This window comes from Arthrobacter sp. LT660 (assembly GCF_056172845.1).
The window spans coordinates 1,543,571-1,598,295 of record NZ_CM149651.1 but is presented as its reverse complement, the minus strand read 5'-3'; the positions used below and the strand labels follow the sequence as shown (position 1 = coordinate 1,598,295).

Below are 54,725 nucleotides of genomic sequence, written 5' to 3'. Positions count from 1 at the left end.
CGTGAAGAACTCGGCCTGGCTCAGGCGCAGGCCGGCGTTCTCGAGGGTCTCCCGGTTGAACCAGCGGATATTGCGCGTGGACAGGAGCTTCTCCAGCGAGGCGACGGCGGAACTCGCGAATTTCGTCACCACGGATTCGGGTTCGGTGCGGAAGGGCTGGCGGCGGTCCAGCGGCAGCGACGGCGTCCCGGGAACCAGGACCAGGGCCAGGGCCACGGCCATGCCCAAACCCAGAAAGGCCAGCGCGGCGGCAAGCGTGGGGTGCACTAGGACGCACCCGTTCGCGCGAGCGGCGCCGCGAAGACGGCGGGGGAGACGTGGATGCCCATGTCCTCGAACCGGTCGATGAAGCGCGGGCGGATGCCGGTGGGGACCGGCCGGCCCAGGAAACGGCCGTGGTCGTCCACGCCGGCGGAGTAGTCGAAGACGAACGCGTCCTGGAGTGTGACGATGTCGCCCTCCATGCCCTGCACCTCGGTGACGTGGGTGATCCGCCGGGTGCCGTCGCGAAGCCGCGAGATCTGGATGATGAGGTCCACGGCGGAGGCGATCTGCTCGCGGATGGCGCGCAGGGGCAGTTCCATCCCGGCCATCAGGACCAGCGTCTCGAGACGTGCGACGGCGTCGCGCGGCGAGTTGGAGTGCACGGTGGACAGTGAGCCGTCGTGGCCGGTGTTCATGGCCTGCAGCATGTCCAGCGATTCGCCGCCACGGACCTCGCCCACTACGATGCGGTCGGGGCGCATACGCAGCGAGTTGCGCAGCAGTTCGCGGATGGTCACCTCGCCCTTGCCCTCGGTGTTCGAAGGGCGACTTTCCAACCGGACCACGTGTTCCTGCTGGATCTGCAGTTCGACGGCGTCCTCGATCGTGACGATGCGCTCGGTCTCCCCGATATAGGAGGAGAGGACGTTGAGCAGGGTGGTCTTGCCCGTGCCCGTGCCGCCGGACACGATGATGTTCAGTTTGGCCTTCACGCAGGCGTGCAGCAATTCGGCCATTTCGGGCGTGAGCGTGCCGAAGTCGATCAAATTCCGCACGGTCAACGGCACCTTGCTGAACTTACGGATGGTGAGTGAGGACCCACCGACGGCGAGCGGCGGGATGACGGCGTTGACGCGGGACCCGTCTTCCAGCCGCGCGTCAACCAGCGGCGACGATTCGTCGATGCGACGCCCGATGCGGGAAACGATGCGTTCGATGACCTTGCGCAGGTGTTCCTCGGAGCTGAAACGTGAATCCGTCAGGGTCAGCCGGCCCTTTCTCTCCACGTAGATCCGGTCCATGCGGTTGACCATGATCTCCGTGACGGCCTCGTCGTCGAGCAGGCGCTGCAGGGGGCCGTATCCCAGGACGTCGTCCGCCACGTCCCGGACCAGCCGCAGGCGCTCGTCGGGCGAGAGCGGGACCTGCTCGTCGTCGATGATGCGCGTGAGCTCCTCGCGCGCCGTCGTGCGCAGTTCCGCCTCGGTGAGGCTCGTGTCGTTGAAACGGGCACCCAGGCGCTCGAACAGTGCGGTGGCGGCCCGCTGCTTCAGCGAGGCCAGCGCGTCGACCGGCCGCGCCACCGGCTTGGCCGGCGCCGCGGGCGTGTGCCCGATGGACGGCTTCGATTCGGCGGGTGCGGCCGGAGCGAACGACGCCGGGGCGGCTGCCGGAGCGGGGTGGGGCGGCTGGGCCGCCGGGGCTGCGGCGGGGACGGCTTTCGCCTGCGCCGCGTTCAGGCGTTCGGACAGTTTCATCAGACCACGACCCTCCGGTGGACCTTTTTCTGCACTTTCGCGCGCCACGCGGGATTGAACCGCTCGACCAGTTGCTGGAGCCCCTTGAGGGAGGCGTCGCGCTTGCCGTCCTGCAACACCGGAACTCCGCGGTTGGTGGAGAAGGCCACGCCGCGGGACCGCGGAATGCTCACGTCCACCGGTGCCCCAAGCGTAGACTCGACGTCCTGGACGGATAGTCCGGACTTGCTGTCGGCCATGTTGAGGACCACGTGGCGGGTTTCGGGGAGGATATCGAGCTGCCGCAGCACGTCGAGGCCGGAACGCAGGCCGCGGACGCTCGGGATGTCCATGCCGCTGACCCACACCACATCGGTGCACTTCTCCATGGCGGCCAGGCCGAGCTCGGGCAGGCCGGGGGCGGTGTCCACCACGACGTACTGGAACTGCTGTGCCAGTTGGTCGAGCAGCCTCGAGACCTGCTCGGGGGTGACCTCGTCGGCCTGTTCCGGGCGCTTCGGCGCGCACAGCGCGTAGATGCCCGCGGGGTGGACGGTCAGGAAGGCCTTGAGCACCAGGGAGTCCTGCGCCGCCGAGGGCGCGACCGCGTCCATGACCGTGTGCTCGGGGTCGAGATACAGACCGGACGCCACGTCGCCGAACTGGAGGTCAAGGTCCACGATGACCACGCTCATCGGTGCGATCTTTCCGAGTCCGACCGCGATGTTCGTTGCCATGGTGGTCTTGCCGACGCCGCCCTTGGGCGAGAAGACGCCGATGACCAGGCCGCGGTTCTTTTGGGGTTCGATGAAGGCGGAACCGTGGGTCCGCTGGCGGGTCTCGGACGCCTGACAGGCCCGCTCTAGGATGATGCGGATCTGCCCCGCGTCCGAGGAGGGCGCCAGCACGTCCCTGATGCCGGCGCGCATGGCCAGCAGCACCAGCTCCGGATCGGGTTCGGCGACGAGAAGGACACTGATCTCGGGGTGCCGGATGTCGAAGATCGTGGCGAGGCGGAGGGCGTCGTCGGCAGGGATCTCCGGTCCCAGCAGCAAGACCTGGGGCTGCTCCTGGTTGAGTTGCGCGAAGAGGTCGGCGGGGTCGTTCGGCAACTCGGAGGTGGCGAAGGTCTGCATGCCGCCCGGCAGCCCTCCGACGGCCTCGCGGACGCGGTGGTCGAAGTCGGTGCTGGGCGTGATCAGGACGAAGCGGCTCACTTGTACACCTCCGTCTTGGTGATGGTGCGGGGATCGCTGTCCTCAGTGTTGTCCGTCTGCTTCGTCAGCCACATGCTGGCGTTTTCGGAGGCGAACGCGATCTTCACGGCGTCTTCGTCGCTGACAGCGACGGTCAGCATCAGGGACCCGGTCGGCAGGGCGGTGTCCTCCGCCGGGGCGGCGGATGGGTCCGCGGCGGGATCGACGGGAGCGGTGCCTTCGGCCGGTTGCGGCGCCCCCTGGACGTGTGTTACGAGCGTCTTCGGCAGCACCAGATCGGCGCTTGGTTCTTCGGGCTTGTCCTCGAGACCGCCGTCGGCCATGAGGATGATGATGCCTACGTGGTCGCCGGGGACGATCCGGCCGCCGACGACGCGCTGGGGCTCGAGTTGGAAGGAGATCTCCTGCAGTCCTTTGGGCACGTCGACGCTGCCCGTGGCCTCCACGTCCTCTGGTAGAACGAGTCGTTCCTCTACCAGCTGTTCCCCCACCACGAGGTTGGTCGAGGTGACCTTGCCGGTTACGTCGTCCAAGGTCGTCAATGTCGAGTCCGAGACGGCTGTGGACGGCAACTGTTGCGTCTTCACGGAAGCGGCCAGCGCCTCGACTGTGGTTCCCGCGGGCACGTCGGCGGTGACCACCAGAACTCCCACGGGCTCAAGGTCCCGCACGGCGCGCTGGTCGGCGCTGTTGGCGTAGGAGACCACCAGCACCACGCCGATGACGGCCAGGACGACCGCGGCGATGCCGGCCAACAATCGAGACTTCACGTGGTGCTCCTGATAACGCGGGGACTTAGGGTACGTATTGGACGATCGTGGCGCCGTGATCACTCACATCATCACTCACATCGCCCAGTTCGAATCCGTCGGCGAGCGACGTGTAGGTGATGAATTTGCCGATAATGCCGCGGCAGTCACCCCGACACTCGTTCGCTGTCGTCTGCGGCGGATTCCTGTTCTGGAAAGTATCGGGCAGCGTGCTGTTGCCACTGAACTTCCATCCGTGGACTTCCAGAGCGGCGAAGGAATTGACGTTATAGGTCGCTCCCGATCCTGTTCCGGTCACTGATGTGTAGACCGGAAGAAACACGACCACCTGCTTGCCGGCGTTCATGTCAGTTGCCCACCCATTGAGTCGGTCTGCGCAACCGGGTGGGGCGTTGTTGCCGGGGTCGCTGGCGCCTTCGTCGACCTCAAGGTCGACCAGCGCGCCGCAGATGCCGGGATCAGATGTGAGCCATGCGAACCCGCCCGGAACGGTTGATCCGGACTGTGTGTCGATGCAGTCCGGGTTCTTGTTCGCGCCGTGGCTTTGAAGCAACTGAACGCTGCCGTCGACCATGGTCTCAACCTGGCAGACCGAAATGGCCATAGGGAAGGGGGCGGTTCCCTTGATGGGGCTACCCCATTGGACGGTTGCCTTAGCCTGCACCTGCATTGACGGGATGCCAAGGGCGCCAGCGAAAAACGTCGTGACCTTATTAGCTTCCTTGCCGACCTCTTGGGCACCGGGAGTTACAGTGACGGTTCGGTTCGCAGTGTCGAGCGCTATCGGGCTGGGGATAGCCGGTGTGGGTTCCAAATTGACGAGGTTATCCAGCGCATTCGGATTGGCTAAAGACATAGCGAGCGGCTCTATCTCGGATTCGCTGCACTGAGCCGCGCGACCTCTCTTCGCACACGTCTGCGCCACGCCCATGGCGGCGGAGTCTGCGCCGTTTTGCAATTGGGCGCGCTCTGAGTAGACCATCCCCACGTCGACGGCGAATGCCGTAAATCCCAATAGCGCCACCATTGCAATAGCGAGAAGAATTGCGATGCCGCCGCGCTCGCCGCGCCGAAAGTCAACCACTACCCTCCGCACAACATCACGGCCTTTCCGGTCATGTTGAAAGGTCCGGCAATCCCGGTGATGGTGCTCAGCGTGTAGCTGATGGTGACCGTTTTTTGGGTACCGGCTGCACAGCCCGCGTCTGTGGGCGAGAACGTGATGTTGCTGTCCTGCAACGCAGGATTAAGAGTTACGGCAGCATTCTTCGCTGCGGTGCGCGCCGATGATTGGCTCTGGGTAATGGCCACGACCCTGACACCTTCTCGCGCGGAGTTTGTCAGGGTCACCTGGGCGTTGTAGGCCCGGCCGAATTCGATGATGCCAAACAACATCAAGATGAGGAGGGGAGCGATCAGGGCGAACTCGACTGCGACGGCGCCGCGTTCGTTGCTGGCCCTCATGCTTGTCCTCCCCGCCCCAACGTGGTGAATGAATGCGTTTGGGCGGTGCTGGCTATCGACCGCACCGCCCAAACTTTTAGTGGGAGGCCCGAACTAAACGCAGACGGCGGTGGGGTCCAGCTGAGTAACAATGCCGCAGAACGCGGTGTTAATCTGCCCACCGAGCGTAGATACTGCAACGATGATCACCACGGCGATGAGGGAGACCATGATGCCGTACTCGACGGCGGTGGCGCCCTTCTCCTCGCGGCGCAGCTTGCCGGCGACGGTTTCCATGGCGATGAAGATGTTTGCGAACAGAGTGTTCATTTCTAGACCCAACCTTTTTCTCAAGAATGATGCGAACGGTGACCGCGAAATGCGGGGATTTGCTCGGAGAAGTTTGTGAGGGAATGGTCGGTTCCTGGCTGGATCCCTTTTAGTGCCATACCGTCGCCGGCATTGCCCCCAAATGGTTCTCCAACCACTGGCACCTGTGAAAAGAGTAGGTTCCCTTCCGGTACCTGTCTATCGGGTCGGGGCCGTGGATCCCTGTCATGGCGGGCTTCCCGGGGCGGCCGAAGCGTCAACGGCGACATTTCAATCGGTATTTACTTCACATTCTTATCGTGCAAACCGATTTGTGTAAATCGGTGAAAGAGAATGGTCATGCGCCAATGACTTACGCACAATCCCGCGCCGCATATACGGCGCAATCCATCCATCGGATCGCCAGCGTGGAAACGTTGAGCGCCGTGTTCACGCCAGCACCGCCAACTAACATCCGTCACACGGGACCCGGCGCGCTTCGCGTTTCACATATCCAGGCACGCCAGAAATAATTATAACAATGCGGTAACGGACGTAACTTGGTCCCCCGAAGAGGCGATAACGCGTGTGCCGCGCGCAGTTGGATTCGTAGGGGGCGTCGGTGGCCATCGATCGCAAGCCGCCACGGCGGCGCGTCGTCGGCGTAGCCGCGCCGCAACCCTCTTTTGGAACCGGCCCCGCGTTGCTGTATCGTTGCAAGCTGTTGTGCGTGTCCTATGCCTGACACACCTCCTCCGCGTGACGGCCCAGTTGCAGGGCCCTGGTCTGCGGAGGCAGCGGGCAAATACGGGATGGCCGGTTGGAGTCAGTCCTCACCTGATGAACTGGTACAGCGCAGATCGATAACACAGTGCAAGCCCGTCGGTGGATCTCAACGCCGCCAGCCGGGGGAGTGCTTGACCAGTATCCAAGGAAACGAAGGCAATTAACGTGCGTACGTACTCACCGAAGCCCGGCGACGCAGATCGCCAGTGGCACGTCATTGACGCCACTGACATCGTTCTGGGCCGCCTCGCCAGCCAGACCGCAACGCTGCTGCGCGGCAAGCACAAGGCGACTTTCGCCCCCCACATGGACATGGGCGATTTTGTCATCATCATCAACGCCGAGAAGGTTGCCCTGACCGGCGCCAAGCTCGAAAAGAAGCGCGCCTACCGGCACTCCGGCTTCCCGGGCGGCCTCAAGTCCGTCAGCTACGCGGAACTGCTTGAGAAGAACCCGGTCGAGGCCGTGGAGAAGGCCGTCCGCGGCATGCTCCCCAAGAACTCGATCGCGGCGCAGCAGCTGCACAAGCTCAAGGTCTACCGTGGCGCCGAGCACCCGCACGCCGCCCAGCAGCCCAAGACGTTCGAAATCACCCAGGTCGCGCAGTAGCGCTGGGCCCCGAAACAACAGATTAGTTTTCAAGGAGAATCGTGGCTCAGAACACTGAAGAGCAGAATGAATTTGAAGGTGCCGCACCCGCTGCGTACACCTCGGAGTCTTCCGCGGCGGCCGAAGAGGCCGTCGTCAAGGAGCGTCCGGCACTGACCGTGCCCGGCGCCGCAGTTGGCCGCCGCAAGGAGGCCGTGGCACGCGTTCGCGTCGTTCCCGGCACCGGCAACTGGATCATCAACGGCCGCACGTTGGAGAACTACTTCCCCAACAAGCTGCACCAGCAGGAAGTCAACGAGCCGTTCAAGATCCTGGATCTCGACGGCGCGTACGACGTCATCGCCCGCATCCACGGCGGCGGCGACTCGGGCCAGGCCGGCGCACTGCGCCTCGGCATCGCCCGCTCGCTGAACGAGATCGACCGCGAGAACAACCGCGCGATCCTCAAGAAGGCCGGCTTCCTGACCCGCGACCCGCGCGCCGTCGAGCGCAAGAAGGCCGGACTCAAGAAGGCACGCAAGGCCCCGCAGTACTCGAAGCGCTAAACCCGCTTTCCCCGAAGGCCCCGCAGCGTTTCCTGCGGGGCCTTCGGGCGTTTAAGGACAATGAACGACGCCGGTGCTCACCTAGGGTTCGACGGGGTCCGCCGGTGCCAGTGCGGGCGGCACCAAACCGGGGGATGCGTCGTCGGGGCAAGTCGCGCCCAGCCAGCCGCCGCCGGAGAACACGAAGCAGACGCCCGGAAGGTCCGGCGGCGGCTCGACGATGGACGAGGCGGACGCGGAGGCCGTCCCGAACAGGATCAGGGCGGAGGTGGCCAGCGACGCCAGCGCGGTCGACTTCTTCATGGGATGCCTCCTCGAAAGCGGGGGACCGGATGGGTCCGTGGTGCCCATGATCCGCCCCGCCTGCGCCGGATTCTAGATGACTGACCAGATCGTGACATCCGATGCGGAGAGTCGCGGTCCCTCAGTCGCGACGGCCGGCTTCAGCGGGGCGAACGTCCCAGCGAAGGTCGAGTGCGGTCCGGCTGTCGTCCAGGCGATGGTTCAGATGGGACCACACCTCGGTGACGCCAGGGACGACTGTGCGCGCGGGGCCCGCATCCTGGATGGAACCAACGGGACGGACGACGACGGCGCCCGCACCCGTGTTGGTCACCGCGGCGGAATACGCGATGACGTCGCCCGGACCGACGCCGGTCCGCGGGGGACCGTAGTTGGCCCGGAAATCCCGCCGGGAGCCCAGGACCTGCGCGCCGGCCTGCCCGACCTCCTTGCCCTCGGACCCGAAGCCCGCATCGGCGCTCCCCAGCACGACATGCGGATCCCGGAACGACCATCGGGACGGCGGCGCGGGGGTGATTGACCGAGCCGCCACCTCCACGAGCAGCCCCGGTTGACCGGGAAGTCCGCGTCCACGGGACACGGCAGTCGGGACCATTGGCGCACCCGCCCGGAGAGCATCCAGGGGCACGGCGGCGAACACGATCTCCTCGTACGCGCCGCGCTCGTACAGCACGCCAATCCGCCCGTCCGGCAGCTCCACGGCGGTCGAATACGCCGACGCGCCGGCCTCGAGCACCCACTCGCCCGTCCAGTGGGCACCGCCGTCGGGCGAGTACCGCAGCACCGTGTTCCGGCGCAGATGCGGGTGTGCGTTGTGGCTGGCGACCAACCGGTCCGCGGTCCCGACCGTGCCGCCCGCGCGGTCCACCCCGGCCCCGGCCAACCGCAACACGGAGCCGTTGTCGCTCGGATCGGGCAGTCCGGGGTGGGGCCGGGGCACCGCGAACGTCTGCCCGCCGTCGGTCGAACGCGCCACGAGCCGATGGGGCGTCGCCCGGGAATGCAACAGCACCGATCCGTCCGCGAGCGCGGCCACGGAGCTTTCGTTGGTGTGCACCCCGCCGGCGCTCGGCGCCAATGGCTCACCCAGGGTCCACGAGTCGCCGTGGTCGTCGCTGTACGCGACGGCGGCGGCGATGCGCACACCGGATCCCGGGAGACCCGAACCCGGCGGCGCGGCCGAATCACCCAGGAGCACCACGCACGGTTGCAGGAGACGGCCAGCGTAGTCGCCGTCGTCGACCTGCGTCCCCGTCCCGGACGCCGCGAAGATCCCGCGGATCCCCGGCCGCTTCAACATGCCGGTCAGGCGCCGGTGCCGCCAAGTGGCGCCGTCGTCGTCGGACACGGAGACGTCCACGTGCTGCGTCCGCTCCGAGCCCTCCCCGGACTCGAAGAAGCCCCAGCGGGTCGTCGCCGCGTGGAAGCAGAACACCCGGCCGGCGGTCCGGTCCACCAGCAGGGACGGGTCGCCGAAGCCCTGCAGCCCGGTCCCCGTCCGGAGGACGCGCTGCGCATCCCAGGTCCGGCCGGCGTCCGGGCTGCGCCGGAGCACCAGATCCACGGGTGAGGGAAGGTCGTCGAGTGTGGGGCGGGCATCGTACGCGGCCAGGAGCGTCCCGGCGGGGGTGACGGCCAGCGCGGGGATGCGGTACTGCTGGTAGCCGCCCTCGCCGCGGCGGGCCAGCACGGTGGACACGACGGCGGCACCGGCGGACGGCGCCCGCCCGGGACGCGAGGGACGTCCGGGACGCGAGGGACCGCCCACCGCTAACCCTCCAGGGCGTCCACGAACCACCCGGTCAGCGTCGCCGGATGCGTGATCGCCGTCCCCACCACCACCGCGAACGCGCCGGCGTCCAGAGCGGCCCGGGCCTGGGCGGGGGAGTGGATGCGCCCCTCGGCGATGATGGGGCGTCCGAGGTCCGCGGCGGCCAGCTCGGCGATCAGCTCCAGGTCCGGACCGTCGGTCTTGGGCCGCTCGCCCGTGTACCCGGCGAGCGTGGTGCCGATCAGGTCGGCACCGGCCTCGGCGGCCGCCAGCGCGTCGGCCAACGAACCGCAGTCGGCCATCACCCGGGCGGAGGACCCGCCACGGACGGCGGCGATCGTCGCGGCGAGCGTTTCGCCGTCGGGCCGGGGGCGCCGCGTGCCGTCCAAGGCCACCACGTGGGCGCCGGCCTGGGCGACGGCGAGGGCGTGCCGGATGGTCGGGGTGATGAAGACGCCGTCGTGCCCGTCCTTGAACAGGCCGATCACCGGCACCTCCACGGCGGACCGCGCGGACTGGATGTCCGCCAACCCCTGCACCCGCACGGCCGAGGCCCCGCCGATCACGGCGGACGCGGCGACCTGCGCCATGGTGCGGGGATCGCGCATCGGCTCGCCGGGGTAGGCCTGCGCCGAGACGATCAGTTTTCGGCGCAGGGCTTCGAGTGCCTCATCGGTCAGCAACACGGGACGCTCCTTGGAATTGGACGGAGGGGGAGGACTGCCCTGGCGTGGCGGGTTGGGCGGATTGGCCTGACGGTCCCGCCGGCACGGACGCCGCGGGCGGCCGCAGCACCAGCGACGCCGCGCCGATCGTGGCGGCGTCGCCGCCCAGCAGCGCCGGAACGGGTTCCACGTGGCGCAGCGCGGGCACCAGTTCCTCGGCGAACGACTCGCGCACGGCGTCCCACCAGAGCGGACCCGCGTCGGCGAGCCCGCCGGAGAGCACCAGCGCCTCCGGATCCAGGCTGTTCGCGAACCCGCCCAGCGCGCTGCCGGCCGCGCGGGCCGCACGCCGGATCGCTCCGACGGCGGGGGCCTCGCCGGCGCGGGCTCGTTCGAACACGGCGCGCGTGTCCGCCGCCCGCGGATCACCGCCGAGCCGCTGGTAGAACCGGTGCAGCGCGGGACCGGACGCGATGGCCTCCAGATGGCCCATGGCCCCGCACGTGCACACCAGCCCGCCGGCCGCGGCCGAGGGCACGTGGCCGAAGTGCCCGGCCACGCTGCGCGCCCCGGACACCGGCCGTCCGTCCACCAGGAAGGAACCGCCGATCCCGGTCCCGAACGCCACCAGCAGCGCGGTCGACGTCCCGCGGGCGGCACCGAGCCACGCTTCGCCGAGGGCGTGTGCGTGGACGTCGTTCACGGCCTCCACGCGGCCGACGGCGCCGCCTGCGCCCCCCAGCCGCTCCAGCAGCCCGGCGCGCAGGTCCGTCCCCGCCCACCCGGTCAGGACGTCGGTCGCGGACACCACCTGGCACGTCGCCGGATCGATCACGCCGGCCGATCCCAGCCCCAACCCGGCCAAGGCCAAGCTTCGGCTCCGGGCCTCGGCGGCCAGCCGTTCGGCGAGGAACGCCACGGCGTCCAGGATGGCGGCGGGACCCTGCCGCGCGGGCGTCGACGTGGACAGCCGCCAAAGCACCGCGCCGTCCGCCCCGACCAGCGCGGCGGCGGTCTTCGTGCCGCCGAGGTCGACGCCGATCGCCGCGTCGTGGGTTGGAACCATGGCCTAGAGCAGCCCCGCGGTGTCGAGGATCCCGCGGATGGCGGACGCCTCGGCGTCGTTCAGCGACTCCATCGGCTCGCTCATGCGGTTGGAGGGGAAGACGCCGAGCTGCACCAGCGCGGTCTTGAACGCGCCGAGCCCGCCGGCGCCGCCGGAGACCCGTGCGGAGTCCGGGACATCGACGATCCGGAACAGCTCCGCGAGCCGGTCCTGTTCCTTGCGCGCGGTTTCCCAGTTGCCGGCGACGGCCGCGTCGTAGAGCCGCCGGTAGCCTGCCGGGTCCACGTTCGCCAGGCCCGGCACCAGGCCGGTGGCGCCGGACAGCATCGCCGCGTCGCACACCACCTCGTGCCCGCTGAACAGCGCGAACCCCTCGATGTCCTGCGTCAGCAGGCGCAGCTGCCGGAACGCGATGTCGTTCCCGGAGGAGTCCTTCACCCCGGCGATGGTGCCCTCGGCGGCCAGCTCGGCCAGCAGCGCCGGATCCAGCTTGAAGTGCGTGCGCACGGGGATGTCGTAGGCGAAGACCGGAAGGTCCACGGCGGCGCGAACGGCGCGGAAGTGCCGCACCACTTCGGCGCGGTCGAAGATCGCGTAGTACGGGGTGGTGATGACCACGGCGTCGGCGCCCCGCTCGGCCACCAGCTTCGCCTCCTCCACGGTGCGGGCGGTGGTCTGGTCGTTGGCGCCGACCAGCAGCGGCACGCGCCCGGCGTTGGCGGACACGACGGCGGCCAGCACCTCGCGGCGCTCGCCGTTGGTCAGATACGGCGTCTCTCCGGAGGAGCCCAGCGGGAACAGCCCGTGGACGCCGCCGGAGACGAGGTGTTCGACGACGGCCTCGACGCCGGGCAGATCGAGCGCCCCGTCCGCGTTGCGCGGCGTGACGACGGGCGGGATGACCCCGTGGAAGGGTGCGGTGGCGATGGTCATGAGTCCTCCGGTGTGGTGGTGTCGGTGGCCGGGTTGGCGGGCGCGGCCAGCAGGCTCGGCGCCGCGCCCAGCAGGGTGCGGGTGTAGTCGTTGGTGGGGTTGTCGAAGACCTGCGCGGCGTCGCCCTGTTCGACAATCTCGCCGTCGTTCATGACGCAGATCCGGTCCGAGACGTAGCGGACGGTCTGGATGTCGTGGGAGATGAAGACCATCCCCAGGTTCAGGCGGGCCTTCAGGTCGGTGAGCAGGTTCAGCACCTGCGCGCGGACGGAGACGTCGAGGGCCGACGTCGGCTCGTCCGCCACGATGATGTCCGGGTCCAGCGCCAGGGCCCGGGCGATCGCCACGCGCTGGCGCTGCCCGCCGGAGATCTGCGTGGGGGAGACCTCCGCCGCGGAGCGCGGCAGGCCCACGAGCTCGAGCAGCTCGTACACCTTCTTCGTGCGCGAGGCCGCGTTGCCGATCCCGTGGACCAGCAGCGGGTCCGTCAGGATGTCGTGCACCGTCATGCGCGGGTTCAGGGCCGTCGCCGGATCCTGGAACACGATCGAGACCGCGCGGCCGAACTCCTTGCGCTCCGCGGCCCGGCCGGTGAGCTTGCGCCCATTGAACAGCCGGGTGCCGTGGGTCGGTTCCTGCAGCCCCACCAGCACGGAGGCCAGCGTGGACTTCCCGCAGCCGGACTCACCGACGATCCCGACCGTCTCCCCTCGGCTGACCGCGAAGTCGATCCCATTGACCGCCCGGATGATGGTGGGGCGGAAGATGGTTCCGCTGCGCGCGCGGTGGTGCACGTGCAGCCCGCGCAGCTCAATGACCGGGACGTCCCCGGGAACCGGCGCGCCGGGGGTTCCGCGCTCGCCGGGCTCGCCGGTGGGACGCACCGCGCCGGTCGCGCCGGCGTCGTCGTGCCTGGTCGTGGCGATCATGCCTTGCCTCCTTCGGCGGTGGTGGCCCAGTGGTGGTCGGTGTCCCCGACGCGGACCAGCTCCAGCTCGCGGTCCGGATCCGCGGCCGGGTTCAGGGAGCGCACGGCGAACCGGTCGCCGGCGGAGAAGTCGCGCGGGCTGGGCACGGTGCCCGGGATCTGGTGCAGGCGCTCGGCGCCGGATTCGATGGAGAGCACGGCCCCCAGCAGGCCGCGGGTGTATTCGTGGCGGGGATCGGCCAGCAGGGCGCCGGTGGAACCGGATTCCACCACCTGCCCGGCGTACATCACCGTGACGCGGTGGGCCAGCGAGGCCACCAGGGCCAGGTCGTGGCTGACGAACACCATCGCGAAACCGAGCTTGTGCCGGAGCTCGTTGAGGAGGTCCACCACCTGCTTCTGCACCGTCACGTCCAGGGCGGTGGTCGGCTCGTCCGCCACCACCAGCTTGGGCGAGCGGGAGAGCGCCATGGCGATCAGCACGCGCTGGCGCTGCCCGCCGGAGAGCTCGTGCGGGTAGGACTTGAGCGTCCGCTTCGGGTCCAGCTTCACCAGGCGCAGCAGCTCGTCCGGGGCCATCCGGCCGCCGCGGCGGGTCAGCTGCTCCATCTGGTCCTTGATCAGCATGGACGGGTTCAGCGAGCTGAGCGCGTCCTGGTAGACCATCGCGATCTGGTGGCCGCGCAGCCCCGCGTAGAGCTTCTCGCGGGTCGCGGGCCGGTTGTCGGCCGGGACCAGCTCGCGGCCGCCGAAGCGGATGGAGCCGGAGACCACGGCGTTGGGCGCCAGCAGGCCCATGATGGCCAGCGAGGTGATGGACTTGCCGCAGCCGGACTCGCCGACCAGGCCCATCGTCTCGCCCTCGCCGACGGAGAAGGAGACCCGGTCCACGATCGGCATGTCGCCGTAGCGGTCCGGGAAGCGGATGGACAGGTCGCGGACCTCGAGGATCGGTTCGGCTCCGGAGGAGCTGGAGAGCCGGTCCGTCCGCGTGGACTCCACGGCGCGCAGGAGCCGGAGCTGGGCGGCGAGCAGCGGCGGGGTCGTGGGGTCGGCGGGGTCGGCGGGGTCGGCGCCGTCTTCGTCCACGGCGGAGGCGTCCGCGGGGGCGGCGTCGGACTCGGGGACGACGGCGGTGCCGACGCCGCCGATCGACGTGCGCTCGGAGGCCAGCACGGCCTCGGCCGTGTTGTCCTTCTCGACCAGGTTCACCTTGCGCAGGCGGGGGTTGACCATGGCGTCGGTGAGGCCCTCGGCCAGCACGTTCAGCGCCAGGACGGTGGCCAGGATGCAGATGCCAGCGAACGTGGTGGCCCACCAGGCGCCGTTCAGGACCAGCGTGCGGCCGTAGGAGATCACGTTGCCCCAGCTGGGCTCAGGGTCCTGGACGCCCGCGCCCAGGAAGGAGAGCGAGGCCTCGAAGATGATGGCGTCGGCCACCATGACGGTCGCGAAGACCAGCACCGGGGCGGCGGTGTTGCGCACGATGTGCCGTCCGAGGATGTGGAAACGGCCGGCCCCGAGCACGCGCTCGGCGCGGACGTAGTCCTCGCCCCATTGGGACAGCACGTTGGCGCGGACCACGCGGGCCAGCTGCGGGATGTAGATGATGGCGATCGCCACGATGATGACCGGGACGGTGTTGCCCAGCGTCGCCAGCAGCACGGCGGCCAGCGCGATGCCGGGGAAGGCCATGATGACGTCCATGACGCGCATGGTGCCCTCGTCCACCCACTTGCGGCTGGTGGCGGCGATGGCGCCGAGCAGCGCCCCGACGGCGATGGCCAGCGCCACGGCGCCGAGCCCGATCACCAGGGAGGTGCGTGCGCCGAAGAGCACGCGGGAGAGGATGTCCCGGCCCAGCCGGTCGGTGCCGAACGGGTGCTCGGCCCCCGGCGGCTGGGCGGGGATACCCGTGGCCAGGGGGTTGTGCGGGGCCAGCACCGGCGCGAAGAGCGCGGCGAGGGCCACCAGCGCCAGGAACGCGAGGGCGAGCTTGGATCCGAGGGGGAGCGTCTTGAGGGCGAGCCCCGGGCGGCTGAGGCGGTCTGCGAGTCCGTACCGCATGGTCACACCGTCCTGATTCGTGGGTTGATGAGCAGGTAGAGGAGGTCTACGGCGATGTTCACCAGCACGAACGTGATGGCGATGGTCAGGGTGACGCCCTGGACCAGGTTGACGTCGTTGTTGGTGATGCCGTTGAGGATCAGTTGGCCCATGCCGGGCAGCGAGAAGATCATTTCGATCACGACGGCGCCGCCGAGCAGGTAGCCGATGCGCAGGCCCAGCACGGTCACCGGGGTGATCAGGGCGTTGCGCAGCACGTTGCGGCGGATGGCCTCGGCGCGCGGGACGCCGTTGCCGATCGCGGTGCGGACGTAGTCCTTGTCCATCTCCTCCACCATCGAGGTGCGCACCACGCGGATCAGCGAGGCGCAGACGGGGATGGCAAGGGCCAGGGCGGGCAGGGCGAGCGAACGGAAGTACCCGGCGGGGTCCTCGGAGAACGGGACGAACCCGCCGGAGGGGAACAGCGGGACGCCCAGGGCCAGCCACTGGATGAGCAGGATGCCCAGCCAGAACGACGGCGTCGCGACGGCGGCGATGGAGAAGACCCGGATCAGCTGGTCCGGCCAGCGGTCGCGGTAGAGGGCGCCGGCCACGCCGAGGACCAGCGACAGCGCGACGGCGATGAACACGCCCCAGAACGTGAGCTGCAGCGTTAGCGGGAAGGCGCCCGCGACGATGCCGGTGATCGGCTGCGCCGGAGGGGTGGTGGATCCGAGGTCCAGGACCAGCAGGCGGGCCAGGAAGGACAGGTATTGGATGGGCAGCGGGTCGTTGAGACCGCGCTCCTCGCGGTAGTTCTCCTTGGCGGTCTCGCTGGCGCCCTCGCCGAGGGCGGTGGTGGCCTGGTCGCCGGGGGAGAACTGGAGGACCAGGAAGACCAGGAGGGTGATCCCCAGGATCATGAACGGGAGGGCGGCCAGGCGTCGGCCCAGCAGCCTTAGGATGTTGGCCACGTCAGCGGTGCTCCCTTGCGGCGTCGTGGTGGATGGGTTGGAGGGGGACGGGGGCCGCCGGCCGCGCCCGGGGGCGGCCGGCGGCGGGTGGCGCTACTTGCGCCCGGCGTCCAGGAAGGAGATGCCGGTGGTCGGCAGCGGCTGGAAGTTGTTCAGCTCGTCCGGGTTCCAGGCGGTCGGCAGCTGGCGGTGGAAGATCGGGTACAGCGCCGCCTCCTCGGCCACGATGTCCAGGATCTGGTTCCAGGCCGCGGTGGCGACCTTCGGGTCCGAGGCGCGGACGGCCTCGTCCAGCTTCGTCTGGACCGTCTTGTACTCGGGCGTATCGTTCCAGCGGAAGCGGTCCTTCGGCCAGACGTCGCCGCGGTACCACCAGGACAGCAGCAGGTCCAGGTCGTTGCCGAACACGGACGGATCTCCGGGGGCCGCGACCACCTTGAACGTGCCGGTGTCCACGTTGTCCGCGTACAGCGCGCCGGACTGCAGGTTCTGCAGGGTGACCTTGACGCCCGGGAGCTTGTTCCAGGACTCCACCATGACCGGGGCGACGTCCTTGACCCACGAGGTGTCCGTGGTGAGCAGCTCGAAGCTCAGGGAGTCGACGCCGGCCTCCTTCAGGAGCGCCTCGGCCTTCTCCAGGTCCAGGCTGTAGACCGTGGAGGCCTCCTGGTAGTTCGGGTGCTCCTTGTGGACGAAGGACGTGGCGGCCGTGGCGTTGCCCAGCAGCGCGCGGTCGATCACGGCCTGGGTGTCCAGGGCGTAGTGCAGGGCCTGGCGGACGCGCTTGTCGTCGAACGGCGCCTCCTGGCAGTTGAACATCAGGAAGAGCAGCCCGAAGGACTGCACCGACTCTACCTCGACCGAGCCGGCGAGGCGGTCGACGTCGAGGTACGGAACGTCCTCGATCGCCTGGACGCGGCCGGACTCGACCGCGCTGACGCGGGCGGCGGCGTCGGAGAGCAGGAACCAGGTCATGCCCGGGGCCAGCGCCGGCATCGGGCCGTTGTATTCCTCGAACTTCTCGAAGACGATCTTGTCGTCCTTGACCGCGGAGACCAGCTTGTACGGGCCGGAGCCCACCGGTGCGGCGTCGAACGCGGCCTGGTCGGCGGCGAGCTTCTTCGGGACGATCTTCACGATGCTCAGGCGGTCCGCGAACAGCGCGAACGGGTACTTGAGCTTGAATGTGACGGTCTTCTCGTCCTTGGCCTCCACCGAGTCGATGAACGGGATGAACTGCGCGAACAGGGACGCGTTCTCCGTGTCCATGACGCGCTCGAAGGAGAACACCACGTCCTCCGCGGTGACCGGGTCGCCGTTGTGGAAGGTGGCGCCGTCGCGCAGCGTGATCTCGTAGGTGGTGTCGTCGACCTGCGTCGGCTCCGCCGCGGCCAGGGCCAGGTAGCGTTCCCGGGTGGCCGGGTGGAGCTCGGTGAGCCCCTCGAAGGTGTGGATGTTGGCGGCCATCGGCGTGGCGCCGGTGGACGTCATCGGGTCGAAACCGGTGGAGAGGGCGTAGGACATGCCCGCCTCGATGGGCTTGGTCCCGGCCGTGGCGCTTCCGGACGCGCCGCCGGCGGCGGTGCCCGTGGAGCCGCAGGCGGAAAGCGTGGCGGCGAAAGCGCCGGCGGCGCCCATGGCGCCGGCGATCCGCAGGAAGTTGCGGCGCGAGCTGGTGTGGTTCATGATCGCGGGAGATTTCATTGGTGTCACCTCAGGGTTGTCGATGCGGGCATTGTCGGATGTAGGATGTCCTATGCCTCGGGTTAGAATGTAGGCGACATCACACGGTGACGTCAACCACAGATCCGTAACGGTCGATGGAGGGACGGAAAGTACATGGAGACACAGGTGCCGCCGGCGCGCAGGGTGCGGGCGAACGCGTCCGCGCGGATGCATGCGCTGCAACACGACATCACGGAGCTCATCCTCGAGCGCGGCCTGGCCCCGGGGGATCCGCTCCCCACGGAACACGAACTCGTGGAGGTCCTCGGAGTCGGCCGGAACACCGTGCGGGAGGCGCTGAAGGTCCTCCAGGCCATGGGGATCGTCGACGTGCGGCACGGCTACGGCATGTTCGTGGCCATCAAGAACATGGACGCGCTCGCCGCGGCCCTGGAGTTCCACGCCCGGCTTTCCCTCAGGAGCAGCGGGCACGAAGCCGTGGAACTCGTCGACGTGCGCCAGGCGCTGGAGTCCGGCCTGATCGGCTCCGCCATGGACGCCATGACGGAGGATGCGCTGGCCGCCGTCCGCACCGCCGTGGAGGACATGGAGCGCCTCGCCGAGGCCGGGCAGATGCTCACCGAGGCGGACGAGCGCTTCCACCGCAGCCTGTTCGAGCCCCTCGAGAACGGCATGCTCACCAACCTGCTCTCCGTGTTCTGGTCCGCCTACAGCCGGATGCACGAGCAGATGGACGGCAGTGGCGCGGAGCTGGCGGAGACCGCCCGCCTGCACCGCGAGATCTACGAGGCCGTCGCCGCCGGGGACAAGGCCGCCGCGACCGTGCTGGTCGGCGGGCACTTCGACGGCATCCGCCGGCTCATCGCGGACACCGTGGGGTCCTGAGCGTGGAGATCATCGTCCTGCCGGACGCCGCCGCCGTCGGCCGCCGCGCCGCCGCGATCCTCGCCTCCGCCATCGCGGGCAGCGGCGCCCCGGTCATCGGCGTGGCCACCGGTTCCAGCCCGTTGGCGACGTACGGCGAGCTCGCGGTCCTCGTGGCGGACGGCCTGGACGTCTCCGGGGCGACCGTGTTCGCCCTCGACGAGTACGTGGGCCTGGACCCGGCGCACCCGCAGAGCTACCGCAGTGTGATCGACCGCGAGGTGACCCGGCGGATCGGGCTGGACCCGGACCGCGTGCACGTCCCGAACGGCGCCGCGGAGGACCCGTCCGCGGCGGGCGAGGCGTACGAGGCCGCGATCGCCGACGCCGGGGGAGTGGACGTCCAGTTGCTGGGCATCGGCGCCAACGGTCACATCGGCTTCAACGAACCCGGGTCCTCCCTGGGCAGCTCCACGCGCGTGAAGACGCTGGCACCGCAGACGCGCCGGGACAACGCGCGCTTCTTCGGCGGCGACGCCGACGCCGTCCCGATCCACTGCCTGACCCAGGGCATCGGCACCATCCTGCGCGCGCGCAGGCTCCTGCTGGTGGCCACCGGCGCGGGCAAGGCGGACGCGGTCGCGGCCATGGCGGAGGGCCCGCTCGGCGCGCATTGCCCGGCGTCGGCGCTGCAGCTCCACCCGGACGCCACCGTGCTGCTGGACGAGTCCGCGGCCGCGAAGCTGCGCCTGCGCGAGTACTACGACTTCGCCCGGGACAACGCCGCGCAACTGCCCGGCTGAAAGGCTGTCCAAAACGCCGCCCGGGGCTTATCTTTTGTGTATCCATTGGGGACGTGTTGGGGAACACGTGGAGCATCGAGGGGGATGCCATGCGCAAGGAAGAAGAGGGGAAGACACCGGCCGCCGAAACGACCACGGTCTGCCTGTGCATTTGGGACGGCGGACGCGAGCCCGTGGTCGTCGATCCGGAGTGCCGGCGCCACCCCGACTAGGGGGAACGCCGCAATCCGGTGACCTAGCCATATGATGGAGCGACTATGGCTAGGTTATTTGGCACGGACGGGGTCCGTGGAAAAGCGAATGTTCTGATCACACCGCAACTGGCCATGCGCCTGGCGGAGGCCGCGGCCGTCGTGCTGGGCTTCAATCAGGTGCCCGCCGGCAAGCGGCCCGTCGCCGTCGTGGCACGGGATCCGCGGATCAGCGGGGACTTCATTTCCGCGGCCATCGAGGCGGGGCTCGCCGCGTCCGGCGTCGACGTGTTCGACGCCGGCGTGCTCCCGACCCCTGCCGCCGCCTACCTGGTCGCGGACCTGGACGCCGACTTCGGCGTGATGATCTCCGCCTCGCACAACGCGGCCCCGGACAACGGCATCAAGTTCCTGGCCCGCGGCGGGCATAAGCTTGACGACGCGCTCGAGGACGCCATCGAGGCGGCCATGGAGACCGAGCCGCTGCGTCCGGTCGCCGGGGACGTCGGCCGCGTGCAGCGCTTCGCCGACGCCGAGGACCGCTACGTGGTCCACCTGCTGGGCACGCTGCCCAACCGCCTGGACGGACTCAAGGTGGTCCTGGACTGCGCCCACGGCGCCGCCAGCGGCTGCTCGCCCCAGGTCTTTTCCGACGCCGGCGCGGAGATCGTGGTCATCGGCGCGGACCCGGACGGCATCAACATCAACGACGGCTACGGCTCCACGCACCTGGGGAACCTGCAGGCCGCGGTCCTGGCGCACGGGGCGGACCTGGGGATCGCGCACGACGGCGACGCGGACCGCTGCCTCGCGGTGGACCACGAGGGCACGGTTGTCGACGGCGACCAGATCATGGCCGTCATGGCCACCGCGCTGAAGGACCAGGGCAAGCTGACGGACAACACCCTCGTGGCCACCGTGATGAGCAACCTGGGCCTGAAGATCGCCATGGGCGAGGCCGGCATCGAGATCCGCGAGACCGGGGTGGGGGACCGCTACGTCCTGGAGGCCATGCGCTCCGGCGGCCTGAACCTCGGCGGCGAGCAGTCCGGCCACGTGATCTTCGCCGACCACGCCACCACCGGCGACGGCGTCCTGACCGGCCTGCAGCTGGCGGCCCGGGTCGCGGCCACGGGCAAGACGCTCAAGGAACTCGCGTCCATGATGACCGTCCTGCCGCAGGTGCTGATCAACGTCAAGGGCGTGGACCGCGCCGCGGTCAAGCTGAACCCCGCCATCGCCGACGCCGTCCGCGACGCGGAGACCGAACTCGGCGACGCCGGCCGCGTCCTGCTCCGCCCCTCCGGAACGGAGCCGGTGGTCCGCGTCATGGTGGAGGCCACGGATCAGGCGACCGCGGAAGCCATCGCCCGGCGCCTCGCCGCCGTCGTGCAGGAAGCCGTCGCGCTGGTCTGAGGCGCACCGCTTTCGGAATCACCCCTGCGACACCCGGGAGGGACGCCCACGTGACATTCCTGGCCGACGCACGCCGGATCCTGGATCTCATCAACCTGCGCGGGGAGCCCGGGAACCTCCATCCGCGCACCGCGCTGGTGTTCAACCAGACACCGGCGGCCGTCGCCACGCTCGTGGTCCTGGCGCTGATCGCGCTGGTCCACCCGAACCCCACGCTGGGCAACCCGTTGCTGTGGGCCGGGGTCGCCGTGGTCGCCGCGGCGACGGCCGCCGCGTTCCTGCTGCCCGTGCGGGACACGGAGGACAGGCTCCAGCTCGCGGTCCCGCTGGCGGACATCGTGGGGCTCAGCCTGCTGGCGATCGCCGGGCATGACTCCCTGTCCGGGCTGTCCATCCTGTTGGGCCTGCCGTTCTTCTGGCTGGCGTGGACGCATCTCCGGCCCGGCTGGGTGCGGCTGGCCTCCTTCGCGGTCCCCGCGGCCGTCGTCGTGTTCCGGGATTTGGACGCGGGGGACAGCGCCGACCGCCTGTTGCGTGCACTGCTGATTCCCATCATGATCCTGGCGTTCACCGTGTCCGTGTCCGTGGTTTCCGCGATCGTCGCGGACACGGAACGCCAGCTGGCCAGAGCGCTCCGGGAGTCGGAGCGGCGTAGCCTGCTGCTGGACGAGGTGTTGAACGCCGCACACGTGGGCCTCGTCGTCGTGGACGAGGATGGACACGACGTCCTCAGGAACGCCCGCCAGGAGGACATCCACCGGATCGCTATGCCCGCGGACAACCCGGACCCCGACGAGGGCCAACTGCTGGTCTTCGGGGCGGACCGCGCTACGCCGCTCGCGCGCGACGATCGACCTGTCCGCCGCGCCGTATTCGGCGAGGAGTTCTCCGGGCAGCTGGTGTGGATCGGGGAGGGCCCGCGCCAAGGCGCCTTCGCGGTGTCCTCCCGGAGGATGGTGGACGACGCCGGCGCGCACCGGGGAGCGGTGGTGGTGTTCCACGAGGTCACGGACCTGATGGACGCGCTGGCCGCCAAGGACCAGTTCCTCGCGCACGTGAACCACGAGTTGCGCACCCCGTTGACCTCGATCATCGGCTACCTGGAACTGGCGCAGGACACCCCGGGCCTCCCCCCGGAAGTCGCAGGCTACGTGGGCGTCGCCCGCCGCAACGCCGAGCGGCTGCTGGGACTGGTGGCGGACCTGCTGGACGCGGCCACGGGGCAGTTGACCGTCGACGCGATGCCGATGGACCTGGCCGGGATCGTCGGCGCGCGGGTGCGGGCGCAGGCCGAACGCGCCCGGCGGGCCGGAATCGAGCTGGTCAGCGACATCCGGGGCCCGCTGTGGGTCGACGGGGACCGGTGCCGGATCGGGCAGATCGTCGACAACCTCCTCTCCAACGCGCTGAAGTACACGAAGGCCGGCGGTACCGTCACGGTCTCCGCCGTCCGGCGCGACGCCGAGGCGGTGCTCGAGGTCGCGGACACGGGCATCGGGATGGAGGCCGCGGAGGTAGACGGGCTCTTCACGCGTTTCTACCGGACCGCCTCGGTCCGCCAGGCCGCGATCGCCGGGGCCGGACTCGGGCTCGCGATCAGCAAGGAACTGGTCGACGCCCACGGCGGGACGATCGAGGTGGACAGCACCCCGGGCAGGGGCAGCACCTTCCGCGTGCGGTTGCCCGCCATACCGGAACCGGGAAGGTAAGCGGGCCGGATCCGGAACGGAACCGCGAACCGCCATAACCGCTTTATGACAAAGAATCGGGCACATATGTACATGCCCGTCAGTCTTGTTTACCTTTGCAGTGCGATCCGGTTTTTCGCGTAGCTGCGGCCGGACCGCTCGAAAGCACCCCCACGGGACGCCTTACGGTGCTCCCCAGCAGAAAGGAACCGAAATCATGGGCAAGTTCCTCGCAACGATCGCGATCACCGGACTACTGCTCGGCGGCTCGGCGGCTTCGGCCGGCGCGGCGCCCCTGCCGGACGACTGCACCAAGACGCAAGGCACCGTCACCTGCACAACCTTCGAGGGGCCGGGCAATAACCAGGGTGGCGTGGGATCCACCACCACGGAAGAGACCCAGGGCAACACCTCGAACAAGAACCCGCGGCCCCAGGATCTCCAGGAGGATTGCGAGACCAACCCGGAGAACAGCCAGGGAGCACCGAACACCTGCGGCTGACCCGACCCCAGGCCTCCGGCCCGAATAGCGCGGCGGAGAAATGCGAAGAGGGACCCCGCCGATGGCGGGGTCCCTCTTCGCATTCGTCGGTGCGGTGGGGTGCTGCGTGGCTAGGCGCGGTTCCGGAGGGAATCGCGGATTTCGGTGAGCAGGAGAACCTGCGCGTCGACTTCCTCTTCCGCCGGGACCTCGCCGGCGGCGAGGCGGGCGTTGCGGCGTTCGATCATCTTGTTCATCGGCATGACGACGACGAAGTAGATGGCGGCGGCCACGAGCAGGAAGTTGACGATTGCGGTGAGCAGGACGCCGATCTTGATGGCACCCTCCGGGCCGACGGCCAGGAAGTTGTCGAAGTTCGGGGTGCCGACCAGCACGGAGATCAGCGGCATGAGCACGCTTTCAACCAGTGCGTTGACGACCGCGCCGAAGGCGCCGGCCATGACGACTGCGACGGCAAGGTCAACGACATTGCCCTTCATGATGAAGTCTTTGAATCCCTGGATCATGATCCGTAGCGTACAGCGGTCAGATCTTGCGGAGCAACATCCGCCGGATCGAATGGTCCGCGTCCTTGCTCAGCACCAGTTGGGCGCGCCCGCGGGTGGGCAGGACGTTCTCGCGCAGGTTGGGTTCGTTGATGCTCCGCCAGATGCCCAGTGCGGTCTCGCGGGCCTCGATGTCGCTGAGCGCGGCGTACCGGTGGAAGTAGGAGGCGGGGTCCGCGAACGCCCCACCACGCAGGCGCATGAAGCGGTTGACGTACCACTCCTCGATGTCGCTGGTCCGGGCGTCGACGTAGATGGAGAAGTCGAAGAAGTCGCTCAGGGCCAGGCCGGCGGTCCCGTCCGAGCGCACGCGGGCCGGCGCCAGCACGTTCAGCCCCTCGACGATCAGGACGTCGGGGCTGCTCACCACCACCTCCTTTTCCGGCACGATGTCGTAGGTCAGGTGGGAGTACCAAGGGGCGCGGACCTCATCGGCTCCGGACTTCACCTCGGAGACGAACCGCAGGAGCCGGCGGCGGTCGTAGGACTCCGGGAATCCCTTGCGCTGCATCAGCCCGCGGCGGTGAAGGGACTCGTTCGGGTAGAGGAAACCGTCGGTGGTGATCAACTGCACGTTGGGGGTGTCCGGCCAGCGGCGCAGGAGCTCCTGCAGCACGCGGGCGGTGGTCGACTTGCCGACGGCCACGGAGCCGGCGACGCCGATGACGAACGGCGTGCGCTGCGTGGCCTCGCCCAGGAACGTGGTGGTGGCCTGGTGGATCTGCCAGGCGCCCTGCACGTAGAGGTTCAGCAGCCGGGACAGCGGGAGGTAGACCTCGCGGATCTCCTCGAGGTCCAACTGCTCGCCGAGCCCGCGCAGGCGTTCGAGGTCCGCCTCGTCGAGGGGCTGTTCGATCTCGTCGGCGAGGCGGGCCCACGTCTGCCGTTCCAGTTCGACGTACGGGGAGACTCCGGCGTCGTGCACTCGCTGACCATTCACCCACCGCATTCTGCCAACAGTCCGGGTTGATTCCTAAAACACGGTAATCTGGTGCGCATGTGTGGAATTGTTGGCTACGTAGGCCTCGCAACGAAAACCTCCGGCACCCATGGCGCCCTGGACGTGGTCCTCGAGGGACTGCGCCGCCTCGAATACCGTGGATACGACTCCGCCGGCGTGGCGGTACTGACGGACGGCGGCGTCGAGTCGCGCAAGAAGTCCGGCAAGCTGACCAACCTGGTGGAGCTGCTCGAGACGGACCCGCTGCCGGAGTCCATGACCGGGATCGGGCACACCCGCTGGGCCACGCACGGCGGGCCGACGGACCGCAACGCGCACCCGCACCTGGCCGACGGCGGCAACCTCGCCGTGATCCACAACGGCATCATCGAGAACTTCTCCGAGATCAAGCGGGAGCTGCAGGCCAAGGGCCACACCTTCCTCTCCGAGACGGACACCGAGGTCGCCGCGGTTCTGCTGGGCGAGATCTACCACGGCACCGGCAAGGGCGACCTGACGCTGACCATGCAGGAGGCCTCGCGCCGGCTCGAGGGCGCTTTCACGCTCCTCGCCGTGCACAAGGACCAGCCCGGCGTCGTGGTGGCCGCCCGCCGGAACTCCCCGCTCGTCGTCGGACTCGGCGACGGCGAGAACTTCCTGGGCTCGGACGTCTCCGGCTTCATCGACTTCACGCGCCGCGCCGTGGAGCTGGGACAGGACCAGATCGTCACCATCACCCCCGAGTCCCACACCATCACCGACTTCTTCGGGAACCCGGCCGAGGGCAAGGAGTTCCACGTCGACTGGGACGCCGCCGCCGCGGAGAAGGGCGGATACCCGTCCTTCATGGAGAAGGAGATCCACGACCAGCCGGCCGCGGTCGCGGACACCCTGCTGGGCCGTTCGGATTCGCAGGGCCGGCTGACGCTCGACGAGCTGCGCATCGACGCGGCGGACCTGAAGAACATCAGCAAGATCATCGTCCTGGCCTGCGGTACCTCGGCGTACGCCGGCTCCGTGGCGAAGTACGCGATCGAACACTGGTGCCGCATCCCCGTGGAGGTGGAGCTCTCCCACGAGTTCCGCTACCGCGACCCGATCGTGGACGCCAGCACGCTGATCGTGTCCATCTCCCAGTCCGGCGAGACCATGGACACGCTCATGGCCGTGCGCTACGCCAAGGAGCAGGGCGCCAAGACGCTCTCCATCTGCAACACCAACGGGTCCACCATCCCGCGGGAGTCCGACGCCGTGCTCTACACGCACGCCGGTCCGGAGATCGCGGTCGCCTCCACCAAGGCGTTCCTGGCCCAGATCACCGCCACCTACCTGCTGGGCCTGTACCTGGCGCAGCTGCGCGGGAACCTGTTCACCGGCCAGATCAAGGACATCCTCGCGGACCTGCAGGCCATCCCGGCGAAGATCCAGGAGATCCTGGACCGGGCCGAGGACGTCAAGGAGCTGGCGCGCTCGATGTCCGAGGCGGATTCGGTGCTGTTCCTGGGCCGCCACGTGGGCTTCCCGGTGGCGATGGAGGGCGCGCTGAAGCTCAAGGAGATCGCCTACATCCACGCCGAGGGATTCGCGGCCGGGGAGCTGAAGCACGGTCCGATCGCGCTGATCGACGAGGGCAAGCCGGTGTTCGTGGTGGTCCCGTCCCCGCGCGGGCGGCACTCGCTGCACTCCAAGGTGGTCTCCAATATCCAGGAGGTCCGCGCCCGCGGCGCCAAGACCCTGGTGATTTCCGAGGAGGGCGACGACACGGTGGGCGAGTACGCGGAGTGGGTGTTCCCGGTCCCGCAGACCCCGACGCTGCTGATGCCGCTGCTGGCCACGGTGCCGCTGCAGCTGTTCGCGTGCGAGCTGGCCTCGGCCAAGGGCTTCGACGTCGACCAGCCGCGCAACCTCGCGAAGTCCGTCACCGTCGAGTAGTCACGGGCGCCCGGGGTTTCGCCCGGCGTTTTGCCCGTTCGGCCAGGCCGCGTACGTACGCGGCCTGGCCGATGTGCTGTGTGGCGTCGTCCAGCACGCTCATCAGGCGCACCGCGGCGGTGACCGGAGGGTCCCAGCGCCGGTCGACGACGCTCGTGTACGCGCCGCTGTCCATGCCGCCGAGCAGGTCCAGCGTCCGCCGGTGCGCCTCCGCCTGGTATCCGCCGAGCACGGCGGGATCGGCAACGCCGAACCGCGCCACGTCGTCCGGATCCTGGCCGTAGCCCGTGGCCTCGGGGCCGTAGTGGAGGGCGAAGCGTTCGGCCCAGCCGCCGTCGTGCCAGGCCTGGCCGCCCGGGGTGTGGCCGGATCCGCGTTCGGGCGGCCGCGCGCCGGCGAGGACCTCGGCGATCCCCGCGACGTGGTCGTCCTGGATGCGCGCCAGGTGCCAAACGAGCCAGGCGATGGAGTTGGCCTCCGAGTCCGGGCGGTACAGGAGGGCGTCGCCGTCCAGTCCGTCCAGGACGGCGGCGACGTTTCCCCGCACGCGTTCGAATCCGTCGGTGAGCAGGTCACGTGCCAGTTCGGCGTCCATGCGCACCAGTGTGGAGCCGGGGCCGACGGCGGACAAGCCCACGGAGGCGGCCAATCCAGCAGGGCGTCCAAGATCGTGCTGGTGGTCCACGATGTCACCGGCGAACCGGATCGTCCCCGCGGTGCGCTGGCCGTCCAGGGGGCGTCGCTCTCCGGCGCCGCGCCGGCCGGTGCATAGCGTGGGCGAACTGCACTATCTGGACGCCCTCGCCTCCGCGCGGCTGGCCGAGGCGCGCTACGCGCGGTCGGCGGACGACGCCGGGGAGCCCCTGGGTGCGCTGCTGGGGCCTCCGGTGGCGACGAAGGAGAAGCACATGCTAGCCGGCCGCACGCTGGAGCAGGGCCTCGGCGCGCACCGCGGCCGGATCGCCCCCGGCGACCATCCGGTGGTGGAGCGGATTCGCGCCGCGGGCGGGATCGTCCACGTGCGCACCGCGTCGCCGGAGTTCAGTTGCGCCACCGTCACGCACAGCCCCATGTGGGGCGTGACGCGGAACCCGTGGAACCTGGAGTGCTCGCCGGGCGGGTCCTCCGGGGGAGCGGGCGCCGCGCTCGCCGCGGGGATGGCGCCGCTGGCGACGGCGAGCGACATCGCCGGTTCCATGCGCATCCCGGCGGGGTTCACCGGGACGGTCGGCTATAAGGCCCCCTACGGCCGGATCCCCGGTGCCGCGCCGCTCTCGGCGGATTGGTACCGCGGGGACGGGCCGATGGCGAGGACCGTCGCGGACGCGGCACTCCTCGCCAACGTGATGTCCGGCCCGCACGCGGCCGACCACTTCACCATTCCGGCCGGGCCGCCCATCGATCTGGAGCACGCACCGGTCGCCGGCGTGCGGATCGCGCTCAGCACCACACTCGGCGACTATCCGGTGGACGCGGCAGTGGAGGCCAAAACCCGCGCCGTCGCGGAGGCGTTGAGGGGTGCCGCAGCCGAGGTGGTGGAGATCGGCCTCCCGTGGACCACGGAGCGGATCCGCGAAACCATCTTCACGCACTTCGGCCACATCCTGGCCCCCGCCATGCTTGCCGAGACCGGGGACAGCGATGCGCCCGCAGCCGCCTACACGGCGCGCTTCATCGCGGACGCCGCCGCCGAGGCCGAACGCCACACGCTGGCCGAGGGCCTGGCGATGGACGCCAGGCTGCAGGCGGAGCTGGCCGGCGATGGACGGGTTCGACGCGTTGCTCTGCCCGACGTCGGCGGTGGCCTGGCGCGACGCGGACGGCGACTACCTGGACGGGATCGACGCCGGCGGCAGGCACCTGGGGCACTACTGGGAGGCGCACCTGACAAGCCCGTTCAACGTCGCTAACCGCTGCCCCGTCCTGGCGGTACCCAGCGGCCTGGCCCCGAACGGCGTCCCCACCGGCGCGCAGGTGGTCGGCCACCCCTTCGCCGAGAACACGGTTTTCCGCATCGGTGCGGCCATCGAGGAACTGCTGCCGTGGGCCGAGCGCCGGCCGCCGGTGTAGACCCGTTCGGGCTAGTCCGCGCCGACGGATAGACTCGCTTCATGATCGTCGGCATTGGTGTGGACGTAGTCCAGGTTTCCCGTTTCAAGGCGCAGCTCGAACGCACGCCTGCCCTCCGCGAACGGCTGTTCGTCCCGGCCGAACGGGAACTGAACACACGCTCTTTGGCCGCCCGGTTCGCCGCCAAGGAAGCCGTCGCCAAGGCCCTCGGCGCCCCCGTGGGAATGAACTGGCAGCACTGCCAAGTGGTGGTCGACGCAGCGGGGGACCCGCACGTGATGGTGGACGGCACGGTGGCCAAGGCCGCAACGAAGAAGGGCGTGCTCTATTGGCACCTGTCCCTCAGCCACGATGGCGACCTGGCCACGGCCATGGTCGTCGCGGAGAAGTAGACATGATCCCCGCATACACCGGCACGCAGATCCGTGCCGCGGAAGAGCCGCTACTTGAGCGCGGCATGGGCCCCGAACTGATGCGCCGTGCGTCCTACGGCCTGGCCCAGCACACCATGGAGCTGCTCCGGCGCGAGCGGGGACGTGTCTACGGCACACGCGCCGCCGCACTCGTGGGCACGGGGAACAACGGGGGAGACGCGCTCTTCGCCATGGCCATCCTGGTTCGCCGGGGGGTCGCCTGCACCGCTGTGCTTCTGGGCAGGAAAGCGCACGACGCGGGACTGGCCGCCTTCGTGAAGGCTGGCGGACGGGTCGTCGACGGACGGCGCAAGGGTGGAAAGGCGTCGCGCGGCGACAGCAGGCGCTGGCGTGCCGCCGCCGAGGCGCTGGACGGGGTGGACCTGGTAATCGACGCGGTGCTCGGCACCGGAGCGAAGGGCGCAGTGGAACTGCCGGAGATTCCCGAAGGTGTGCTCGTCGTGGCCTGCGACCTTCCCTCCGGCGTGGACGCAACCACCGGCGACGCACCCGACTCCGCGATCGAGGCCGACCTCACCGTGACCTTCGGCGCACTCAAGACCGGGCTCGCAGTCGGCCGGGGGCACCTGCTAGCCGGCCGAATCGAGGTCGTCGACATCGGACTGGGACAACATCTGGGCGACCCCGACCTTCACGTCATCGAGTCCGCGGACGCCGAACGGCTTCAACCGCGCCCGCGTCCGGGGGACCACAAGTACACCCGCGGCGTGCTGGGCCTCGTCGCCGGGTCAGCCCAGTATCCCGGCGCGGCGGTGCTGTCGGCGACGGCGGCCGTGAACGCCGGCCTGGGCATGCTGCGCACCGTGGCGCCCGACACTGTTCGACCGTTCCTGACGCAGGCCGTGCCCGAGGCCGTGCCGTCGGACGACGCCGGCGCCCACGTCCAGGCGTGGGCCGTCGGTCCGGGCATTGGGGACGACAAGGTACAGCTTGAGGCAGCCCGGGCCGCCATCCGTGCCGGTTTGCCGTGCGTCGTGGACGCCAGCGCGTTGGCCGGGCTTGAACCACAGGACGGACACGGAAAACTGGTCCTGACGCCGCACGCGGGAGAGTTGCAGGACCTGCTGTCCCGGGTGGGAATGCGGGTCGACCGTTCCGGCATCGAAAGGGACCCCGTCCGCTGGGCCCGATGGGCGGCCGTCGGCTACGGCTCCGTGGTGTTGCTCAAGGGGCCGGCGACCGTATGTGCTTCCCCCGATGGGTACACGGTGGTTTTCAACGCCGGGCGACCGGAACTAGCGACCGCCGGAAGCGGCGACCGGCTAACTGGAATATTGGGGGCTTTTTTGGCAACCGGAGACCCCGGCGGGGAACCACGGAGCCGAGCGGATCTCATCGCTGCCGCTGCCGTGACGCATGCCGGCGAGGCCTAAAAGGCGCCTTTTTCGGCGACGGTAAGCTTCACCGGTTGGAAGAAGGATCGCGGGACTTGCATGAGTGGTCGGTTCCAACCTGCGCAGGGACGACGTGCACTTCTTCGCCCTCCCCACCGAGGGGGTCGGCCGCTCCGCCGACGGCCAGTCGATCGTCCTGCCGGACATCGCCGCGATCAACGACCTCGGGGAGGCGCTCTCCAACGACGATGTCGCCGCCTATGTGGAGTTCAACGGGTCGCGGCCGAGCGCGGGCGGGTAATGTTCACTAAGTGATGAGCACCACGGGGGGAACGGGGGCGGTCTGGCGGCACCTCGGCTTCGCCGTGGCGCTCGCCGCCAGCGCCATGCTGGGGCGCTCCACCACGCTGGAGGGCACCGGGTTCGCCCTCATCTGGCCCGCCGCCGGGATCGGCGCCCTCTGGTACCTCTGGGCGGCCCGTGGCCGGGCCGGCCGCTACTGGGCCCTCGCCGGCATCGCCGCCGTCTCCGGGAGCCTCAACTACCTGACCGGCCTGCCGCCGCAGCGGGCCGCGCTGTTCGGCCTGGCGCTCGCCGTGCAGGCCGCCGTCGTCCACCTGCTCATGACGCGGGTCCAGGCCGGCCGGGACACCGGCGTCCGCTCGTTCTTCGTCACCCTGTCCGCCTCCGTGGCCGCCGCGGCCGTCGGCGCCGGGATGGTGACGGCCGCCCTCGTGCTGGTCGGCGGGGCCGACCCGCTGGTCGCGTTCTCCGCATGGCTGATCCGCAACGGCATCGGGATGTCCATGCTGGTCAGCTTCGGCCTGCTGCTGGCCCCGGGGAGCTTCCTGCCCGCGACCGAGGGCACGCCCGCGGACGCGCGGCGCGACTTCCTGCAATGGCACGCGCCGGTCCGCTCCCGGTCCTCGCGCGTCCTGGAGGCACTGGCGCTGACCCTTTCCACCGCCGTGGCCTGCCTGGTGGGGTACGTGCTCAACGCTGGGCTCCCGCTGTTCTTCATCACCCTCCCGTTCGGCTTCTGGGCCGCCATGCGCTTCCGGAGCCCGTGGGCGTACGCGCATGCCTTCACGGTCGGCGGCCTGCTCCTGACCGTCACCCTCTTCGGCGGCGGGCCGTTCAGCGGCCTGGCGCCCGCCACCGCCGCCTACGTGGCGCAGCTCTACGCCTTCGCATCCTTTGTGGTCACCGCCCTCCTGGCGCTCCACCGCGACGAGACCACGCGCCTGCTCGCCGAACTCCAGCGCGCGGGGGAGGAGGCGCAGCAGTCCGCGCAGCTGCGGGACGTGGTCCTCTCCGGCATGAGCGAGGGGATCCTCGTCGCGGACGAATCCGGCGAATACATGCTGCAGAACGACGTGGCCCGGAAGATGCTGGCGGCCCTCGACACCGACCCGGACGACGGATCCGGGTACGCGCAGGTCTACGCCGCCACCGGGGAGCGGCTTACCCGCGAGCAGTTTCCCATGGCGCGCGCCCTGCGCGGGGAGACCGTGCTGGGCTACGAGGTCTCCCTGCACCTGGGGGGACGGGACCTGCGCCGCCTGCGCGTGGACGCGTTCCCCCTGGAGCTGCCCCGCGGGGACCGCCCCGGCGCGGTGGCCGTGGTCCGCGACGTCACCGACGACAACCGCCAGCGCGAACAGCTGAACCGCTTCGCGTCCGTGGTTGCCCACGACCTCAAGACGCCGCTGACCGTCTTCGATGGCTGGCTGGAGCTCCTGGAGGAGGAGGGCGGCAACGAGTCCGCGCGCACGCGGGCCGTGGCCAGCATGCAGAGCGCCAGCACCAAGATGAACCGGCTGATCAAGGACCTGCTCGCCTACAGTTCCGCCAAGGACGGCCAGCAGGACCCCACGGTGATCGACGTCGGGGCGCTGGCCTACGCGGTCGGGGAACCGCTCGTGGCGCTCGCCGAGCGGCGCGGCTCGGGAACCGTGGAGCTGGACATCACCGCGGAGGACCTGGTGTACGCGGACCGGAAGCGGATGGAGCAGGTGCTCGCGAACTTGCTGGGCAACGCCGTGAAGTACGCCGACGCCCGGCGCCCGCTGCGCATCACCGTGTCCTCGCGCCCGGACGACGACGGCGCGTGGGTGGTCGTCGAGGTCGCCGACAACGGCATCGGCATCCCGGAGGCCGAGCTGGGGGACATCTTCACCGAGTTCCGCCGCGCGTCCAACGGCTGGTCCCGCGCCGAGGGCAACGGACTGGGCCTGGCGATCTGCCGGCGGATCGTGGAGGCGCACGGCGGCACGATCTCCGCCCGCCGGGGCGACGGGCACGGGACGGTGTTCGCGTTCACGCTGCCCGCGGAGCCCGACGGCGACGACGCCGCCTGAGGCGCGCTACGCCGTCGGGCGCTGGTGTCCCTTGAGCGCGGGCTCGAGGTCGGTCGCCGGCACGGGGCGGCAGTAGTAGTACCCCTGGGCGCTCGCGAAGCCCATGCGCAGCAGCGCCTCGTGCTGCTCGGCGGTCTCGACGCCCTCCACGATGCACTCCAGCCCGCACGCGGTGATGAGCCCGGACACGGCATTCACGAGGGCCACCTGCCGGGCGTCCGCCGGGATGCCCTCGATGATCGAGCGGTCCAGCTTCACGCCGTCGACCGGGAGCTTGTTCAGGTAGCTGATGGAGGAGTACCCGGTGCCGAAGTCGTCGATGTTGGTGTGCACGCCCATGCGGGAGAGCGCCAGCAGGGAGTAGCGGTCCAGCGAGTCCCCGGAGAGCATGTTGTGCTCGGTGATCTCGATGCCCAGGCACGCGGCGGGCATCCGGTGGCGGCGCAGGGCGGCCCGGATCAGGTCCGGGAAGTCCAGCATGTGCAGCTCGGCCGGGGTGACGTTGATGTGGACCGTGAACGACTCGTCGACGAGCCCGCCCTCGCGCCACGCGGAGAGGTCCCCCAGGGCGGCCTCGAGGATCTGCGTGGTCAGGCGCGGCAGGAGGCGGCCCTCCTCCGCCAGCTCCAGGAACTGCCCGGGCATGACCACCCCGCGCTCGGGGTGCCGCCAGCGGACCAGCGCCTCCGCGCCGATCCACGCGCCCGTGGGGATGTCCACGATCGGCTGGTACACCGGGTAGATCTGCTCGGTGCCCAGCGCGCCGCGGAGGTCCGTGAGCAGGACCGCGCGCTGCTGGCGCTCGTAGAGCATGAACGGCTCGAACTCCCGGACCTTGTCCCGGGTGAGCTGCTTGGCCACGTACATGGCCGTGTCCGCCTCCTGCAGCAGCATGTCGGCGTCGTGTGCCGTGGTGGCCTCCGCGATACCCATGCTGGCGCCGGGGGAGACGGGGACGCCGGAGATGGTGGTCTCCGCGTTGATCAGCGCGATGAGCCGGCGGCCCAGCTCCAGCGGGCGCGGGGCCCCTTGGGGGAGGAGGACGGCGAACTCGTCGCCGCCGAGCCGGGCGATCAGGTCGCCGTCGCGCATGCCGGAGCGGAGGCGGTCCGCGACGAGGCAGAGCACGTCGTCTCCCGTGGAGTGGCCGTGGGTGTCGTTGATGTCCTTGAACGCGTCAAGGTCCAGCAGCATCAGTACCGGGGCGGGCTCGCCGCGGCGGTGCCGGTCCATGGCGTGCTCCAGCTGGCGCAGCAGCGCGGAGCGGTTGGCGAGGCCGGTGAGGGGATCGGAGAACGCGAGGACCTGCATCTTGTCCCGCGCCTCCTCCAGCAGCGTGGTGCGCTCGGCGACGCGCTGGTCCAGGTCCCGGTAGATGCGCGCGATCTCCGCGGCCATGGAGTTGATGCCCACGATGATGGCGTCGATCTCGTCCCGCCGGCCGCTGGGCTCCATGCCCGTCTCGAACTTGCCGTCGGCGATGCCGAGGATGGCCGCGACGATCCGTTCGATCCGGGAGTCGGCCTCCGGGGGCAGGGCAATGTCAGCCATGACCGCCGAGGTACTCGAACGCGGCCGCGCGCTCCTCGACGTACCGCATCTCTGCGGTGGCGCTCTCCGACGTCGCCGTCATGAAGAAACGCGCCAGCACGCGGTCCGCCGGGCCGAAGCCGAGGATCGCCACGCGGCCGAGGGAATCGAAGGTCCGGAAGGCCTCGGCTGCGAGCGGATCGACGCGCGTCAGCGAGGAGATGTCCACCAGGACGTGAACGGGCGCGTGCTCGAACAGGGTCGCCGCGCCCTGGGCCACCTGCTGGAGCAGGGCGGAGTTCAGGGCGCAGCCGGGCACGAAGGCCACCTCGAGGACGTTCTGCGGGTGTTTCCACAGGCTTGCGCATTTCGAGGCCCAGTCCGCGGCACCGCGCGGCGGTGCGGGGACCGCGTTGTGTGGATTGACGGTTTCGTTGTTCTTCACGGTTTCGCTCCCGCGGCCATCTGCTGGCGGGGCCAGTTCAGCAATGCCCATCGAAGTGCCTCCCAGCACGTTTCGTGCCGCCGGCCTGAGCGCCTGCCAACCCCTGGTGATCCATGGAATTCCCCCCCGGAAAAGACGGTTTCAATGCCTGCGTGGGCAATGAGCCTTAAGTGATTCGAGTCTAGACCAGAATCGTGAAACGCATGTGTTTGGGGTCACTGGAATTCAGGTGCGGGCAGATCACCGGCCACGTCGCCGGGCACCGCATGTTCCATGCCGGCGGCCTCGACGACCGCGGACGTGTTCCGGATGAAGACCACCAGCCAGGCGAAGACGATGCCGGCCGCGCCGAGCTCGAGCGCGGTGAGGTTGTAGTAGCGCAGCGGGTGCCAGAGCACGGCGGCGCCGGCGAGGGCGGCCACGGCGATGACGCTCAGCAGGTAGAACGCGCCCGGGAAGCCGGGGAGCCAGAGTGGAACCCCGAGCAGGAGGACCACCAGGATGAGCGCCAGCACGCGGACGAAGCCGGTGTGGATCGGCTCGAACGTGTTGACGGGGAAGAGCCCGATCCCGGCCATGCACGCGCCGCTGGCGACGAGGCAGGCGCGGACCACGTTGGGCCGGGGGCGCAGGAACCGGCGCCGCGGCCGGCCGTTGCGTTCGTCGCGGACGTCGAGCAGCTCGGTCCACCGGCGCAGGTCGCGGGTGATGAAGGAGGACAGGGTCGTGAGGATGACGCCGGAGGTGGTGATGGTGGTGTTGAAGGTCCAGAAGGAGGTCACGCCCGCCTGGCCGGTGCCGAGCTCGCTGAACATGCTGTGCCACCAGAGCGGGTTCTCGGCGAGGAGCATGCTGATCAGCATGCCGGAGGCCATGAACACGGCGAGGAGGACCGACAGGGTGGCCGCGGTGATCCGCGCGCCCGAGGTGTAGGCGAAGTAGCCGGCCACACCCGCGGAGACGGCCAGCATCGTGGAGCCCGCGACCGTGTCCACCGTGAGGCCGAAGAACGCCTGCTGGAAAAGCCGGAACAGCACGAGCGAGGTCATCACGGCGATCGAGGCGTGGACCACCAGGAGGGCCGCGACGTCCAGCATCTGCCGCGCCACGGGCCGGGCGCCCAGCCACAGGTGCACGGTGCGGACGTTCTGGACGTATCCGGCGACGAAGGAGAGTCCCGCCGCGGCGCCGCAGACCACGGACGCGTGGCTGGCGACGGACCCGTCGCCGGCCAGCGGCGGCCGGTAGCCGCTGAAGGCGATCAGTCCCACGACCATGGCGGCCGCGCCCGTCAGGACCGCGGCCCAAATGGAGCGCGATTCGATTTCGACGGCGTGGGACTGCGTCTCCGGCCGGTGCTCCGGGGGTCGCTGCACAATGCCTTCCTGTTCCGCGTTGACGTGGGGAGCCGGGCGGCGGCCCCGCCACGATTCTGCCACGGGGCCCGAGGGGGGTCGGTCAGCCTTTACGCGTCGGTGCAGAGGGAGCGGGCCCGTGCGATGCTTTCCAACGCGTTGGCCCGGTCGTGTTCGGTGAGCGATGCCGCGTCGACGGAGCCCTGGAGGTTGCGGAGGAATTCCAGGAGCGTGGCGCCGTGCCGGTGGGCGGCGTCGTTGGCCGCGATGCCGCCGACGGCCGCTGCCAGCGCGCGGGCGACCTCCGGGTCCTGCTGTCCGTAGGTGCGCACCGGGGTGAAGGTCTTGTCCAGGAGTTCGGCGAAGTCCGGGAGCGGCAGGGTGGCGCCGGTGCCGGACTCGGCGTCGATTCGGGAGATGGGGCCGCAGTCGCGGCGCAGCGCCCTGACCAGGACGGCGGAGCCGTGGTGGATGGCGTGGATCGCCGTGGTGGGGTCGTTGGTGCCGGGAGACAGGGCGCGTGCGGCGACGTCCGCCAGCTGGGTGAGCGCGAAGGAGGTGTCCATCAGCTGCGTTCGTTCCGGGCCGAGCTTAACCGAGTCGTTGACCCGGGATGCGAGCCGGGCCGTCTCGTCTTCGGGGAGTGCGGGCCCGTCGGCGATCGCGAGGGTGGTTCCCTCCAGCACGTAGTCGCCGGGCTGGGCCACGAAGTGGATGGTCCGGCCGAGGCTGGTTCCCACCTCAGCGACCTCGGCCAGCTCGACCGAGGTGAGGAAGCCGCTGCCGTGGGAGCGGATGAGGACCCGGGGCCGGTCCGGCAGCTCCCGCGTGGCGCCGGACCCGGCCGGCGGGTAGTGCCGTTCGATGCCGGCGATGCCGTTTTTCCGGAGCTGGTCGAGGATGTTTTCCGCGCGGATCTCGCGGGCGAGGTGCGCCAGGAACAGCACCAGCGCGGCGATGCTGCCGAGCCCCAGGACGAAGGCGAAGGTCACGGCGAGGTGCGGGACGAATTCGTCGCCGGTGTCCCGGGACCGCACGGTGCGCAGGACCACGATGGAGTACGTGAACGTGCCGAGGAAAGCGGCCAGCGTCCAGTGGACCACGCGGTCCGAGGAGAACGTCCGGAGCATGCGGGGCGTGTACTGGCTGCTGGCCAGCTGGAGCGTGACCACCGTCAGGGAGAAGGTCAGCGACGTGACGGTCATGATGCTGCTGGCGATCGTGGTCAGGAGGCTTCGGGCGGCGTCCGCGCCTCCGCCGACGGTGAGCGTCGCCCACGGTTCCGCGGGATCGCCCAGCCTGCCGTCCAACCACGGCAGGAGGACGCCCGCAACGATCCCGACGGCCACGGCAAACAGTGGCAGGGGCCACAACTCGTGCCGGAGGGCGTCGCGGATCCGCAGCCAGGAGCCCCTCACCGGTCTGCCCGGCCCGGCCGTGGTGCATGCATTTGGATCTCGCTTTCCTCAGGTGGCGGGGTTCGTCCAAACTATCCGGTGAGCCGCTGGATACGGTTCGCCGTGGCACGTTTCGCCGGGGCGCCGTCGGGCCTTACGGTGTCGAGGACCTCGGCCCACAGGTGGTAAGCGGGAACCAAGTGCGCGGCGTTCGGGTCCGCCAACCCCGACAGCGCGTCCGCTAGGATCCGGTCCGCCTCCTCGGGGCGCTCCCGGGCGACGTTCCAGCGGGCATTCGTGACCGCCAGCCCCACGCGGTCCACTTCCGTCGCATCCATGACCTCGTGGGCCAGGCTGGCCCTCTCGATGCAGTCGCGCGTCTGTTCGATGGCGATTCCGGCGCGTAGCTGGAGGTCGGCGGACGCCTTGTTGAATCTCGCCCACAGGGGAATGTCGTTGGCAGGGGACAAGAGTTCCGCGGCCTGCGCGTGGTAGCTGAGCCCGTCCTGGGCGCTTCCCACCATGAAGGCCACGTTGCCCAGGGTCCAGAAGCCCTTGCCGGCGGACTGGTTGTCCATGGATTCCAGAAGGCAGGCCAAGTCCATGTGGTGCCGCCAGGCCTCGTGTGCCCGGTCCGCCTCCACGAGCCCGGCGATGAGGGTCTGGAGCACCTCGGCGCGGAGCGCGTCGTGGCCCGGCAGCGCGCCGGTCAGCGCCAGCGCCTCGTCGGCCGTGGCGATGGCCACCGATTCCTGGCCGAGGCACCGTTCGGCGATCGAACGCAATATCAGACTGCGAACCTGGAGCACGGCATCCTGACGGGCTGCGGGGAGGGAAAGCATCCCATCCGCCACCTCACGGAGTTCGGCATAGGCGTCCATCGCCAAATGGGCATCCGCGACCTCGAACGTGAATTGCCACAGCGCGCGCTCGTTGTCAGCCTTGCGAGCGGCCGCGACGCCCCCGCGGGCGAACTGGAGGGTTACCGACCGGTTCCCGGCGGCTTTTGCCCGGCGCACGGCGGATTCGTAGCCGTGGAGGTCGGGTGTGGACGCGTGCGGGAGCATACTGACAAGTATGCGGCACCGGCTTCCTCCACCCCACGAGCCACCCGCGTCAAAGCGCGCAGTATTATTTCCTCGTTCCACTTCCGCATCATTGGCAACAGGTGCCATACTCACATCGGGGCATCCTTCCGGGCGGGACCCCGCACCACATTGGCCCGGACCACCAACACCGTTTGCCCAGGGGGAACCATGAAGAAGTACATGATGAAGGCGGCCGCAGCGCTGGCCATCACCGCAGCAGCGACTCTGGCCATCGGTGGAGCTGTCGTTGCCGACAGCACCGACGCGACCGCCGCCGGAAACTGGCCGTACTCCAGCACGGACGCCGGCAACTGGCCGTACTAGACCACGGACCAGCCGACCATCGGCTAGAGGCGGCCGCCATCCCCACGGGATGGCGGCCGCTTGACTTAGCGCCGGGTGAAAGAATGGTGTGGTGACTTCACAGACCGAGCCAGCGAACGACGTCGGACTCCCCGTCGACCCACAGGCCGCACCGCGGTGGGAAAAGCGCGCGGAGATCGACCTCTCCGCGATCCGCCACAACGTCCGCCAAGTGGCCGAACTCGCCGCACCCGCCCGGGTCATGGCCGTGCTCAAGGCGGACGCCTACGGCCACGGTACGCTGCCCGTTGCCCGCGCCGCCCTCGAAGGCGGGGCCACGTGGCTCGGATTCGCCCACGTGAGCGAGGCGCTCGCCGTCCGCGACGCCGGCATCGAGGCGCCAGCACTCGCCTGGCTGCACACGCCGGACACCGACTTCGCCGCGGCCATCGCCCGCAACATCGACCTCGGCGTCTCCGGGTGGGAACTGGACCTCGTCGCGGCGGCCGCCAAAAGCGCCGAGCGCCCCGCGCGCGTCCACCTCAAGATCGACACCGGCCTGGGCCGCAACGGCTGCACGCCGGAGAAGTGGGAGGACCTGCTCGACGCCGCCATGGCCCACCAGGAGGACGGGCTGCTGCGCATCGTCGGCGTGTTCACGCACCTGGCCGTCGCGGACGAGCCCGACCGCCCCGAGACAGACGAGCAGCTCGAGGCGTTCCGCTCCGCCGTCGCGCTGGCCGAAAACGCCGGGTTCGACCTCGAGGTCCGGCACGCCGCGAACACCCCCGCGATCCTGTCCCGACCCGACGCGCACTTCGACCTGGTGCGGCTTGGGCTGGGGATGTACGGGCTGAGCCCGTTCCGCGACCAGACGTCCGAGGACCTGAACCTGCGCCCGGCCATGCGGCTGATGGCCCGGGTGGCCAACGCCAAGCGCGTGCCCGCCGGGCAGGGAGTCTCCTACGGGCTGACGTACCGGACGCCGTCGGCCGGGGTGCTGGCCCTGGTCCCGCTCGGCTACGCGGACGGCGTCCCACGCTCCGCCGTGGACGCCCCCGTGGCGATCTCGGGGCACATCGCGCGGACCAGCGGCCGGGTGGCCATGGACCAGTTCGTGGTGGACCTGGGCCCGGACGCCGACGCCGACACGCTGGTCGGGACCGAGGCCGTGCTGTTCGGAGGCGACGGCCCGTCCGCGACGGACTGGGCCGAGGCCGCGGGGACCATCAACTACGAGATCGTCACCCGCGTCTCCCCGCGCGTGCCGCGGCACTACATCGAGGGCAGCTGGGGCCAGGCCGGTGAGTGAGGTCCCCGCGGCCGACGCCCCGGTGTGGACGGCGGAACTGGCGGCCGTCGACGCCGAATCCACCCAAGCGCTGGCCGCACGGCTCGGCGCGGCGCTGCGGGCGGGGGACCTGCTGGTGCTCAGCGGCGAGCTCGGGGCCGGGAAGACGACGTTCACGCAGGGGCTGGGGATGGGACTGGGCGTGCGCCCGGGGATCATCTCCCCGACGTTCGTGCTGGTGCGCATCCACCCCTCGCTGGCCGACGGGCCGGAGCTGGTGCACGTGGACGCCTACCGGCTCGCGACCGCCGCCGAACTGGACGACATCGACCTGGAGTCCACGCTGGCCACGTCCGTCACGGTGGTGGAGTGGGGCCGCGGCAAGGTGGAGCACCTGGCCGAATCGCGCCTGGAGGTCTCGCTGGAGCGCGCCGTCGGGGCCGACGCCGGGGAGGAGCTGGTGTTCGACTTCGACGACACGGGCGCCGACGAGCCCCGGACGGTGCGGATCGCCGCGTTCGGGCCGCGCTGGGTGGGCGCGCGGGGCTTCTAGGACGGGACCGGATGGTTCCGGAAACTCTTCGCGAGGGGCTATTGGCTCCCACTAGGGGTTTCCCGGCGACGGGGCGTGGGGCGGACGGGTGGCCGGGGATTGCGTCCCGTGCGGCGTGTTTACGCGGGGATTTCGGGCCTATCCTTGATCTCAGCAGACACATCGGCACCCCAAGCCACGCTTTCCCCACCCCCAAGCAGGAGATATCATGCGCCGCATCGCCGCCGCCCTCGCACTACTCGCCGTTGCCCCGCTGACGCTGGCCGGAGCCGCGCAAGCCAACAGCACCTGCGAGGTGTACTCCGGGGGCGGATGGCTGACCGCGCCTTGCCCCACGAGCACCTCCGCGCCGGCCTCGCCGACGTCCTCCGCCCCGACGTCGTCGGCGCCGACCTCCGCCGCGCCCACGTCGGAAGCGCCGGCCCGGCTCTCGGTGGAGCGCATCGCCGGAATCGACCGCTACGCGACCGCGGCGGCGATCAGCGCGGCGCACTTCGCGCCCGGCGTCGCCGCCGTGTATTTGGCCAACGGCAACGGGATCGACGCGCTGGCCGCGGGCCCCGCGGTGGACGGACCCATCCTGACCGTCCCCGCCAGCGGGACGCTCCCGGCGGCCGTCGCGGCAGAGCTTGCGCGCCTGGACCCGGGCAAGGTCGTTGTCCTCGGCGGCACCATGTCCGTCGGCGACGCCATGGTGGAGCAGGCGGTGGACGCGGCCGCGCGCTGACCCGGATTTCCGCCGTCCGGTAGCATGGCGGCCACGCAGACGGACGGCTGGAGGCGCGATGGCGGGCAGGCGGGGATGGATGGCGGCCGGCGTCGTTGCCGTGTTGGTGCTCGCCGCCGCCGTCGTGGTGTGGGGCGGAACGCGCGCGGTCGGACCGGCGCCCGCCGGGCAGAACGTCACGTTCGCCGCCGTCGGGGATTCCCTGACCGAGGCCGACAGCCCGAACTTCGCCGCCGGCCGGATCGGCGAGCAGTCGTGGATCCTGCACGCGGAGGCCGCCGGCCTGGACTTCGCCGGCGGCTGGGCGCGCTGGGGAGCGCCGACCTCGCTGATGGCCGCGAACGTCCGTCCCGTGGACGCCGACGTGCTGGTGGTGCTGGCCGGTACCAACGACGTGGCCCGCGGGGTGCCGTTCGCGGAGACCGCGGCCAACATCGCCTCGATCGTCGCCGCGGCCGGCCCGGAGCGGGTGGTCGTCTCGGCCGTTCTGCCGGTTGGACGGCACCGCTGGACCCGGGGCGCCCGACGACTACGCGGACTTCAACGCGCGGCTCGAGGACTTCGTGCGCGACCGCGGCTGGGAATGGACCGACGCCGCGGCCGGCCTGCGCGACGGCGGACGGTTCCGTCCCGGCATGTCCTACGACGGCGTCCACCCGACCGAGGCCGGGGCGAAGGTGTTGGGGGAGGCGTTGGCCGAGGCGATCCTGCGGCCCCGGTGAAACGCCCCCGGTGAGGCGCCGCTAGCGGAACTTCCGGCCGAGCGCGGCCACGGTCCAGCCGGCGTCTTCCCACTCGTCGTGGGGCAGCACGTTGCGCCCGTCGATGATTCGCCTTCCGGCCACACCAGCCAGATCGTCCGGCTGCAATGCGCGGAACTCCTTCCACTCCGTCAGAAGCAGGACCAGCTCGGCACCCTCAGTCGCCGCCTGGGTGGAGCCGACATAGAGCAGGCGGGGGAAGCGGCGCTTCGCGTTGGCGTTCGCCTCCGGGTCGTACACCACCACGTCCGCGCCCTGGTTGTAGAGCTGGCCGGCGATGTCCAGCGCGGGGGAGTCGCGGACGTCATCGCTGTCCGGCTTGAAGGCCACGCCGAGGACGGCGATCCGCTTGTTGGCCACCGAGTTGTCCAGGATCTGGTGGGCGAGCGTGACCACGCGGCCGCGGCGGCGGAGGTTGATGTCGTCGATGTCGTCCAGGAAGCCCATGGTGCGGTGCAGGCCCAGCTCGCTGGTCCGCGCCTGCAGCGCCCGGATGTCCTTGGGCAGGCAGCCGCCGCCGAAGCCGACGCCCGCGTTGAGGAACTTGCGGCCGATGCGCTCGTCGTAGCCGATGGCGTCCGCCAGCGTGCGGATGTCGCCGCCGACCGTCTCGGTGATCTCCGAGAAGGCGTTGATGAAAGAGATCTTCGTGGCCAGGAACGCGTTGGCGGCCACCTTGACCAGCTCGGCGGTCTCGAAGTCGGTGACCACCAGCGGGGTGTCCCGCCCCAGGGCCGAGGCGTAGACCTCGCGGAGCGTCGCCTCCGCGCGCTCGGATTCGACGCCAATCACGAGGCGGTCCGGGGTCAGCGTGTCCTTGACGGCGAAGCCCTCGCGCAGGAACTCCGGGTTCCACGCGAGTTCCAGGTCCACGCCCGGCTGCGCGTTTTCGGTCAGCAGATCCTTCAGCCGGCGGGCCGTGCCGACCGGAACCGTCGACTTCCCCACGACGAGGGCGTCCCTGGTGATGTGCCGGGCGAGGCTCGTGACGGCCGCGTCCACGTAGCGCAGGTCCGCGCCGCCGTCCTCCGAGCGCTGCGGCGTGCCGACGCCGATGAAGTGGACGTCCGCCCACGCGCCGACCTCCTCGTAGGAGGTGGTGAAGCGCAGTTTGCCGGATGCGACGTGCTTGACCAGCAGTTCCGGCAGGCCGGGTTCGTGGAACGGAAGCTTGCCCTCGGAAAGCCGGGCGATCTTGACGGGATCGACATCCAGTCCCACGACGTCGAAACCCAATTCGGCCATGCAGGCCGCGTGCGTCGCGCCCAGGTAGCCGGTTCCCACGACGGAAATTCTTGGAGGCATTCGTTGTCTCATCTTTCGGCTCGGAGTCTGGCTTGGGGGCAACGCTACTGGCGGTTGGTGAGATGTAGATGAGAAGCGCGTGAACTCTTTGGGACAATGCAGTCATGACCAATAAGGGGCCGGATGCTTCATCGCCGTGGCGTGCCCGGCGCGGTTGGCTGGCGGGAGGCATCGCCGTCGTGCTGTTGCTCGTCGGCGCACTCGTGTGGGGCGAGACGAGGCCCCAGGATCCGGCGCCGCGCGGGCTATCCCCGGAGGGTGGGGCCGTGACTTTCGCCGCCGTCGGGGACTCGCTGACCGAGGCGCGCAGCGCGGACTTCGCCAACGGCGACATCGGTTCCGACTCCTGGGTGTGGCACGCCGCCACGGACGGGCTGGGGTTCGCCGGCGGTTGGGCGGTGTGGGGCGCGCCGACGTCCATGATGGCCGCGAACGTCCAACCGGTGGATGCGGATGTGCTGGTGGTCCTGGCCGGGACCAACGACGTCTCGCTCGGGGTGCCGTTCGAGCAGACGGCCGCGAACATCGCCGCAGTGGTGGCCGTCGCCGGACCGGAGCGGGTCCTCGTGTCCGCGGTGCCGCCGGTCGATCGCGCCGCGGGCTTCGAGGCTCCGACCTACACGCACTCGGATTACAACGCGCTACTCGAGGAGTTCGTGCGGGACCGGGGCTGGGAGTGGACGGACGCCGCCGCTGGACTGCGCGACGGCGGACGCTTCCTCCCCGGCATGTCCTACGACGGCGTCCACCTCACCGAGGCCGGTGCGAAGGTGATGGGCGAGGCGATCTTGGGGGAGTGACACGGTCCCGTTAGTCCCGGCGGACCGGGACCGCGGGAACTACGCCGACTGACGGTGGCCCATTGCGCGGCTGATGGCGTCCGCCGGGACGCGCGCGGGGACATCCGCGCCGCGCCTCAGGACACCGCGACACCCAGCGTGAAGTAGCCGGCGACCCGAGGAATGCCCGGATGGTAGAAGGCCTCGCACTCGTGCACCGTGAAACCGGCCCCGCGCAGCAGGTCCGCCGGCGAGCGGGTCAGGTGGCAACCGCCGGCCACCGTGCGCTGGACCGGCTCGAGGCGGTGCTGCCATCGGCGCACGGCCGGCGCCGGGGCCAGCCCGTGTTCCAGGAAATGCACCGAGCCGCCGGGCCGGAGCACGCGCCGCAGTTCGGAAAGCGCAACCGAAGCGTCCGGAATCGTGCACAGGGTCCAGCTGACCAAGGCGTGGTCGAACACGCCGTCCGCGGCGTGGAGGCGCTGTCCGTCCAGGTCCCCGCGCACCACCCGGACCGGGGAGGCCTCCACGGCGGGTGCCGCGAGGCGCCAGGCCGTGTCCGAGGGTTCCACGGCCCAGACGCCGCCCACTGCCGCCGGGTAGAACGGCACGTTGGCGCCGGAGCCGAAGCCCAGCTCGACCACGCCTCCCGCCAGCCCCGCACACAGCCGGCGGCGCAGCGGGTCCAGCCCCTCCCACGCCATGGCCCGATGCATCAGATGTGGCAGAACGCGGTCGGTGTAGAAACCCATGAGGCTTTCCCCTTCGTTGCGCCCAGTATCGTTCGCGCTCCGGCCCCCGGCAACCGGGCGGACCCGCCTCCGTCCCATAGGCTGGCGGAATGGGCGCAAACACTGCCGCGGGACGGCCCGCCGGGCCGGGACTGCTGGCGGTGCTGCTCGGCGCCGTGGGGATCGGCCCGCTGCTGACGTACGGCCTGAGCGCCACCAGCGAACTCGTCATCCGGGACCTGGGCATCAGCGAGGTGGAGTTCGGGTTCCTGGCGACCGCGTGCTTCGCGGCCGGCGCGCTCGGCAACGCCGCGCTGGGCCGGTTCTCCGACGGGAAATCGGACCGCTTCCTGATGGTGGCGGTCTACGCGCTGGCCGCCCTGGCGCTGGCGGCCGCGGCCGTCCCCGGCGGCTACCTCCTGTTGCTGATCGCGGCGTCGTTGGCCGGGCTGGCCCAGTCCTTCCCCAACGGCGTGACCAACCGGATCCTGCTGCGGCGGGTGCCCGCGGCCAAGCGCATCGGCTGGACCGGGATCAAGCAGTCCGGCGTCCAGGCCAGCCAGCTCGCCGCCAGCCTGACGTTCCCCGCGCTGGCCCTGTGGATCGGCTGGCGCGGGGCGTCCGCCGCCGGCGCCGTCCTCGCCCTGGCGCTGCTGGCCGTGACGCTGCGGCAGCTCGCGATGGTGCGGCCGCTGGATCCGTATGCGCCGCCGGAACCCTTTGCGCCGCCGGAACCGGCCGGTCCGGCGTCGTCCGGGGTTCCGAGCGTTGCGCCGGTCCCGGGGCCGGCGCGCGCCGCCCGCGCGCGGCAGCCGTTCCTGGTGTGGGCGCTGGCCGCGTTCGGGTTCCTGAACGGCCTCGGCGTCCAGGCCACCAACATCTACCTCCCGCTGTTCGCGGTGCGGGAGATGGGCTTCAGCCTGGTCCTCGGTGGGATCGTGGCCGCGACCGCCGGGGCGGTCGGCGTCGTCGCGCGCGTCGGCTGGGCCCGCGCCATGTCCCGCGGCGTCTCCGCCAGGGCGCTGCTCGTGGCGCTCGGCTCGATCGCGCTCGCCGGCGCCGGGGTGTTCCTCGCGGCCGGCGCGACCGGGCACGCCGCCCTGCTCTGGACCGCGGTGGCGCTCCACGGCATCTCCGCGCTGGGGGTCAGCGTGGTCATCATGGCCGCTCTGCTGCGGAACATCCCGGCCGCCTCCATGGGATCCGCGGCCGGCATCGTGACGGCCGGCCTCTTCGCGGGATTCGCGATCGGCCCGCTGCTGATGGGAGCGTCCATCGCCGGGACCGGCGGGTTCGCGGCCGGCTGGATGGTGGTCGCGGGGACCTACGCGTGCTGCGTGCTGCTCGCGGTGTACCTGGTGCGGCGCGCCCGGAAGGCCCGGGGCTAGATACGGCTCGTCGCGGCTAGTTGCGGCGCCGCGGGGCGACCACGCGAATGACGGCGGAATCGTCGGCGGCGCCCAGGCCCAGGGCCTGGCCCTGCAGGTAGAGCTGTTCGGCGGCGGCGGCCACCGGCGTCGGCAGGCCCACCTCGCGGGCGGCCGTGGTGACGATGCCCATGTCCTTGACGAAGATGTCCAGGCGGCTGAGCACCTCGGCGCCGGCGCCGTCGTACGCCTGCAGCGAGCGCGGGCCGCGGTTGCCCAGCATGAACGACGCCGCCGCGCCGGACTGCAGCGCCTCGAGCGTTCCGGCCGGGTCCAGGCCGAGGGCGTCGGCGAGGGCGAGCGCCTCGCCGGCGGCGGCGATGTGGATGCCGCAGAGCAGCTGGTTCACGGTCTTCAGCGTCTGGCCGTCGCCGGGCTTGTCGCCCACCACGGTCAGCGTGGAGGCCAGCAGGTCCAGCGCCGGGGCGGCCTTCGCGCGGGCGGCGGGGGTGGCGCCCACGACGATCAGCAGGTCGCCCTCGCCGACGCGGACCGGTCCGCCGGAGAGCGGGGCGTCGACGAGTTCGACGCCGGATGAGCGCAGGCGGTCCGCGACCCCCGTGACGGCCGCGACGCCGACGGTACTGGTCATGATGACCACGGCGCCGTCCTTGAGCGAGGGGGCGATCCCGGCGTCGCCGAAGAGGACGTCGGTGAGCTGTTCGCCGTTGCGCACGGCCAGCAGCACGGCGTCGACGCCGTCGACTGCCTCCGCGGCGGACTTGAACGTCTCGATGCCGGCATCCGCGGCCAGCGCGATGCGCTCGGCGGCGATGTCGAAGCCGTGGACGGTCAGGCCGGAGGCCAGGCGCGTGGCCATGGGCAGGCCCATGGCGCCGAGGCCGAGGACGGCGATGCTGTAGTTGGAGCTCACTGTTGGCTCTCCTTAATCGGTTGCCGAGAGTTTGACGGCGACGTCCGTCAGGGAGGAATCCGCGCCCACGTTGCCGGCGAAGACGATGTAGGGGATGCCGCGGGCGGGCCCGTCCTGGGGCTCCCACAGGGAGACGATGCCCGGCAGCATGGGGCCGCGGACCATCGCGTGGCGGATTTCGAGGCCGTGCGCGGCGACGTCGGAGGACGTGATGCCGCCCTTGGCGATGACGAAGCGCGGGGGAGCGTGCGCCAGGGTGCGCTGGACGACGTCGACGACGGCGGCGGACACGCGCCGCGAGATGTCCAGGGACTCGTCGCCGTCGTCCGTCTTAACCAGTTCGCGCGAGGTGTGGACCACCACGTTGCCGCGGGTCAGCGCCGCCGTGATGTCCTGGACAAGTTCGGTCAGGTGCGCCTCGGCGCGCGCGGGGTCGATGACGCGGGCGACGTCGATCTCCGCGGTGAGCGCCACCGGGAGGTTGGTGCCGAGGTGGTTGAGCTGGCGGGTGGTGACGCCGACGTGGGATCCGACGACGATCAGCCCGCCGCGCGTGGCCGGCTCGCCGGCGCCGAAGATCTCCGCGGCCTCCAGCGGCGGGTGCGGGTCCTGGCCGATGACGCCGCGGACGAACGGGGGACCGGCGCGGAAGAGGTAGGTTCCCCCGCGCGCCTCCGCCAGGGCCAGGCCGAGGGCAACCTGGCGCAGGTCCTCCTCCACGACGTGGTCGACCGCGATCGGCGCGGCGTCGCTGGCGCCCAGGAGGAGTTCCGCGATGGCCTCCGGGCCGCCGGAGCGGATGGTGTGCAGGTCCAGGACCAGGACGTCCGCGGCGGCGACGGCGCCTCCGGTCTTTTCCTCCACATACCCGGGCAGGTCCGAATGCGTGTAGCCGAAGGTGGCGTCGCGGGCGAACTCCGTGTCCGCGACCGGCACCGCCTCGCCGTCGAGCACGAAGTAGTGCACGCCGCCGATGGTGACGCGGCCGGCCTCGGGGAACGCGAACGCCAGCAGCACGCCGTCCACGGGGCGGGAGGTGTGCGCGGTGAATTCGCGGCCCAGCACGTCCGTCTCCAGCGGGAAGTGCCCGCGCAGGGTGGAGTCGCTGCGGGAGACGAAGGAGACGGCGACGCCGACCTCCGCGGCGGCCGCGAGGGCGGCGCGGGCCACCTCGCGGTTGCGCTGTGCCGCCGCGGCGGGGTCCAGGCTGCGCGTGTTCGTCAGCACGTAGACGGCCGGGACGTCCTGGGACAGTCCCCAGGCCAGGTCGGCGGTTTCCCAATGGGTCAGGACCGGGAGGTTGGCGACGGACTGCGTCCCGGTGGGGTCGTCGTCCAGGACCACGAACACCCGGCGGGGGCCGGATGCCATGGCGGCGCGGACGGTCCCGGCGGAGACGTCCGGCGCGGGCGGGTAGGTCGCGAGAAGTTCTGCAAGAGATGCCACGTTGAATCCTTGGGTTTAGCTCAGATGTCAGACATCTTAAGCGAAAAGTTCGGGTAAGGGAAGGGCTAGTCGGTTGCCAGGACGAACTTGCGCAGGTCGTCCAGCGTCTGGTCCATGTGCTCGAGCATCGCCGTCCGCGATGCCTCCGGGCTTCCGGACTCCAGCGCGGCGAGGACGTTGCGGTGCATCCGGATCGCGTGCTCCTGGATCGCGGGAACGGCCGAGGTCTCGCGGCGCCCGGCGCTGAGCATCTTGCCCAGCGGTTCGTACAGCACCGGAACCATGAGGTTTCCCGAGGCGCGCAGGATGACGTCGTGGAAGGCGATGTCCTCCGTGACGAAGCGGTCGACGTCGGATGCGGCATGGGCGGACACCATCCCGGCGAGGTGGCCGCGCAACAGATCCACGTCCCGCCCGGTGCGGCGGGTGGCCGCGAGTTCGGCGGCGCCGACCTCGATCATGCGGCGGACCTCCAGCAGTTGGACGGAGACCTGCGACGCGCTGCCGGCGGCGGACATCGCGCGGAGCACGGCCTCGAGCGACGTCCACGCGGAGACCGGATTGACGTAGGTGCCGCGCCCCCGGACCGCGTTGAGCACGTTCTTGGCGCGCAGTTCCTTCAGGCCCTCGCGGACGGTGAGGCGGCTGACGTCCAGCTGCGCCCCGATCTCCGCCTCCGAGGGGAGGGCGGCACCTTCGGGGAGCTCTCCGTCGATGACCCTGCGGAGGATCTCGTCGGCCACCATGTCCACCAGTGTTGCGCGTGCCATGGTTCCTTCCGGGCGGGGCCAACGTTGTTGCCCTTACAGTAGCGTGCCCCGGGCATCCGCCCGGGGCCACCATGCCGCTGCCCGCGCCCGTCGGCGGCTATGCCGTCAACGTGTAGCCGACGGCCACGACCACCGCGAGGGCGAGAAGGACGACGGCCGCCGTCCCCAGTTTCCGCCGCAGCCGCAGGGCCGCCTCGCGTTGTGCGTATCGAGATTCATAGCGTGCCACGATGGCACCTCCCAGCTTTTTAGGGCACGTCGGGCATTGCTGCCCGACGTGCCATCCCCCAAACGTGCGGCCAAATCCCCGCACCCGAGATCAATAGTCGCATGAACAATCCGACATTTCGAGCGGCTGGGCCAACAGGTTTACAAAATGTCCACCTCGTCGGGCTTGTTACGCGCCGACCTCAATTTTCGCTCAAGATTTGCCCTCGACTCTTGCGCAAATCTTTCGTTAAAGCTGTGCACGAGTTGCTGTCGTTCTTGATGTTGCTCCTGAACAGTGATTCCCATTGCCGGGACGCACAACGTCCCGCACCGAAAACTCGTAAGGGACTCAACGATGAACAAGATGACCAAAGGCGCGCTCGCCACGGGACTAGGTGTCGCGATGTTGCTCGGCGGCGGGGGGACCCTGGCCGTCTGGAACGACGCCGCAGGCGCGAACGCCGGGACCATCGTGGCCGGGAACCTCGATCTGAAAGCCGGCACGGGATCCTGGACCAACGGGACGGGCACCGCCGTCACCGCGGACTACCGTGTGGTCCCGGGCGATGACCTCACCTACACCCAGCCCGTGATGGTGACGCTGTCCGGCGATCTCATGAAAGCCACGCTCACCGTCACCGGCGCCACCGACAGCGGGTTCTACGCGAATGACGTGATCGTGGGCCCTGTGACGCTCACGGATGCCAACGGTGGTGCCGTATCGGACGCCCTCACCGAGTCCGGCACGTACACGGCGTCGACGACGTTCACGTTCAAGGAATCCACCGACGCGAAATCCAGCACCAACGCACAGATCGACTTCGGCGGAATCGGGTACAAGCTGGCGCAGGTCGCACCGCAGCCGCCGGCCGCGCCGTAGCGAGCCCGCAACCACGAAGAAAGCGCAGCGCATGCAGGCCACGGCCACGCTGAAGGCCGCCGCGCTGTGCGGCACCGCCGTGGTCCTCGGGCTGCTGACGGTGCAGGGGTCGCTGGCACTCTGGACGCAGACGGCGGCGTCGGCGGCCGGCTCGGTGCGGGCCGCCGATTTCGCGGTGACGGTCATCGCGGACAACGGCCAGCAGCAGCGCCTCTCCGCCAGCGGGACGCCCCGGACGGTCACCGTCGCCGGCGTCCCGGCGCTGGAGCGCGACAAGCCGGTGGTGGTCCCGGTGACGGTCACCAACGCCACCAACGCCGGCAGCGGGACCTTCACCCTCCGCACGACGGCGGGCGCGCCGACCGTCACCGGGGCGCTCGCAGGATATGTCGACGCCGCCGTCGCCCTGGCGTCCGGCGGCACCTGCGCCACGCGAACCGCGGGCAACGCCCGAGACATCGCCCAGGGCGCGGCCGGCACGTTCTGCCTCACCCTCACCCTCAAAAGCACGACGCCGGCCACGCTCAGCGGCGCGGCAGCGACGGTCGACGTCGGGATCTCCGCGCTGCAGCTCGCCCCGTAGCTGCCCCACAGACCGGAGCCCGCCCAACAGAAAGGGACACGCGCCATGGGAATGTCCGCCGTTCGCGGCCGCCTCGGCGAGGCCTTGGGGTTCGTGGCCCTCGTGATCGCGTCGCTGGCCGCCGTCGTACTGATCGTTGTTCCGTTGTTGAGCGGGTCCACCCAGTATTCGGTGCTCACCAGTTCGATGAAGCCCGGCTACCCGCCGGGAACGCTGCTGGTCGTGAAGCCCGTCGACGTCGCCGAGGTGGCACCCGGGGACGTGGTGACGTACCAGATCGCATCCGGCGAGGCCGCCGTCGTGACGCACCGGGTGGTGTCCACCGGTGTGGACCGGCAGGGCGAACGCGTGCTCTTCACGCAGGGCGACAACAACGACGTCGCGGACCCGGACCCGGTCCGCGCGGTGCAAGTGCGCGGAAGAGTCTTCTACGCGGTGCCCTACGCGGGATTCGCGGCGAACTGGCTCGGCAACCGGGACCGCGGGCTCCTCGGCCAGGCCGCCGCGTTCGGCCTGATCGGTTACGGCCTCATCAGCCTCGCCCGCGGAATCGGTGCCCGCGCCGTGCGCCGCCGGGAGGCCGAAGCCGCCGAGGCGGCGGCGGGCGTGACGGGGGAGTGACGGTGCCTGGGCTGCGCGCCGCCGTCGTGCTCTATGTGATGATCGTGGCCGGCCTGCTGGGAGGGGGCGCGGCGTTCGCGCTTTGGAGCCAGTCGGGAACCGCGGCCGTCAACGCGACGGCCGCGCCCATGACGCCGGCGACCATCGGACGGTCGATCACCTGCTCGCGCCAGGACACGACGGCGGCGTACGTCACCATGGAATGGGGTGCGTCCGACGCCTCCGGCTACCAGGTGACCATCACCGACAAGAACGGCGTGGCCGTGGTGCCGGCGGCGATCGTCCGGGGCGGCGTGCCGGCGACGCACACGGCCGTCCTCGAGGGCAACCTGAACCGCCCGGCGGACTACACGCTGGGCATCCTGCCGTTCGTCGGCGACCCGGACGCGCCGAACACGTGGATCCGCGGCCAGGCCACCACGTGGACGCTCTCGCTGGCCAAAACCGCGCAGAGGCCAACCGCGACCTGCGTCTGAGGCCAAAGTGTCCGCCCGCGCGGCTAGGATGTGGGAAACATTTCAGACACGAGGGGGAACGCGTGGACCAGCGCCGCGTAGCCGTGGTCATCGAGGACGACGACGATATCCGCGGGCTCCTGGAGGCCGTGCTGCAAAGCTCGGGATTCGTGGTGCACCCGGCGCGGACCGGCGTCGCGGGGGTTGAGCTGGCATTCAAGGTGGACGCGAACCTGGTGACGTTGGACCTCGGCCTGCCGGACATCGACGGCTTCGAGGTGGCGCACCGCATCCGGCGTTTTTCCGAGGCGCACATCATCATGCTCACCGCGAGGTCGGAGGAGATCGACGCCGTCATGGGCCTGGAATCCGGCGCCGACGACTATCTGACCAAACCCTTCAGCCCGCGGGAACTCCGAGCCCGCGTCGATGCCGTCATCCGCCGCCGCGTCCGCGAGAAACGGCAGGGTCCGGGGGTGGCGCACACCGGCGCGATCCAGACCGTTTCCCCCGGGCACGGTGGCGCGGCGGGGACGGCGGGCGCCGTCCCGGCGCCCACGGAGGCGCCGGCCGTGCGCTGCCTGACGCTCAACGGCCTGGTTCTGGAGCCGGCGACGCACGTGGTGCGGCTGGGGGAGAAGGAACCGGCGTTGACGCCCACGGAGTTCACGCTGCTGAAGTCGGTCATGGAAAGCGGCCGCAACGTCCGCACGAAGGCGGACCTGGTCCGCATCCTGCGCGAGGAGGACCTGGACTCGGGGACGTTCGTCTCCGCGGCCGACGAGCGCACCATCGAGGTCCACCTCGGCAACGTGCGCCGCAAGCTCGGCGAGGACGCCCGGGCGCCGCGCTGGGTGGAGACCGTCCGCGGCGTCGGATACCGGAGCGCGAAGGCGCGGTAGCGGCCGTTGAACGCCTCCGCCGCCCGTGTGGCGGAACCCCCAAGGTTCCCGTCGGCGAGCGGCGGTTCAGCTGACCGGCCTCCGGAAACCCCCAAGATCCCCCGTGGCTGGATGATGCTGCGGCATTGGGCCCTTCGTCGGCGCCCCCCGGCCGCCCCGTCCTGCCCTTGCGGCAAGCATGCCGTCCGATGCTCAACGGGTGGTGTGGCAAAGTCAGAAGTTTCCCTCAAGGTTTGCTCAAGATTGGCCGTGCCCGTAACTTTTCGGGCTGGCTGGTCGGCTTTTCAGTCGGGCTGGTCGGCGCACAGCACCGCGGCGAGCGCGGCGAGCGCCTCGACGGACAGCCCGCCGAGGCGTTCGAGGTCCGCCATCGCCTCCCGGGCGCGGGCGCACGCGTCCGGCGCGTCCGGGTCGCTGGCAATCCGGTGGAGTCGGTCGCCGAGCGCGGCCAAGGCGGTGGCTCCCGCCATCGATGCCCCGGACTTGAGCGAGAGCGAAGCGTCCCGGAACGTCTCGCAGTCGCCCTGGACCACCGCCTCCATGAGGCGCTCCAGACGCGAGGGCCACAAGGAGACGAACCGGTTGACGAATTCGCGCGTGGCCTCGGCGCCGACATGGCGGACCATCGCCCGCAGCTCCCCGTCGTCGACCAGAGCGGGCGCACCGCCGGCGTTGGCCGTGGGCGCATCGGTTCTCATGCCCATCATCATCCGCTTCCCGAGCGCGCAAGCCGTGCAAGATCCGCGCAAGATCGGCGCAATATACTGGGCCGCATGCTTGTCCTAGCCATCGACACCTCCGCCATTGCCTCCGCCGCCCTGCTGCGGGCCCACGGTGCCGCCGGCCCGGCCGAGGTCCTCAAGTCCTTCGCATCCGAGGAGACGAACACGCACGCCGAGGTCCTCGCGCCCGCGATCGAGGGGATCCTGGCGCAGGCCGGCGTCGCGGGGAGGGACCTGGACCGGATCGTCGTCGGCGTCGGTCCCGGTCCGTTCACCGGGTTGCGCGTCGGCATCGCGACGGCACGCACGCTCGGCTTCGCCTGGGGCGTGCCCGTGGACGGGGCGATGAGCCTGGACGCCGTCGCCTGGGACGTGCTGGCCGGCACCGATTCCGCCGGGGTGCCCGACGGCGGCTTCACGGTCGCGATCGACGCTCGCCGGAAGGAACTGTACTGGGCGCGCTATCTGCCCGACGGCACGCTGGCGGAAGGCCCGCACGTCTCCGCCGCGGAGGGGCTGCCGCCCGTGCCCGTCTACGGGACGGGCGCCGGCCTCTACGCCGAACGTTTGGCGGCGGTCGGGGCGTACGGCGTTCCCGCGTTCGCCTCCCGGCACCCGAACGCGGCGTCGCTCGGCGCGTTCGCCCTGGCCTCGCTGGCCCGCGGAAGGGAACCGCTCTCCACCGCGCCTCTGTATTTGCGCGAATCCGACGCGAA

General features: G+C 70.3%; 59 protein-coding genes (2 of these 59 running past the window's edge). 28 read left to right on the top strand and 31 right to left on the bottom strand.

Going from position 1 to position 54,725, the window contains the following annotated elements; all coding sequences use genetic code 11:
• The 7 genes from AC0QSG_RS07365 to AC0QSG_RS07335 all read right to left on the bottom strand — a co-directional run.
• On the bottom strand, positions 1–222 hold the 5' end (the start) of the coding sequence (locus tag AC0QSG_RS07365; RefSeq protein WP_475377289.1) for a type II secretion system F family protein. 672 nt of this gene lie to the left of the window's left edge; 222 of the gene's 894 nt are visible here — the first part of the coding sequence; its start codon is at positions 220–222; its stop codon lies off the left edge, out of view.
• Positions 223–266: 44 nt separating this feature from the next.
• On the bottom strand, positions 267–1,742 hold the full coding sequence (locus AC0QSG_RS07360) for a CpaF family protein (RefSeq protein WP_475377148.1): 1,476 nt from the start codon (positions 1,740–1,742) through the stop codon (positions 267–269).
• The gene (locus tag AC0QSG_RS07355; protein WP_475377147.1) at positions 1,742–2,938 is read right to left on the bottom strand and encodes a CpaE/TadZ family protein; all 1,197 of its coding nucleotides are present in this window, start codon (positions 2,936–2,938) and stop codon (positions 1,742–1,744) included. The genes AC0QSG_RS07360 and AC0QSG_RS07355 overlap by 1 nt, the downstream gene beginning before the upstream one ends.
• On the bottom strand, positions 2,935–3,708 hold the full coding sequence (gene cpaB / locus AC0QSG_RS07350; RefSeq protein WP_475377146.1) for a Flp pilus assembly protein CpaB: 774 nt from the start codon (positions 3,706–3,708) through the stop codon (positions 2,935–2,937). Before cpaB ends, AC0QSG_RS07355 begins: the two co-directional genes overlap by 4 nt.
• 25 nt (positions 3,709–3,733) lie before the next feature.
• Positions 3,734–4,792, bottom strand: a complete 1,059-nt coding sequence (locus tag AC0QSG_RS07345) for a pilus assembly protein TadG-related protein (protein ID WP_475377145.1) — start codon at positions 4,790–4,792, stop codon at positions 3,734–3,736.
• Entirely contained in the window at positions 4,792–5,172 is a 381-nt protein-coding gene (locus tag AC0QSG_RS07340) for a TadE/TadG family type IV pilus assembly protein (protein ID WP_475377144.1), read from the bottom strand. The genes AC0QSG_RS07345 and AC0QSG_RS07340 overlap by 1 nt, the downstream gene beginning before the upstream one ends.
• 93 nt (positions 5,173–5,265) lie before the next feature.
• Positions 5,266–5,481, bottom strand: coding sequence for a Flp family type IVb pilin (locus AC0QSG_RS07335; protein WP_475377143.1), 216 nt, complete (start codon positions 5,479–5,481; stop codon positions 5,266–5,268).
• A gap of 930 nt (positions 5,482–6,411) precedes the next feature.
• On the opposite strand from AC0QSG_RS07335, the gene rplM reads away from it, so the two are divergent.
• Positions 6,412–6,855, top strand: a complete 444-nt coding sequence (gene rplM, locus AC0QSG_RS07330) for a 50S ribosomal protein L13 (protein WP_435728562.1) — start codon at positions 6,412–6,414, stop codon at positions 6,853–6,855.
• 41 nt (positions 6,856–6,896) lie between these two features.
• Positions 6,897–7,400, top strand: a complete 504-nt coding sequence (rpsI, locus tag AC0QSG_RS07325; protein WP_435728561.1) for a 30S ribosomal protein S9 — start codon at positions 6,897–6,899, stop codon at positions 7,398–7,400.
• 81 nt (positions 7,401–7,481) lie between these two features.
• Here rpsI and AC0QSG_RS07320 read toward each other — a convergent pair whose 3' ends face one another.
• From AC0QSG_RS07320 to AC0QSG_RS07280, 9 genes are all read right to left on the bottom strand, one after another.
• Positions 7,482–7,703, bottom strand: a complete 222-nt coding sequence (locus AC0QSG_RS07320) for a hypothetical protein (protein WP_475377142.1) — start codon at positions 7,701–7,703, stop codon at positions 7,482–7,484.
• Positions 7,704–7,824: 121 nt separating this feature from the next.
• Positions 7,825–9,471: a sialidase family protein gene (locus AC0QSG_RS07315; protein ID WP_475377141.1), complete on the bottom strand. Its 1,647-nt coding sequence runs from the start codon at positions 9,469–9,471 to the stop codon at positions 7,825–7,827.
• 2 nt (positions 9,472–9,473) lie between these two features.
• Complete coding sequence (locus AC0QSG_RS07310; protein ID WP_475377140.1) at positions 9,474–10,160, bottom strand: N-acetylmannosamine-6-phosphate 2-epimerase; 687 nt, start codon at positions 10,158–10,160, stop codon at positions 9,474–9,476.
• Positions 10,144–11,205 carry an ROK family protein gene (locus AC0QSG_RS07305; protein WP_475377139.1) on the bottom strand — a complete coding sequence of 354 codons (1,062 nt, stop codon included), beginning with the start codon at positions 11,203–11,205 and terminating at the stop codon, positions 10,144–10,146. Before AC0QSG_RS07305 ends, AC0QSG_RS07310 begins: the two co-directional genes overlap by 17 nt.
• Before the next feature lie 3 nt (positions 11,206–11,208).
• Positions 11,209–12,138, bottom strand: a complete 930-nt coding sequence (locus tag AC0QSG_RS07300; RefSeq protein ID WP_475377138.1) for a dihydrodipicolinate synthase family protein — start codon at positions 12,136–12,138, stop codon at positions 11,209–11,211.
• Positions 12,135–13,067 carry an ABC transporter ATP-binding protein gene (locus AC0QSG_RS07295; RefSeq protein WP_475377137.1) on the bottom strand — a complete coding sequence of 311 codons (933 nt, stop codon included), beginning with the start codon at positions 13,065–13,067 and terminating at the stop codon, positions 12,135–12,137. Before AC0QSG_RS07295 ends, AC0QSG_RS07300 begins: the two co-directional genes overlap by 4 nt.
• On the bottom strand, positions 13,064–15,133 hold the full coding sequence (locus AC0QSG_RS07290; protein ID WP_475377136.1) for a dipeptide/oligopeptide/nickel ABC transporter permease/ATP-binding protein: 2,070 nt from the start codon (positions 15,131–15,133) through the stop codon (positions 13,064–13,066). The genes AC0QSG_RS07295 and AC0QSG_RS07290 overlap by 4 nt, the downstream gene beginning before the upstream one ends.
• 2 nt (positions 15,134–15,135) lie before the next feature.
• The gene (locus AC0QSG_RS07285; protein ID WP_435726233.1) at positions 15,136–16,089 is read right to left on the bottom strand and encodes an ABC transporter permease; all 954 of its coding nucleotides are present in this window, start codon (positions 16,087–16,089) and stop codon (positions 15,136–15,138) included.
• Between the two features lie 93 nt (positions 16,090–16,182).
• Positions 16,183–17,793: an ABC transporter substrate-binding protein gene (locus tag AC0QSG_RS07280; RefSeq protein WP_475377135.1), complete on the bottom strand. Its 1,611-nt coding sequence runs from the start codon at positions 17,791–17,793 to the stop codon at positions 16,183–16,185.
• Positions 17,794–17,928: 135 nt separating this feature from the next.
• Here AC0QSG_RS07280 and AC0QSG_RS07275 point away from each other — a divergent pair, with 135 nt between their 5' ends.
• The 6 genes from AC0QSG_RS07275 (at position 17,929) to AC0QSG_RS07250 (ending at position 23,239) form a co-directional block, all read left to right on the top strand.
• Positions 17,929–18,660, top strand: a complete 732-nt coding sequence (locus AC0QSG_RS07275; protein WP_475377134.1) for a FadR/GntR family transcriptional regulator — start codon at positions 17,929–17,931, stop codon at positions 18,658–18,660.
• 2 nt (positions 18,661–18,662) lie between these two features.
• Positions 18,663–19,442 carry a glucosamine-6-phosphate deaminase gene (locus AC0QSG_RS07270; protein ID WP_475377133.1) on the top strand — a complete coding sequence of 260 codons (780 nt, stop codon included), beginning with the start codon at positions 18,663–18,665 and terminating at the stop codon, positions 19,440–19,442.
• An 89-nt stretch (positions 19,443–19,531) separates the two neighbouring features.
• Positions 19,532–19,654 (top strand): hypothetical protein, encoded by a 123-nt coding sequence (locus AC0QSG_RS07265; RefSeq protein ID WP_435726237.1) that lies wholly within the window; start codon positions 19,532–19,534, stop codon positions 19,652–19,654.
• Between the two features lie 45 nt (positions 19,655–19,699).
• Complete coding sequence (gene glmM / locus AC0QSG_RS07260) at positions 19,700–21,049, top strand: phosphoglucosamine mutase (RefSeq protein ID WP_475377132.1); 1,350 nt, start codon at positions 19,700–19,702, stop codon at positions 21,047–21,049.
• 50 nt (positions 21,050–21,099) lie between these two features.
• The gene (locus AC0QSG_RS07255) at positions 21,100–22,758 is read left to right on the top strand and encodes a sensor histidine kinase (RefSeq protein WP_475377131.1); all 1,659 of its coding nucleotides are present in this window, start codon (positions 21,100–21,102) and stop codon (positions 22,756–22,758) included.
• A 196-nt stretch (positions 22,759–22,954) separates the two neighbouring features.
• The gene (locus tag AC0QSG_RS07250; RefSeq protein ID WP_475377130.1) at positions 22,955–23,239 is read left to right on the top strand and encodes a hypothetical protein; all 285 of its coding nucleotides are present in this window, start codon (positions 22,955–22,957) and stop codon (positions 23,237–23,239) included.
• Between the two features lie 110 nt (positions 23,240–23,349).
• On the opposite strand, the gene mscL is transcribed toward AC0QSG_RS07250, so the two are convergent.
• Complete coding sequence (gene mscL / locus AC0QSG_RS07245; protein WP_475377129.1) at positions 23,350–23,745, bottom strand: large conductance mechanosensitive channel protein MscL; 396 nt, start codon at positions 23,743–23,745, stop codon at positions 23,350–23,352.
• A gap of 19 nt (positions 23,746–23,764) precedes the next feature.
• Positions 23,765–24,733 (bottom strand): type I pantothenate kinase, encoded by a 969-nt coding sequence (gene coaA, locus AC0QSG_RS07240; RefSeq protein ID WP_475377128.1) that lies wholly within the window; start codon positions 24,731–24,733, stop codon positions 23,765–23,767.
• A 48-nt stretch (positions 24,734–24,781) separates the two neighbouring features.
• Here coaA and glmS point away from each other — a divergent pair, with 48 nt between their 5' ends.
• On the top strand, positions 24,782–26,656 hold the full coding sequence (gene glmS / locus AC0QSG_RS07235; protein WP_475377127.1) for a glutamine--fructose-6-phosphate transaminase (isomerizing): 1,875 nt from the start codon (positions 24,782–24,784) through the stop codon (positions 26,654–26,656).
• Here the strand turns inward: glmS and AC0QSG_RS07230 are convergent.
• Positions 26,643–27,341 (bottom strand): mycothiol transferase, encoded by a 699-nt coding sequence (locus AC0QSG_RS07230; protein ID WP_475377126.1) that lies wholly within the window; start codon positions 27,339–27,341, stop codon positions 26,643–26,645. The two genes, glmS and AC0QSG_RS07230, sit on opposite strands and share 14 nt — an antisense overlap.
• A gap of 88 nt (positions 27,342–27,429) precedes the next feature.
• Between AC0QSG_RS07230 and AC0QSG_RS07225 the strand changes: the two genes are divergently transcribed.
• The 6 genes from AC0QSG_RS07225 to AC0QSG_RS07200 all read left to right on the top strand — a co-directional run bounded on the left by AC0QSG_RS07225 (position 27,430) and on the right by AC0QSG_RS07200 (position 32,854).
• Complete coding sequence (locus AC0QSG_RS07225) at positions 27,430–28,566, top strand: amidase family protein (RefSeq protein WP_475377125.1); 1,137 nt, start codon at positions 27,430–27,432, stop codon at positions 28,564–28,566.
• Positions 28,457–28,726, top strand: coding sequence for a hypothetical protein (locus tag AC0QSG_RS07220; protein WP_475377124.1), 270 nt, complete (start codon positions 28,457–28,459; stop codon positions 28,724–28,726). Before AC0QSG_RS07225 ends, AC0QSG_RS07220 begins: the two co-directional genes overlap by 110 nt.
• Before the next feature lie 41 nt (positions 28,727–28,767).
• A complete protein-coding gene (locus AC0QSG_RS07215; protein ID WP_475377123.1) occupies positions 28,768–29,118 on the top strand; it encodes a holo-ACP synthase in 351 nt (116 codons plus the stop codon).
• A gap of 2 nt (positions 29,119–29,120) precedes the next feature.
• The gene (locus AC0QSG_RS07210) at positions 29,121–30,533 is read left to right on the top strand and encodes a bifunctional ADP-dependent NAD(P)H-hydrate dehydratase/NAD(P)H-hydrate epimerase (RefSeq protein ID WP_475377122.1); all 1,413 of its coding nucleotides are present in this window, start codon (positions 29,121–29,123) and stop codon (positions 30,531–30,533) included.
• Positions 30,534–30,597: 64 nt separating this feature from the next.
• The gene (locus tag AC0QSG_RS07205) at positions 30,598–30,795 is read left to right on the top strand and encodes a hypothetical protein (RefSeq protein WP_475377121.1); all 198 of its coding nucleotides are present in this window, start codon (positions 30,598–30,600) and stop codon (positions 30,793–30,795) included.
• 13 nt (positions 30,796–30,808) lie between these two features.
• Positions 30,809–32,854, top strand: a complete 2,046-nt coding sequence (locus AC0QSG_RS07200; protein ID WP_475377120.1) for a sensor histidine kinase — start codon at positions 30,809–30,811, stop codon at positions 32,852–32,854.
• Positions 32,855–32,860: 6 nt separating this feature from the next.
• On the opposite strand, the gene AC0QSG_RS07195 is transcribed toward AC0QSG_RS07200, so the two are convergent.
• The 5 genes from AC0QSG_RS07195 to AC0QSG_RS07175 all read right to left on the bottom strand — a co-directional run bounded on the left by AC0QSG_RS07195 (position 32,861) and on the right by AC0QSG_RS07175 (position 38,600).
• Positions 32,861–34,405, bottom strand: a complete 1,545-nt coding sequence (locus tag AC0QSG_RS07195) for a putative bifunctional diguanylate cyclase/phosphodiesterase (RefSeq protein ID WP_475377119.1) — start codon at positions 34,403–34,405, stop codon at positions 32,861–32,863.
• Positions 34,398–34,829: a hypothetical protein gene (locus tag AC0QSG_RS07190; protein WP_475377118.1), complete on the bottom strand. Its 432-nt coding sequence runs from the start codon at positions 34,827–34,829 to the stop codon at positions 34,398–34,400. Before AC0QSG_RS07190 ends, AC0QSG_RS07195 begins: the two co-directional genes overlap by 8 nt.
• Before the next feature lie 215 nt (positions 34,830–35,044).
• Positions 35,045–36,205, bottom strand: coding sequence for a DUF998 domain-containing protein (locus AC0QSG_RS07185; protein ID WP_475377117.1), 1,161 nt, complete (start codon positions 36,203–36,205; stop codon positions 35,045–35,047).
• 89 nt (positions 36,206–36,294) lie between these two features.
• Positions 36,295–37,602: a DUF2254 domain-containing protein gene (locus AC0QSG_RS07180; protein WP_475377116.1), complete on the bottom strand. Its 1,308-nt coding sequence runs from the start codon at positions 37,600–37,602 to the stop codon at positions 36,295–36,297.
• Positions 37,603–37,673: 71 nt separating this feature from the next.
• Positions 37,674–38,600, bottom strand: coding sequence for a hypothetical protein (locus tag AC0QSG_RS07175; protein ID WP_475377115.1), 927 nt, complete (start codon positions 38,598–38,600; stop codon positions 37,674–37,676).
• Between the two features lie 237 nt (positions 38,601–38,837).
• Here AC0QSG_RS07175 and AC0QSG_RS07170 point away from each other — a divergent pair, with 237 nt between their 5' ends.
• From AC0QSG_RS07170 to AC0QSG_RS07150, 5 genes are all read left to right on the top strand, one after another.
• Positions 38,838–38,993: a hypothetical protein gene (locus AC0QSG_RS07170; protein WP_435726277.1), complete on the top strand. Its 156-nt coding sequence runs from the start codon at positions 38,838–38,840 to the stop codon at positions 38,991–38,993.
• Between the two features lie 91 nt (positions 38,994–39,084).
• On the top strand, positions 39,085–40,284 hold the full coding sequence (gene alr, locus AC0QSG_RS07165) for an alanine racemase (RefSeq protein ID WP_475377114.1): 1,200 nt from the start codon (positions 39,085–39,087) through the stop codon (positions 40,282–40,284).
• Complete coding sequence (tsaE, locus tag AC0QSG_RS07160) at positions 40,277–40,816, top strand: tRNA (adenosine(37)-N6)-threonylcarbamoyltransferase complex ATPase subunit type 1 TsaE (protein WP_475377113.1); 540 nt, start codon at positions 40,277–40,279, stop codon at positions 40,814–40,816. The genes alr and tsaE overlap by 8 nt, the downstream gene beginning before the upstream one ends.
• 208 nt (positions 40,817–41,024) lie before the next feature.
• Positions 41,025–41,543 carry a cell wall-binding repeat-containing protein gene (locus AC0QSG_RS07155; RefSeq protein ID WP_475377112.1) on the top strand — a complete coding sequence of 173 codons (519 nt, stop codon included), beginning with the start codon at positions 41,025–41,027 and terminating at the stop codon, positions 41,541–41,543.
• A 79-nt stretch (positions 41,544–41,622) separates the two neighbouring features.
• Positions 41,623–42,279 carry an SGNH/GDSL hydrolase family protein gene (locus AC0QSG_RS07150; protein ID WP_475377111.1) on the top strand — a complete coding sequence of 219 codons (657 nt, stop codon included), beginning with the start codon at positions 41,623–41,625 and terminating at the stop codon, positions 42,277–42,279.
• 7 nt (positions 42,280–42,286) lie between these two features.
• On the opposite strand, the gene AC0QSG_RS07145 is transcribed toward AC0QSG_RS07150, so the two are convergent.
• On the bottom strand, positions 42,287–43,609 hold the full coding sequence (locus AC0QSG_RS07145) for a UDP-glucose dehydrogenase family protein (protein ID WP_475377110.1): 1,323 nt from the start codon (positions 43,607–43,609) through the stop codon (positions 42,287–42,289).
• Between the two features lie 104 nt (positions 43,610–43,713).
• Between AC0QSG_RS07145 and AC0QSG_RS07140 the strand changes: the two genes are divergently transcribed.
• A complete protein-coding gene (locus AC0QSG_RS07140; RefSeq protein ID WP_475377109.1) occupies positions 43,714–44,409 on the top strand; it encodes an SGNH/GDSL hydrolase family protein in 696 nt (231 codons plus the stop codon).
• A gap of 116 nt (positions 44,410–44,525) precedes the next feature.
• Here the strand turns inward: AC0QSG_RS07140 and AC0QSG_RS07135 are convergent, their stop codons facing one another.
• Positions 44,526–45,140 (bottom strand): class I SAM-dependent methyltransferase, encoded by a 615-nt coding sequence (locus AC0QSG_RS07135; RefSeq protein WP_475377108.1) that lies wholly within the window; start codon positions 45,138–45,140, stop codon positions 44,526–44,528.
• 89 nt (positions 45,141–45,229) lie between these two features.
• On the opposite strand from AC0QSG_RS07135, the gene AC0QSG_RS07130 reads away from it, so the two are divergent.
• Positions 45,230–46,507 carry an MFS transporter gene (locus AC0QSG_RS07130; protein WP_475377107.1) on the top strand — a complete coding sequence of 426 codons (1,278 nt, stop codon included), beginning with the start codon at positions 45,230–45,232 and terminating at the stop codon, positions 46,505–46,507.
• Positions 46,508–46,523: 16 nt separating this feature from the next.
• Here AC0QSG_RS07130 and AC0QSG_RS07125 read toward each other — a convergent pair whose 3' ends face one another.
• The 4 genes from AC0QSG_RS07125 to AC0QSG_RS07110 form a co-directional block, all read right to left on the bottom strand.
• Positions 46,524–47,420 (bottom strand): NAD(P)-dependent oxidoreductase, encoded by an 897-nt coding sequence (locus tag AC0QSG_RS07125; protein WP_475377106.1) that lies wholly within the window; start codon positions 47,418–47,420, stop codon positions 46,524–46,526.
• 12 nt (positions 47,421–47,432) lie between these two features.
• Positions 47,433–48,866 carry a four-carbon acid sugar kinase family protein gene (locus AC0QSG_RS07120; RefSeq protein WP_475377105.1) on the bottom strand — a complete coding sequence of 478 codons (1,434 nt, stop codon included), beginning with the start codon at positions 48,864–48,866 and terminating at the stop codon, positions 47,433–47,435.
• 65 nt (positions 48,867–48,931) lie between these two features.
• Positions 48,932–49,636 (bottom strand): FadR/GntR family transcriptional regulator, encoded by a 705-nt coding sequence (locus tag AC0QSG_RS07115; protein ID WP_475377104.1) that lies wholly within the window; start codon positions 49,634–49,636, stop codon positions 48,932–48,934.
• Between the two features lie 97 nt (positions 49,637–49,733).
• Positions 49,734–49,865 (bottom strand): hypothetical protein, encoded by a 132-nt coding sequence (locus AC0QSG_RS07110; protein ID WP_435726289.1) that lies wholly within the window; start codon positions 49,863–49,865, stop codon positions 49,734–49,736.
• Between the two features lie 336 nt (positions 49,866–50,201).
• Here AC0QSG_RS07110 and AC0QSG_RS07105 point away from each other — a divergent pair, with 336 nt between their 5' ends.
• The 5 genes from AC0QSG_RS07105 (at position 50,202) to AC0QSG_RS07085 (ending at position 53,287) form a co-directional block, all read left to right on the top strand.
• Positions 50,202–50,726, top strand: a complete 525-nt coding sequence (locus AC0QSG_RS07105) for an alternate-type signal peptide domain-containing protein (protein ID WP_475377103.1) — start codon at positions 50,202–50,204, stop codon at positions 50,724–50,726.
• Positions 50,727–50,757: 31 nt separating this feature from the next.
• A complete protein-coding gene (locus AC0QSG_RS07100; RefSeq protein ID WP_475377102.1) occupies positions 50,758–51,309 on the top strand; it encodes a hypothetical protein in 552 nt (183 codons plus the stop codon).
• A gap of 45 nt (positions 51,310–51,354) precedes the next feature.
• Positions 51,355–51,930, top strand: a complete 576-nt coding sequence (locus AC0QSG_RS07095) for a signal peptidase I (RefSeq protein ID WP_475377101.1) — start codon at positions 51,355–51,357, stop codon at positions 51,928–51,930.
• 2 nt (positions 51,931–51,932) lie between these two features.
• Entirely contained in the window at positions 51,933–52,406 is a 474-nt protein-coding gene (locus AC0QSG_RS07090) for a hypothetical protein (RefSeq protein WP_475377100.1), read from the top strand.
• A gap of 62 nt (positions 52,407–52,468) precedes the next feature.
• The gene (locus AC0QSG_RS07085; protein WP_475377099.1) at positions 52,469–53,287 is read left to right on the top strand and encodes a response regulator transcription factor; all 819 of its coding nucleotides are present in this window, start codon (positions 52,469–52,471) and stop codon (positions 53,285–53,287) included.
• Positions 53,288–53,571: 284 nt separating this feature from the next.
• Here AC0QSG_RS07085 and AC0QSG_RS07080 read toward each other — a convergent pair whose 3' ends face one another.
• Positions 53,572–53,985: an Hpt domain-containing protein gene (locus AC0QSG_RS07080; protein ID WP_475377098.1), complete on the bottom strand. Its 414-nt coding sequence runs from the start codon at positions 53,983–53,985 to the stop codon at positions 53,572–53,574.
• A 75-nt stretch (positions 53,986–54,060) separates the two neighbouring features.
• On the opposite strand from AC0QSG_RS07080, the gene tsaB reads away from it, so the two are divergent.
• Positions 54,061–54,725 carry the 5' portion of a tRNA (adenosine(37)-N6)-threonylcarbamoyltransferase complex dimerization subunit type 1 TsaB gene (gene tsaB, locus AC0QSG_RS07075; RefSeq protein WP_475377097.1) on the top strand. The gene runs 43 nt beyond the window's last position, so only the first 665 of its 708 coding nucleotides appear in the window; it begins with the start codon at positions 54,061–54,063; the stop codon falls past the right edge of the window.

What these genes read in the sequence shown, in the direction of transcription:
- AC0QSG_RS07135 (WP_475377108.1), bottom strand. Translation starts at nt 45,140, where the DNA reads ATGGGTTTCTACACCGACCGCGTTCTGCCACATCTGATGCATCGGGCC.
- AC0QSG_RS07340 (WP_475377144.1), bottom strand. Translation starts at nt 5,172, where the DNA reads ATGAGGGCCAGCAACGAACGCGGCGCCGTCGCAGTCGAGTTCGCCCTG.
- AC0QSG_RS07215 (WP_475377123.1), top strand. Translation starts at nt 28,768, where the DNA reads ATGATCGTCGGCATTGGTGTGGACGTAGTCCAGGTTTCCCGTTTCAAG.
- AC0QSG_RS07320 (WP_475377142.1), bottom strand. Translation starts at nt 7,703, where the DNA reads ATGAAGAAGTCGACCGCGCTGGCGTCGCTGGCCACCTCCGCCCTGATC.
- glmS (WP_475377127.1), top strand. Translation starts at nt 24,782, where the DNA reads ATGTGTGGAATTGTTGGCTACGTAGGCCTCGCAACGAAAACCTCCGGC.
- AC0QSG_RS07195 (WP_475377119.1), bottom strand. Translation starts at nt 34,405, where the DNA reads ATGGCTGACATTGCCCTGCCCCCGGAGGCCGACTCCCGGATCGAACGG.
- AC0QSG_RS07290 (WP_475377136.1), bottom strand. Translation starts at nt 15,133, where the DNA reads ATGCGGTACGGACTCGCAGACCGCCTCAGCCGCCCGGGGCTCGCCCTC.
- AC0QSG_RS07080 (WP_475377098.1), bottom strand. Translation starts at nt 53,985, where the DNA reads ATGAGAACCGATGCGCCCACGGCCAACGCCGGCGGTGCGCCCGCTCTG.
- AC0QSG_RS07105 (WP_475377103.1), top strand. Translation starts at nt 50,202, where the DNA reads ATGAACAAGATGACCAAAGGCGCGCTCGCCACGGGACTAGGTGTCGCG.
- mscL (WP_475377129.1), bottom strand. Translation starts at nt 23,745, where the DNA reads ATGATCCAGGGATTCAAAGACTTCATCATGAAGGGCAATGTCGTTGAC.
- AC0QSG_RS07145 (WP_475377110.1), bottom strand. Translation starts at nt 43,609, where the DNA reads ATGCCTCCAAGAATTTCCGTCGTGGGAACCGGCTACCTGGGCGCGACG.
- AC0QSG_RS07295 (WP_475377137.1), bottom strand. Translation starts at nt 13,067, where the DNA reads ATGATCGCCACGACCAGGCACGACGACGCCGGCGCGACCGGCGCGGTG.
- AC0QSG_RS07100 (WP_475377102.1), top strand. Translation starts at nt 50,758, where the DNA reads ATGCAGGCCACGGCCACGCTGAAGGCCGCCGCGCTGTGCGGCACCGCC.
- AC0QSG_RS07280 (WP_475377135.1), bottom strand. Translation starts at nt 17,793, where the DNA reads ATGAAATCTCCCGCGATCATGAACCACACCAGCTCGCGCCGCAACTTC.
- glmM (WP_475377132.1), top strand. Translation starts at nt 19,700, where the DNA reads ATGGCTAGGTTATTTGGCACGGACGGGGTCCGTGGAAAAGCGAATGTT.
- AC0QSG_RS07155 (WP_475377112.1), top strand. Translation starts at nt 41,025, where the DNA reads ATGCGCCGCATCGCCGCCGCCCTCGCACTACTCGCCGTTGCCCCGCTG.
- AC0QSG_RS07130 (WP_475377107.1), top strand. Translation starts at nt 45,230, where the DNA reads ATGGGCGCAAACACTGCCGCGGGACGGCCCGCCGGGCCGGGACTGCTG.
- AC0QSG_RS07115 (WP_475377104.1), bottom strand. Translation starts at nt 49,636, where the DNA reads ATGGCACGCGCAACACTGGTGGACATGGTGGCCGACGAGATCCTCCGC.
- AC0QSG_RS07140 (WP_475377109.1), top strand. Translation starts at nt 43,714, where the DNA reads ATGACCAATAAGGGGCCGGATGCTTCATCGCCGTGGCGTGCCCGGCGC.
- AC0QSG_RS07210 (WP_475377122.1), top strand. Translation starts at nt 29,121, where the DNA reads ATGATCCCCGCATACACCGGCACGCAGATCCGTGCCGCGGAAGAGCCG.
- AC0QSG_RS07305 (WP_475377139.1), bottom strand. Translation starts at nt 11,205, where the DNA reads ATGGTTCCAACCCACGACGCGGCGATCGGCGTCGACCTCGGCGGCACG.
- coaA (WP_475377128.1), bottom strand. Translation starts at nt 24,733, where the DNA reads ATGCGGTGGGTGAATGGTCAGCGAGTGCACGACGCCGGAGTCTCCCCG.
- AC0QSG_RS07150 (WP_475377111.1), top strand. Translation starts at nt 41,623, where the DNA reads ATGGCGGCCGGCGTCGTTGCCGTGTTGGTGCTCGCCGCCGCCGTCGTG.
- AC0QSG_RS07265 (WP_435726237.1), top strand. Translation starts at nt 19,532, where the DNA reads ATGCGCAAGGAAGAAGAGGGGAAGACACCGGCCGCCGAAACGACCACG.
- AC0QSG_RS07275 (WP_475377134.1), top strand. Translation starts at nt 17,929, where the DNA reads ATGGAGACACAGGTGCCGCCGGCGCGCAGGGTGCGGGCGAACGCGTCC.
- AC0QSG_RS07200 (WP_475377120.1), top strand. Translation starts at nt 30,809, where the DNA reads ATGAGCACCACGGGGGGAACGGGGGCGGTCTGGCGGCACCTCGGCTTC.
- AC0QSG_RS07170 (WP_435726277.1), top strand. Translation starts at nt 38,838, where the DNA reads ATGAAGAAGTACATGATGAAGGCGGCCGCAGCGCTGGCCATCACCGCA.
- AC0QSG_RS07095 (WP_475377101.1), top strand. Translation starts at nt 51,355, where the DNA reads ATGGGAATGTCCGCCGTTCGCGGCCGCCTCGGCGAGGCCTTGGGGTTC.
- AC0QSG_RS07335 (WP_475377143.1), bottom strand. Translation starts at nt 5,481, where the DNA reads ATGAACACTCTGTTCGCAAACATCTTCATCGCCATGGAAACCGTCGCC.
- AC0QSG_RS07250 (WP_475377130.1), top strand. Translation starts at nt 22,955, where the DNA reads ATGGGCAAGTTCCTCGCAACGATCGCGATCACCGGACTACTGCTCGGC.
- AC0QSG_RS07360 (WP_475377148.1), bottom strand. Translation starts at nt 1,742, where the DNA reads ATGAAACTGTCCGAACGCCTGAACGCGGCGCAGGCGAAAGCCGTCCCC.
- AC0QSG_RS07300 (WP_475377138.1), bottom strand. Translation starts at nt 12,138, where the DNA reads ATGACCATCGCCACCGCACCCTTCCACGGGGTCATCCCGCCCGTCGTC.